Genomic DNA, 57,671 nt, shown 5'->3' on the forward strand with positions numbered 1-57,671 from the left:
GAATCATAAATGAATAAAAAAGCCGCTACGCTGAATTACACCTTAATAATAAATAAAAATCCCCTAAAACGGCCGTAAATGCTGGCATATCTAGACACTTTCCTTTACATTTGCATGACAATAATCACAGTTTTATGAGCGCATTTATGAATAACGAAACTCTTTCCCAACTCGAACAACTGATCGACAAATTAATCCTTCGCAACAGCGAACTTGAAAGTGAAGTTAAAAGCTTACAAGAACAAACCGCTAAGCTTTTAGATGAGAACGAAACTCTGCAACTAGAAGTACTCGAAAACGAAGAGAAACAAAAAGATACAAGCAGCACATTGACTGGCCTGCTTGAGAAATTACAAAGCGTTCAACAGGCTAGCTAATGAGCAGCCCACAAAGTCAGCGGGTCACCGTAGAGCTACTAGGTAAAGAACATGAGTTTTCTTGCCCTCCAGGGCAAGAGCATGCCCTAGTTGCTGCGGCACAAAATTTGAATGACTTAGTGGAGCAAATGAAACAACGCTCATCGGTTCGCAATGACCAAAAAGCGTTGCTGATGGCAGCATTACATCTAAGTCATGAATTGCTTGAAGTAAAATCGCTACAAGCTGAACAAGAGCAACAACATGACAGCTTAATAGATAAGCTCAGCCAACACCTTAGTATTTAGAAAAAAGCGCATCTGGCGCTTTTTTTGTTTACAATCAACAACACTGACACCTATTCGAGCGAAACACCATGCGATTTTGTGCTTTTTTAATCTGTCTTTTCGTAAGTTATAGCGCCAAAGCAAGCGTTAGCTGGCATAGCGTCACTCCCGAAATCCAATTTCTACAACAACAAAATAAGCTGCGTTTTTACGATTCGAATCAAGTGCTGATAGAGGGTAAAGAATGTGCCTTAATGTTTGATGCCAGTGGTAACTTTGCCGAAGTAGAAAAGCTCGCAGAACAGCTAAAAAAACGCTTAAAAACACCATTATGTTATTTGGTGGCGAGTCATTATCATGATGATCATCTACTAGGCTTGGCCGTTTTACAGGCTGAGTTCCCTGAAGCTAAGCTCATCGTACATCAGCAAGTAGCGACTGAGTTTGTTGCAATGCAGCAAGCATTGACTGATAAATTAGATGGTTATGAAAAAAGCATTGAACTGAGCTATCAACGCCTTGCCAATCAACCTAAAGATCAGCAAGCAGTTTGGCGCGACAAACTAGAACTTGCTAAAAAACGCTTATTTCGCTGGCGAGAGCTCACCCTGAACCCACCAGCTATTAACATTACTGAATCAACACAGCTAGACCTTGGTAACTACCCCATCGTTATTACACCCTACCAAGCGCATACTAAGGGTGATCTGACCCTTAGTGCCGATCAAGGTCGCGTGCTATTGGGTGGCGATATAGTCGACAGCTTACCCTACCCAGGACATGGCTCGTTTTCTAGCTGGATAAGTGCGCTGCAAGATATTCAAAAAAATACCACACTGACAACTATTTTACCGGGTCACGGTAAGCCACTGACACCTGCTGAACTTGCACTCCCTTTAAGGTTTTTAAAAACCATTCAAGAGATGACAAACTCCTCACCAGATAAGCCCGTTAGTGAATTAATTCCGCTTTTTCCTACTGAGATAAAACAGCAATACCAGCTAGATGAAGTGGGTGAAAGAGCGTTTTCTATGTTTTTAGAAGCTGGACTTAAACAGGGCAAGTTGTCAAAATAGGGCTAAAATAGTAAAAGGATTTTATTATATGGCTCAAGTAAGTTTGAAATATTTACTTTTGCTGAGCTTGTTTATTGGCTTACAAGGATGCCAAGTAACTCAGCAAGAAACAGAACAGCAACGGGCAAGGCCGGAGATTTTTAGCCATTACGAGCCCGATTTAACAACCCAACAAGCACCTAGTGAGTTTGTCGATTCAACAGCTGTTGAACCTCGCCCTATTGCTGCGCCCATAGCAGTCAATAATATTCCACTAGCAAAGCCTCGCGCGAAAGATCTATGGCAGCATATCGCCAACAATTTAACGCTGGTATTTCAAACCAATAAACATACATCTGCACGAGTAAAATGGTATTTAAAACAACCCAATTACCTAATTAAAGTGAATAAACGTGCTGCACCCTATTTGTACCATATCGTCACACGCATCGAACAACAAAAGCTACCGATGGAATTGGCCTTATTACCCTTTGTTGAAAGTGATTTTAGACCAACAATACGATCATCAGAGCAAGCGGTAGGTGTTTGGCAGCTAGTCGGCGCGACAGCTTATCATTTTGGTGTGCAAAGCGACCAATGGTATGACGGCCGCCAAGACATACTTGCTTCAACCGATGCCGCATTAGCTTATTTAAGTTACTTACATAAACGCTTTGATGGTGATTGGCTGCATGCCCTTGCCGCCTATAACAGTGGTGAAGGACGCGTTAAAAAAGCGATCGAAAAAAATAAAAAGCTTGGCAAGAAAACTGATTATTGGTCGTTATCGTTACCAAAAGAAACCGCTGAATATATTCCTAAACTTTTGGCGCTTAGCTATTTACTAAAGCACCCAGAAAAAGGTTTAAAACGCCCGAAATTAGCGAATAAAGCACTCACCACAGAGTTTGATGTAGGCCAACAATTTGATTTTTCAGTGATCGCTAATTTATCTGGCATCGGCCATAATCAGCTCCATAAATTAAATCCAGGGTATTTAAAAAACCAAAGTTCCCCGAATGGCCCACATACTTTACTTCTGCCAATAGAGCGCCGTACGCTGTTACAAAGCAAACTGTTTCGCAACAATTTTGCTGGAGAATACACAGTACAAAAAGACGATACCCTTTACAGAATTTCAAGGCGTTTTAAAATGTCTGTAAAAGATCTAAAAACTCTCAACGATAAAACAACAAATTTGATTAAGGTAGGTGAACAATTGCGCTTATCACAACCACAAACCATGCCGGAATCATTATTGGTTGATTACAATATCAGTCCCTACCTTGAGCAACATGAAGAAGTCATTTCTACAATCGCTATCGACTATCAGGTTAAACCTGGAGACTCAATTTGGAGTATTAGTCAACTTTATGATGTACCGCATAAAGATATTGCAACGTGGAATAAGCTCAGCGCTACCAGCATTTTAAAACCCGGTACTATTTTAACATTGCACTTACCTCAAGCTAAGCCAACTGAACCACAAGTGCCAGCAAGTGAAACCATGCTGTCAGGGATTGAAAGCTCATTGAAAAAGCCTTGATTGCTCAGCACTTGTGGTTAGCGTAAAATCAGCGCCTATATTTAAATTCTAAAGAGAAATAACATGCAGATCAGTAAAGACGCAGCAGTTGAGTTTCACTACACACTTAGTGAAGCAGGCGAGCAAATCGAATCAAGTAAAGATGGCGAGCCACTTTCATATATCCATGGTACTGAAGGCATGCTTCCTGGTCTTGAGAAAGCCCTTGAAGGTAAAGCGGCTGGCGATAATTTTAGCGTAACACTTGAGCCTAGCGAATCTTACGGCGAGCGCGTTGATAACCTAATTCAACGTATTCCACTTAAGCACTTACAAGGCAACACAAAAGTGTGGAAGCCAGGTATGACTGCTATCGTTCATTCAAATCAAGGTCGTCACCAAGTAACTATCGTTAAAGTAGGTCGTTTCAATGCAGATTGTGACTTAAACCATCCATTTGCAGGTAAAACGCTGACATTTGACGTTGAAGTAATTAATGTTCGCCAAGCGACAGCTGAAGAATTATCTCACGGCCACGTGCACGGTGAAGGCGGTTGTGGCCATAGCCACTAAGGGTAAATAATGACAAACGTTGCAATTGTCACCGGTGGCAGTAAAGGTATTGGCAAAGCGATAGTCGAGCGTTTAGAACGTGAAGCCTACACAGTTTATAACTTAGATATTACCCCATCAGAGGGCAATTATCGCCACTGTGATGTCAGTGATACTCAGCAAGTGAAGTCGGCTATCACCGATATTGTTGCAGAAGAGGGTCGTGTCGATGCTTTAATTTCTAATGCAGGTCGTCATTTAAGTGCCAACATTGAAAATACAGACGAAGCAACGTTTGATGCCCTATTTGCGCTCAATGTGAAAGGTGCCTATGCCGCAATTCAAGCTGTATTACCTAGCATGAAAAGTCAGCAAGGCGGCAGTATTGTAGTGGTTGCCTCTGATCAGGCAATTATCGGCAAACCAAACTCGTTTGCTTATAACCTGACCAAGCATGCACTGGCTTCAATGGCAAAAACGACAGCGCTGGATTATGCCGCGTTTAACATTCGTGCTAACGCTGTGTGCCCAGGTACAATAGAAACACCACTGTTTCATAATGCGATTGATGCCTACTGTCAGCGCAGTGGTGCAGATAAAGCAGAGATTGTTGCTGAAGAAGCCGCGCTGCAGCCGTTAGGCCGTTTAGGGCAACCCGAAGAAATTGCTGCTTTGGTTAATTTTTTAATAAGCCCAGAAGCGAGCTTTATTACTGGCAGCTTACAAAGTATTGATGGTGGATACACCACGCAATGAGCGACAAAATTATTGACCCTCATGTGCACTTTTTTAACCTCACTGAGGGTCAATACACTTGGCTACAAGGTAGTAATCCCCCCGCTTGGCCAAATCTAGATAAAATTAAAAAGCAAATTGTCGCTTCTGAACTTAAAGCTGCTTGTCCATTTCAACTAGAAGCCTTGGTGCATATTGAAGCTGGCTTTGATAATCAAGCACCAATTAATGAGCTCAATTGGCTTGCAACGCATTTAGACGACATTCCGTATCGCGCAATCAGCTACAGCCCGATTGACGCATCTCCCAAGCAATTTGAAGCGTCACTCAATAAGTTAGAACATCCATCTTTAGTTGGTATTCGCGATATAACAGAAGGTGATGAAGCTAGGCGCTTATTAACTCCCCACTGCCTAGATAATCTAGCTTTTATCGCAGCCGAAAACTTACACTTTGAAGCACAGTTTGAAATTGAAAACATACAGGTAACTGAGCAGCTTATTAAGTATTGCACAGCACTACCATCACTACGTGTGGTGATTAATCATTTAGGCTTTATTAGTGATGAGCAAAGATGGCTTGAAGCAATCATTAAACTCAGCCGCTGCGATAATATCGCGATAAAGTTCTCAGGGTTGGAGTTCACACAAATTGCCACAAACAAACACCTATGGCTGGTTAATAATTTAGTTAAGTACTTTGGTGAGCATCGCGTTATGTTTGCCAGTAACTTTCCTGTATGCCAAATAAATACCAGTTACGAAAACTGCTGGCAACACTATCACTCACTGTGCTCGCTGCCGAGTTTATGGCATCAACTTAGCTATAAAAACGCCTACGAAATCTATCTAATTGCTTAAAAACTAGCTATATTCAAATAAGTTAATTTATCTGGAACTCTGTTTTATGTTTAATGCTTTAAAAAAACCTATGGCAAGTAGTGCCTTTATTTGCTCACTGATTTTAGTTGGTTGCGGTGGTTCCGGCAGTTCAGATTCAGACGTAATTGCTAGTGAAGACATCACTTGGACTCAAGGTGTATTTGAGCCATCAAGCAAATTTGATCAACAATGCCAAGCACTCAATGAGAAGCATTGGTTACGAGCTTGGAGTCATGAAACTTATCTGTGGTATGACGAAATAGTTGATCGAGACCCTGCGCTAACTGAAGGGGTATTAAATTATTTCGCTTTATTAAAAACTGAAAACACTACAGATTCAGGTGCTAAAAAAGATAATTTCCACAGTAGTTTACCCACAGCTGAATGGCAAGCTCAAAGCCAATCAGGGCAATCTTTTGGTTATGGTTTCAAACTTAGATTGATAAGTGCGGGCGCCCCCCGCCAAGGCATTATTTCCTATACTGAGCCAAACTCTCCTGCATCAAACTTGAATCTTGGCCGAGGATTAGAAGTAATCGAAGTGGATGGTGTCGACTTTGTAAATGCAACGACCCAAGCAGAGGTTGATATATTGAATGCAGGCCTATTTCCATCTGAGTCCGGCAAAGTTACTTCATTTGTATTTCGAGATATAAATACCAGTGAAATTCGTGAAGTGAGCATGACTGCACAAACTATTACTGGCCAAGCAGTTAGTAACGTTAAAACATTTGCGGATGGTGAAGTGGGTTATTTCCAGTTTAATCGCCATAATGCAGTTGCAGAAAAACCTCTGTACGACGCATTTAACAGCTTAGCAGCAAGTAATGTTAAAGATTTAATTATTGATATGCGTTACAACCCAGGCGGATTCCTTCAAATGGCAAGTCAGGTTGCTTATATGGTGGCAGGCGAGAGTAATACCAGTGGCAAAATTTTTGAACAGACTATTTTTAATGATCAACACCCAACTTTTAACCCTATTACTGGGGAGCGCTTAGAGCCTGTTCAGTTTACTAATGAGTTTTTAGGTTTTGCAGACAATCCTGCGATTTCGCCTGGTACTTCGTTACCTTCTCTAAATTTAGAGCGAGTCTTCGTGCTTACAACAGACAGCACCTGCTCAGCAAGTGAAGCTGTGATCAATGGCCTTAGGGGCGCTAATATAGAAGTAATTCAAATAGGCGAAACAACTTGCGGTAAACCCTATGGTTTTTATCCAACTGATAATTGCGATACCACATACTTCAGTATTCAATTTACTGGCGTCAATAATAAAGGGTTTGGTGAGTATGCTGATGGTTTCTCACCACAAAACAGCAACGATAGTGAATTTCAACCTGTAAAAATCCCAGGCTGTGCAATTGCTGATGATTTCACTCACCAACTAGGCGATGAAAATGAAGCAATGCTCAGTGCAGCACTTAGCTATCGAGATAATGGACGCTGTCCAGTAGCTACTTCAACAGTCAGTGAGCAAGGCTTTGCACCTGCTACTTATAACGATACGCCGCAAGTACGTGATATACGAACTTCAACCTTGCTTCAACAAAGTAAAATATTGAAGCAATAGGAGCGAATCATGAGAGTTCAATTAGCTAGCTTATTAATGCTTTTGACCTTACTAGGCTGTAGTGCTCAAAGCCAAGAGCCTACACCTAAATTGCAACATGCACGGCTTACTGAGCCGCAAAGTGAACTAATAGCGCAAGGCATCGCAAGGTTGATGCACAGCAAGCCAATTGCTGTTGCTGATGATGCTTTTATGAATACCAGTGTGCTTGTCACTGACAGTATGAATGTAATGGATGGGCAAGGTAACCTTATAATGGGCAAGCAACTGTCAATGCCAGAGCGCTTTGAGCTACTTATTAAAAACCAAATATGCTTTGTGCGCCATTTAGATAGTAAAGCGACCGAGCCTCTTCCTTTGGTAAAATGCAAACCAGTTGATTAATTCAAAGCTAAAAAGTAGATATAAAAAAAGCCCTTGCGGGCTTTTTTAGTCGGGGGACAATCAAATTGATTGTTTTATGCTTAGAAGCGAGCTTCAAATCCTAAGCGTACATAGCGTGGTGCTTGCCATGTATACGCAGATCCATAATAAGAGTTAACTTCACCCTCATTTTGCTCATAATGCTCATTTGCAGATGTGATTTCTTGGCTATTAAGTACGTTGAATACGTTAATAGTCGCACGCATATCAATATCAGATACTGTGAAGTCATATGCAGCTGATAAATCTAAGTTAAATGTCCAAGGAGTACGACCTGCTGTACCACGAGTGTGCTGCTCATAGATTTTTTCGTCTTGTTGACATTCGCCATCACCATTCGTGTCTGGACACTCATTGGTATAGATGTAGAAAGTATCACCCCAGCCGCCATTTAGGTTTGGATCTTTTGATGGGTAACCTTGACCAAATAAGCTTTGTGGACGACCACTTTGAAGTGTTGCATTCCAACCAACTGTTAGGTTTTCAACTGGTTCCCAGCTACCAAAGAACTTGAACGTATGACGGCGATCGTTAGGCTGATAACCTTGTGAACCATCCATTACTGCAGGGAAATCGAAGTCTTGCGTAATACCCGCATCAGCTTGGCCAATGTCAGACTTAACAGCACCTTCGAAGTTACCAACACTACGCGCCCATGTATAGCCGAATTGGTAGCGGATAGTTTCTGCGCGGTAATCCAAACTAAATTCAACTGACGTATACTCATTGTTTGCTTTCGGTAAGCCGATTGTTTCAGCTGAGTAAGTTGTTAGTGAGCCAGCATCTGGAACACCGTCATTATCAAAGCTTGAGTCACCCCAATCAGAACCATTCCAGTAGTAACCATCGCTATACCAGCTTGATGTAGAACCTGGGTTGATCATGACGCAGTATGGGTATGCATAACGGCCACAGTAATCATCAAGTGCGGTTGCAACTTCACGATATGTACCTTTTACACCTACAGTGTATTCATCATTAAGCGCTTGTTGTACACCGATGATGTACTCATCTTTAGAGAACGGATCCGCTTCTTGAGCTTGGAAGATATCTTTTTCAGGAATAACTGGTACACCACTCACTTGTTGTGAGTTTGCTAAACCACCACTACCGATAGAATCAGCTAAAGGAGCAAGGCCTGTTGGTGCGCCAGTTGTTGGATCAACACCCGTATACGTGTAAGCGGTCGTGATATCACTTACACCCGATGCAGCACGGAAAATCGTATTATTTGCAACTGGTAAGTAGTAACGGCCGTAAGTACCATAAACTTTCGTATCACCCGTGCCTGTTGGATCCCATGTAAAACCTAAGCGCGGAGCAATGTCTGTTTTAAAGCTTGTTAACAACTTGCCTGTTGTACCCCAGCTATCGAACTCATCGATACGTAAGCCAACATTCACTGCAAAGTCATCAGTTACTTGCCAGTGATCTTCAAGATAGTAAGCAGTTAACTCTGATTCAAAGCTACCACCACCATCAAAGATACGATCTTCAACATAATCAAGGGCCGCACCGGTATTATTAGTTAATGCACCATTATCTGCTTGCCAACTACCATTATCTGCAAGTGTACGGTAATCATAGCTGTGGCCACCAATTGGTTGGCTGATTCGCTCTGATTTACGCTCTTGATAGTCGATACCAAAGCTAATTTCGTGTGCATCCCACACATACTCAACATCTAAGCGGTATTGAGTATTATCATCGTTATTGGCACCAAAGCTGCCACCAGCACCACACCCTGTGATAGGGTTTGAAGTACCACGTGAGTCAGTTACACTTGGACAAACTAGGTTTTCAGATTGAGTTTCATATTCAGTTTTGATATTACCAGCCATTGCAGTCACTACTAGGTCTTCTGTTAGAATACCTGTATAGCTTAGGCTTTGTGCTTTACCACCACGCTTTAGAAGTGCGCCATCGATACGATCACCAATCACACCATTATTATACTCATAAACAGAGCGCTCGATATCACGACGGTTGGAGTAAGCGAAATAGCTTAAACGATGGTTGTCTGTAATATCCCAATCAAGCTTACCACCCCAGAAAAGGTTATCACCGCCTGACGCTGATTCTTTACGATATTGATCGTTTGGTGAGAACTCGTCACCACCCCAAGTGTACGTAGACTCTGTATCACGAGGATTCACTAAGCCATAGAAGAATAAAGTATCTTCAATTAACGGACCACCCACTGCCAAAGTGATATCCGCGCTACTATCAGAAGCTACACTTTCGTCTCGGAAAATTTGTCCCGCACCTTGGTTGCCACGTGAAATCGAACCATCATCTTGTAGTGAATCGGGAGCATATTGCACAACTGCAGAAAATTCCCACTCATTGGTACCACTTTTAGTTGTAGTGTTAATTGTACCACCCGTCGCTCGACCGAACTTAGCTGAGTAACCACCTGTTTTTACTTGGAATTGGTCGTAAAATTCAAATGGAACTTCACCACAGCCTAAACCTTGACGTGTATTCGTTACTTCAAGACCATTGATATAACAAGCATTTTCTGCAACAGATGAACCACCAAATGACGCAGTGTTACCAAATGCACTATCACCTTTAACTGCACCAGGCGCTAATAATGCAACCGAAGTAAGATCACGGCTGATAGGCATGCGATCGATTTCAGCATCGGTAATAACTAAGCCTGAGTCAGCTGTAGATAAATCGATAGATGAAATACGTGCACCAACAACTTGAATAACCTCTGGACCTGAGTTTGCAACGCTTGCTAAATCAAAGTTTGCCTTTGAATTAGCACCTAAAGAAACACGCACCTTGTCTTCAGCAACAACATTACCGTCTTTTAGAATCTGAATGTCATAGTTACCAGAAGGTAGTGATGCAAAGCGGAACGTTCCATTTTCTGAAATATTTAAAGTACGTTCTAAACCTGTTGCTGGGTTTTTAACTTTTACCGTGTATGAAGAGGTATTTGTTACATTCTGAACAGAACCAATAACGTCTGATGCTGATGCTGGAAGGGCTAAACCTAGTGATGCAGTTACTGCAATCGCTGTAATGCTTTTCCGAAACATTGATTTCATTTTTGTATCCCTGTTTAAATTATAATTATTCATGCCTTTAAAAAGGCACAATTACATTATTAAAGTGAAACAAGAATGTAAATTAAAAAACATAAATATATTACAAAAAAGCCATATTCATTAGATAAAACGGCAATATGTAATTTAATGTAACCAAATAAATTCAAATATATAATTTAAAAAACATAAACAATAAAAGCGTAATTTATATTTAAAAAACAAAATTTTTAACATATACCCCAATAAAACTTAAACTCAGTACACCTATTATTTAATAAAAAAGCCCAATAAAAAAATATTAACAATTACATATTTTCACAAAAAAAGCCCTTCAGGGCTTTTAAATTCTTAAATACTAAATTTTAAGTTTATTATTGTGTATTAATGTCACTTAATCTCAACACGTTGAGATCGCATAACTACTTCATCATTTAATTCAATACCTATACCTGGCTCTTCTGATACTTGGAAGAAACCATTTTTAGGTTGTGGATCTTGTATACACAATTCACGGTTCCATTTCTTAATCGCGTAGGTGTGATGTTCGTGAATTAAGAAGTTAGGAATCGCAGTTTCTAAGTGTAACGAAGCTGCAGTTGCTACTGGGCCGCCACACACGTGAGCTTGAATACGCACATCAAAGATATCAGCATAATCACACACTTTCTTAGTTTCAGTGAAACCACCACACAAGCCTAAGTCTGGCTGTAGCACATCAATACTTTGATCTTCTAAGTATGGACGCACTCCCCAGCGGTTATACAAACGTTCACCACCTGCAATTGGCACCGCTACTTTGTCAGCAACTTTTGCGTGTAATGAATGATTTAAGTAATTCACAGGCTCTTCGTAATACATACAATCAAACTCTTCAGCAATTTCACCAATCTGAATTGCTGATGTTGCGCCTGGTAAACTGTGACACTCAAAAATAATGTCAACTTCGTCACCGACTGCTTCACGAATAGCCTGCATACGCGCACGATATAATTTCATTTCTGCACGAGAAATAATGTTAGTGCGATCGTAATAAGTATTGCCGTTTTTATCGTACTGGATTGGGTCAACTTTTACCGCGTCATACCCTTCAGCCATCGCCTTAAGCGCTGCTTCTGCGTATTCCTCTGGGTGAACAAGCGCTTTAAATTCGCTGTCCCAGTCAAACTGTAATTGTGATGCATAAGTACGTAGCTTATCGTTAACTTTACCACCTAATAGTTGGTAAACAGGCAAGCCTAATGCTTTACCTTTAATATCCCAAAGTGCAGTATCAATGGCGCTCATTGCTGCATACACAACAGGACCACCACCTAAACCCCAAAAGCTTTCGCGTAGCATTCGTGACCACAGTTTTTCTGTTTGAAATGGGTCATGACCAATTAAAAAGGCATCAGCCATTTCTTTGATCATTGCCGCAGCTGCACTATGACCTAAATCATAAGCCAGACCCGCTTCACCCACACCGCTAATACCTTCATCGGTGTGAATACGCACAAAAACAGGTGTCCAAGCAGGTCTGTCTGGACAATGAATATCGAACACTTCGACGCGATTAACTTTCATGGTTACTCCTTACTGAGCAAAACTAGGATCAAGACGATAAGCTTTACGCAACATTGCCGGCCAAGCCAACTGGCCACCGGTGCTGCCGCTATGCACGACATTCGCTTGATTATAAATATTATCGATAATAGGTTGTGGTACCGGGATTGCCGTTTGACCACTGGCTTGAATAGCCAATTGAATTTCACAGGCGCGCTGCAAATCATAAAAGCGCATAAAGGCATCCCCCACCGTTGGGCCAACAGTTAAGCCACCGTGATTAACCAATAACATGTGATTAGTGGTGCCTAAATCATCTTGTAGACGCTTTTTCTCATCACTGTTTACCGCTAACCCTTCGTAGCCATGATAAGACAATGATGGCAATGAGAACATTGAGTATTGGCTAAGTGGCAATAGGCCTTTTTCTTGCGTTGCAACGGCAATGGTTTCTTTTGTGTGTAAATGAATAACACAGTGAGCGTCATCACGAACTTCATGAATAGCGCTATGAATAGTGAAACCAGCCGGATTAATTTTAAATGGCGTGTCATCAATAATATTGCCAGCTAAATCCACCTTCACAAGGTTTGATGCCGTCACTTCATCAAAACTAAGACCAAATGCATTAACTAAATAGTGATCTGTGCCCGGTAAACGTGCCGATAGGTGGGTATAAATTAAATCCCCCCATCTAAAGTGCTCAACTAAACGGTAACATGCTGCTAAATCAACACGAAGCTGCCATTCTTGTTCAGATACTTTATTTTTTAAGTCGAGTTTTGGTAAGTCAAACATGGAAAACCTTGTATATGTGACACTGCACAAATAGATGTATAGAAGTCTAAATTACTATTAATAGATGATCAATAGGTGATACAAAAAGGCCACATCAATTGATGTGGCCTTTTCACGCTAAAATGGTGTTTATTTTACTTGTGATAAGTAATCAGCAATTGCAGCCATTTCTTCTTCAGATACGTTTGCAACCATTGCTTTCATCGCAGCAGCCATACCGTTGCTACGCGCACCTGACTTAATGTCTTTCATTTGTGCTAGTAAGTACTCTTTATTTTGACCATTTAATTTAGGGTACTGAGGCATGATAGGCGCTTTACCTTCTGCACCGTGGCAAGTTTGGCAAAGCTTAGCTGTGTATAGTGTTGCACCATCCGCAGCCATAGTGTTGAAAGATAGGCTTGCAGCCATTGCAATGCCAGCCCCACATAAAATTTTCGTGATCTTGCTCATATCTATTTTCTCTTTTTTGACGGGTTATTAAACATTTTCTTTAGTGTAGACCATGATTTAACAATATTGCACCCGAAAATTGTAACGGCAATAGAAACAGTCACTACCAAATTAAATCATCAGGTACTTCAAAATCAGCATACGGATCATCTTCATCCTTTTGCTTATCTTCAGGCTCAACATGGAACACTATGTAGTCTTCGCTGACTTCAGCGATTTTTCGTGCTGGTTCGTCTTCCAGTACAAAAAATTGGCCTTCTAAAACACAAATAGCTAAGCGGCCACCAGCTAGGGCCTTTTGTGTTTTTTCGTTTACTTCGAGCTCTTTCACTTTATTTTGATAAGTGAAGTTAAACGTACGATCACCACGGATCTCATCTTGGTTGTGATGCTCTAAAATCTGTTTAACGCGCGCTACTTGCTCACGTTGTTTTTGCTCTTCTAAACGCGCTTTATTAAGCTCGTCGGCTTTTTTCTGCTGCTCAAGCTTAGTTTGTTCAATATGTTTTTGCAGATCGCTAGGATTACTCGTGGCGCCTTTCTTTTTCTTCTTTTGCTGTTTGCGCTTTTCTGTTTTGGCTACTTTAGCTTTATGTGCCGTAGTAAGACCAGCCTTAAGTAATTGATCTTGTAATGAACCCATGACGAAATTCCAATTTATTAATGCGTATTAGGGTTATTTTAATCAGCTCTGCCAACAAATAACAGTACTGAGCCCACTTGATTCACAGCAATCGAGTATATTGATGTGAGATTAACACGCGATGAAATCATGACATATTGATTTAACGCAAGATTTATCATTTTAGTCGCCTTTGAACTTGTAAAAAAACCTGTACCCGATAAGCTAGGGCTTTTCCTCTTGGGAGCTAAAAATGCAGCTGCGACATTTGTTACTTTGCTCTGTGTTTATTTTCTTTGTTTTATACGCCCCACAACCCTTACTTGGATTATTTGCCAGTCATTTTTCTGTATCGCCAGCCACTGCTGGTAGCTTAATGACCGCAACTATGTTGCCACTAGCCATTGCTCCTTTAGTGTATGGCTTGTTTTTAGCTAAGCGAAACCCACTCACAATTTTAAAGATTGCCATGTTTGTGTTAGCAATCAGCTGTATCGCTTTTACTTTAGCACCAAGCTTTGAGCTGCTATTGCTGGTTCGTTTTATACAAGGGATCACTCTCCCTGCGGCGCTCACCGCTATGACCAGTTATATTGGTGTGACTTTTCAGGCCGACCAATTACAACGTAACATGACGCTTTACATTGGCAGTACCATTGTAGGTGGCTACTTCGGACGTATGCTCGCCGCCTTGTTTACTGACTTTTTAAGCTGGCAAAGTTTTTATTATGTGATTGCGCTTGGGTTAGTACTATTTGCACTCGCCATTCCTAAATCAGGTAAAGGCGCGAGTATTCATGCTGCAAAGTCGCCGCTGTTGTATCTAAAGCAATTAAAAGATCCGTTGGTATTAAAGCTCTACGGAGCGGTGTTTTGTATGTTCTTTTGTTTTGCGGCACTGTTAAATTATTTACCTTTCATTCTGCAAGACAGTTTTGCTATCACTAACACCCGAGACATCGGACTGGTTTACAGCGGCTACTTGTTAGGCGCGCTGGCTTCCATAGCCACACCTTGGCTGTTACGAAAGTCATCAACACCTTGGCGTTTATTAACCTGGGTTTTTGTATTCTATAGCATGACGATGGTACTATTGATGAGCCAACAGTTATTACTTTTTGTTATTGCTTTTACTGGCTTTTGCGGTGCAATGTTTGTTATCCACTCAAGTGCCGCTCCACTGGTAAATAAAATCAGCAGCGCACCTGCAAGTGTCACCAATGGCGGTTATGTCTCGTTTTATTATAGCGGTGGCGCATTAGGTTCATTATTGCCAGGGCTGGTATATCAGCAACACGGCCAAGTTGCCTTTATGACCGTGCTACTTTTAGTCTGCTTAGTGGGTTTAAGCTTAGTTTATTTGGCTGGTAGAAATACGATACGTGGTTGATGCCCGGTACTTTCAAAAAATAGCTCTAAGTCATCTTTTTTCATCAGCCAAGTGGCAGTATTTTCAAAAGGGTGACAATGAAAAAGCTCGTTAAACCAAATTTCTTGGTCTAGCCAAAGAGTGACATTATTTTGCTTATCGTTTAACAGTGCCAACATAGAAACACAGCCCGGTGGCACTTTAAGATATCGCGCTAATCGCTCATCAGATGCAAACCCTAAACGCGATAACCCCTGCTGCTGAGCAATGGCTTTTAAGTCGAGTTGTTTGTCGTGAGCGGTGATCACTAAAAAGTGGCGCTTACCTTCGTTATCTCGTAAAAACAGGTTTTTTAAACGTGTGCCCGGTCTATCGAGCATAAACTTATCGGCATCTAAGCTGCCGTGTAATGGTGGATGCTCAATCACATCATAATTAATATCTAATTGAGCTAGCGTAGCAGCTAACTTGCTTTTATCTGCATACATTTACAAACAACGTCCTCGTAATTGCACACTTAAATCACGCCATAATACTTCGTCAATAACGTGTCTATCGTCGCAGTATTGTCGTTCTTTAAGCTCTTCATTTAATAATTCAACCGCTTGGTCTTCGAGCATAAGTTTTAAGTTGCTCGACTCTTCAAATACTTCTTGCTCGGCAAAATCTTTAAACTGCCTGCGTGTCATTGGCTTATCAAGATTAATCGGGCGTCTGCCCTGTGCTTTAACTGACACCACATAGGCAAAGATTTTATTGCCTTGCTCATCATTTTTTTCGTAAAACTGCTTATTATTGATTTCAAAAGGAGGCGCTTCTTGTTGGCTTGCGCAACCGGCAAGTAAAACAACCAAAAGCCATGCTATTTTTTTCATTATTGGATAAGCCTTGAACAGTGAATGCGCTTTAGTCTACCAAAAATAAAACAACAGAGTAAAAAATCGAACATTTTAAAAAAAATACTTGACCACAAATGCAAAAATATTTAAAGTTCACCCCGCTTGAGACGCAAGACTTAAGCATCCTGTATTTAGGAATGTGGGGCTATAGCTCAGCTGGGAGAGCGCCTGCCTTGCACGCAGGAGGTCAGCAGTTCGATCCTGCTTAGCTCCACCACTTTCCTACCTCTCTTTAGGCAATCTGCCAAATACTTAATAAAAACCAATAAATTCTAAATTAAAGCGACTTTATTAGTCTTTCTGCCGTCTTCGTTTTATTTTAAACACAAAAAAACCGAGCAAAGCCCGGCTTTTTAAGCAATTACTTTTTAGTGATTATTCACGAATCTGGCCTTCGCCATTAACTAAGTATTTTTCAGTTGTAAGTGACTCTAGACCCATTGGGCCATAAGCATGTAGCTTAGTTGTCGCAATACCAATCTCAGCACCTAAACCTAACTGTGAACCATCAGAAAAACGCGATGACGCATTAACCATTACCACAGATGCATCCACACTGCGTTGGAATAACTCAGCTGCAGCTTGGTCTTTAGTACAAATCACTTCAGTGTGGTTTGAACCAAATTTAGCAATATGATCAATGGCACCAGCAAAGTCAGGTACAACCTTGATTGCGATTTCTAAATCTAAGTACTCTTCACCAAACTCGTCGTCAGCAAGTACTGTTGCATTATCAAAGTACTCGGCAGCTTTCGCATCTGCATTTACTTTTACGCCTTCTTGACGAAGAACAACTGCACACAGGTTTAAAAACTCATCAGCAATATCTTGGTGAACCACTAAGCCTTCTAGAGCATTACACACACCAGTACGTTGAGTTTTACCATTTAATAGTAAGTTGATTGCTACATTCAAATCAGCGTCTTTATCAACATAAAGGTGACATACACCTTTAAAATGCTGAATCACTGGAATGGTACTGTTTTCTGTTACAAAATTAATTAAACCTTCACCACCACGCGGAATGATTAAATCAATTGTGTCACGCTGTTGCATCAGCTCCATGAGTAGACCACGGTCTGGATCTGGGATCACTGAAATCAACGCAGCAGGTAAACCATGCTTTTCAAGTACTTTGTGCATTACACTTGCGATTGCTTGCGAACTACGAAGTGCTTCTTTACCACCACGTAAAATAACACCATTACCCGATTTAAAGCATAACGCACCGGCATCAGCCGTCACATTTGGACGTGCTTCATAAATCATACACACAACACCAAGTGGTACGCGCATCTTGCTGATCTTAATACCGTTTGGACGCTCTGAAATTTCACGTAATTGGCCTACAGGATCATCAAGGCTAACAATTACTTCAATGCCTTCAGCCATTGCTTCAATACGCTCATCGTTTAGCGTTAAACGGTCAATCATAGACGCAGCAAGGTTATTATCACGTGCTGCCGCTAAATCGCTTTCGTTCTCTTTGATGATAAACGCTTTGCTTTCGCGTAACGCCTCTGCCATCTCAGTTAACACTTGATTCTTAGTAGCAGTATCAAGTAAAGCTAACTGGGTTGCAGCTTTTGCAGCTTGACTCGAAATATCCGTAATTAAACTCATGACTTCTCCAATAATGCGATATCTTTCTCTGAAACAACTGGGCCGATTGAATCTTGCATTTTTTCGCTAAATTCACTTTGCTCGTTGTCAGCAATAAAATTCAATAAACAGCTACTGTAGTTCGCTGTTGCTTTTGCTAGACGCGTACCATCATCACTACGAACTAAAATGGTATCGCCTACGCCAAATTCTCCGTGTACTGCAACGATTTCATCGCTACGAATACAACCGTCTTCATCTTTTAATGATTCATCGAATGAACCTTCAACGACAACCTCACCCTGCTCGTTAGCTGTGTGAGTCATCCAATGCACTGCTTCTTGCATCGGTTTCTCATATGGTTTGAAGATAGTACCTGGGTTGTCACCCGCAAGCAGTCGGTTAAATGTCTCTTCTTTAAAACCATTTAAAATAAAGGTTGTAATACCATGTGAAGTGGCTTTTTCAGCCGCTTCGATTTTCGTTTTCATACCACCTGTACCAACGGCACTGGTTGCACAACCGGCCATGGCGTAAATCGATTCATCGATGCTATCAATTTCTGGTAATAGCACTGCATCTTCATGTAAATTCGGATTTTTGTCATAAAGACCATCAACATCCGAAAAAATCATCAATGCATCTGCGTCCGCCGCTGCGGCTACCATTGCCGACAAGTTATCATTGTCGCCAACTTTTAAATCATCAGTTGTTACCGTGTCATTCTCATTAATGATAGGTAATACACCATGCTCCAGTAAGGTGAAAACTGTTTCACGAATACTGGTATAACGCTCACGGTCACGTAAGTCACCATGAGTTAATAAAATCTGTGCCGATGGGAAATCAAAGAAACGATCCCACATCGCCATCATTTCTGTCTGACCGGCAGCAGCCATTGCTTTTTTCATCGTCACTGAACGCTTTTCTTGTTCAGGGAATAAATGCGAACCAGCAGCTACCGAACCCGATGATACTAAAATAACTTCGATACCTTGCGCTCGACAGCGAACGATGAACTGTGCAATGGTCAGTAAATAACGTGAGCGACACCCGTCTTGTTCGGGTGCGATTAATGCGCTACCTACTTTTAGTACTATACGTCGCCAATTTAACTTTTGCATAACTGTTCAACTTTCCATTTTACTATCTGTTCAGTGCCAATTTGCCACTGATTAAAAGACTCGCGTTTAGCTTTACTAAACGCACTGACTATTACCACTTTGCCAAACAACTTATCTATGCACACGACTACGCCACGCAAGTACTGCGATTAGATATAGCACAACTTTTATTCAGTCAGTAGACCAAACGGTTATAAACCATAAGTTGATAAAAAGAGATAAGTGTTGTTTATGTATCGCTGTAAAAAGCTGTGTGAGGCTTTTATTAATAACAACATACATAGAGCCTATACAATCTGGTACACCAACAGATAGGGTGTAGATTGTATGACCGAGATTTAGCTGCCACGATGGGAACTAAACATTGACCAGATAATGAACTTATATTCTATTCAACACGTAATAAATACACACTGAACACGGGAAAGCTCATTTCTATTTAATTAGAAAACAAAGTGAATAAAACACTAAAATTGTTACAAGCAATTGATTATTTAGAGGTAAAGCTCTAGAAAACTGTAGCAACACCGATAAACATTTAGATATCAAATTGTTTGAACACGAAATATAATACGGGAAATCAGGGGTAAAGATCAAGGGCGAAAAGTAATCACAGCTTTTATACTTGCCATAAATAGGAAAAATAAATACTTTTTAACAATAAGTTAGATCACCATATGTTAGCCCTAATGATTTTTTCTCTGCAAACCTGACTTTTGTTTTAGATATAACCCCAAAAAGTAGTAATAACGACTAAAATCGTATTTGAAGCATCAAGTTTGCTTGTGTCTATAGTGATGAGTAAGCTTTAATAAGCAGGCAATTTTATTTCAAAGGTCTAATTGAGGATTGCATTACATCATAAATAATGTGATTCGACCTTTTTTGAACAGTAGTAACAAAAGGATAATTTATTCTATGTCAGCAATTTATATAGCAGGGATCGCATTGTGCTCAGTATTAGCACAGTGGGTCGCATGGGCGTTTCGCGTACCCGCTATTTTATTTTTACTACTAACAGGTTTAGTTTTAGGGCCATTTAGTGGCGTACTAGAACCTGACGCTCTACTGGGTGATTTACTCTTCCCTGTAGTTTCTTTAAGTGTGGCGGTGATCTTATTTGAGGGTTCACTAACCTTACACTTCAGAGAGTTAAAAGGGATTGGTAAGGTAGTTCGTAACCTCTGCTCTATTGGAATGCTCACGACTTGCTTAGTAATCAGCTTCAGCGCTTATTGGATTTTAGAGCTGAACTGGCGAGTTGCTGCAGTACTTGGGGCGGTGCTTGTTGTAACTGGACCTACAGTTATTGCGCCGCTGTTAAACTCTATGAGACCTACTCAAGATATTGACCGCATCTTGCGTTGGGAAGGTATTGTTATAGACCCTATAGGTGCATTATTCGCAGTACTAGTATTTGAAGCTGTCATGCTTGTAGGTCAAGGCGAAGTACTGAGTCATACCATTATCGCGCTCTTTAAAACCCTGGGAGTTGGTTTAACCATTGGTGTCGTTGCCGGTTGGCTTACCACATTGCTGATACGCCGAGAATGGCTACCATTTGAGTTACACAAGTTTGGCATTTTAGCCTTAGTACTGATTAGCTTTACGGTTTCGAACCACCTAAGCCATGAATCTGGCCTCCTCGCTGTTACCGTGTTTGGTATTTGGCTTGCTAACCAAGATGATCTCGAAATTGACTCTGTGCTTGAATTTAAAGAAGACCTTTCGATGATCTTAATTTCATCACTGTTCATCTTACTTGCAGCCCGACTACAGCTATCAGATTTAATGATGTTACATAGCGATGTGTTTATTTTCTTAGCCATCGTGCTTTTTGTGGCTCGCCCAGCCTGTATTGCAATATCGACCTTTAAAACTGATTTACCACTTAAGTCTCGTTTAGTTCTGTCGTGGATTGCACCACGGGGTATCGTTGCCGCTGCGGTGGGCTCTGTATTTGCTCTAAGTATGGTCGAAGCTGGCATTGCCGATGCTGAAAAAATAGTGCCACTTATATTTACTGTAATTATTATTACTGTAGTACTGCAAAGCCTTACAGCAACACCGTTGGCAAAGTTATTAAAAGTACGCCAGCCTGCGCCAAATACTATTTTAATTATTGGCGCAAACCATGTAGCCCGTGCTATTGCTTGCGGCTTAAAAGATCAAAATATTCCGGTGCACTTATCTGATCCTGCATGGGAAAACTGTAAAATGGCACGCATGGATGGCTTACCTTGTTACTATGGTAATCCGCAGTCAGAGCATGCGGAGCGTTATTTACCATTAACAACAATTCGTAGCGTACTCGCGCTTTCACCTAACCGCCATCACAATGCATTAGGCGTACAATACTTCTCGCATTTGTTCGACGAAAAGAATGTATTTTCTCTGCGCTCTTCGACTAACCATGCAAAAGCGAATAAAGACAGTGCGACCTTCTTGTCACGACAAATTCTGTTTGGCGACAATGGCGCTTATGCCCGTTTAAGCAGCTTAATTGCCAAAGGCGGCAAAGTTAGTGCGACGCGTATTTCTGAAGAGTTTAGTTGGGATCAATATAAAGAAGTTAATAGCGAAGCAATCCCATTATTTATTTTAAATGGTGAAAAAAGCGATGATGACGATACGCCTATTAAAATTCGCCCGTTCACTACAAATATGGAAAAACCTCCACAAGTAGGTGAACGTATTGTGGCACTTCAACCGCCTAAACTATCGGTGCTAAAAGACCCGAACAACGGCAAACCGAAAGAAAATAAAGAAGAGAAATAACAGTAAGGCCAGCATTAGCTGGCCTTTTTATTTGCATGTATTTTTATTTGCCTACATAGGTAAACGGGCGCGTGCAACGACGCTGTCTGGCATTTTTTCGGCAAGCTTAGCGAGTAAATTTTCGACTTTCTTGTGAGTTGCTTTATCGGCAACCATTGAATGAAATAACCAACGGTAGGCGTCTTCATAATCTCGTGGGCTGCCATAACCTTGATTAAATAGATTAACCAAACGCATTTGTGCCTTTAGGTTACCTTGAGCTGATGCTTCTCGTAAATAGGTCACCGCCATTGCTTTATCTTGCTGCACTAACTGACCTACATCATAGTAGCGACCTAGTTGCTCTAATGCCGCACCAAGCCCTTGCTGGGCAGCTTGACGCATATAATAAACCCCTAACTCTACATTACGGTCTACACACACTGCATAAGCTAGCATATCGCCATACAGGAACTGATATGATGGCAGTGCCATTTTATTGGCTCGCGCTTCGATATCTTGCACTAACTGGCAATCATCTGCCTTTACGCGTGCTAGGTGTGTATTTTTATTGATCAAGCCTATTAACTCGCTCTCTGTGTAAAGAGGCACAGCTGTGATAGGCTCTTCAGCCATACTCAGGCTTGAGAAGAGTAATGTTAAAGGCAAAAAAACACGCATCAAAATCACTTAAATAAAGTCAGTCTTAGCAAATAATATACAAATATTATACCAAGTGAATTTTAGGCACAAAAAAAGCTGCCGAAGCAGCTTTTTCAGTCACTATGACGATTATGCAAATGGGCTGCGTAATACCATAGTTTCTACACGGTCTGGGCCAGTAGAGATGATATCAACTGGAACACCAGTGATTTCTTCAATACGTTTGATGTAATCAAGTGCCGCTTGCGGTAATTGATCAACTGACGTAGCACCTACTGTGTTTTCTGACCAGCCTGGCATCTCTTCGTATACTGGTGTTACTTTCTCGTAACCTTCAGCTGCTAATGGTGTAACGTTCGTTACTGTGCCATCTTCTAACTGGTAACCAGTACAGATTTTTAATGTTTCTAAACCGTCTAAAACGTCTAGTTTAGTTAAACAGAAACCTGAGATGCTGTTGATTTGCACTGCACGGCGCATTGCCACTGCGTCTAACCAACCTGTACGGCGTAAACGACCTGTCGTCGCACCGAACTCATGACCTTTATCACCTAAGTGCTTACCAACTGGATCTTGCTTATCAAGACCGTCGTAAAGCTCTGTAGGGAATGGACCAGAACCTACACGTGTAGTGTAAGCTTTGATAATACCTAACACGTAATCAAGGTGTAATGGACCAAAACCAGCACCAGTCGCTACACCACCAGCTGTTGTGTTTGATGATGTTACGTACGGGTAAGTACCGTGGTCGATATCAAGTAATGTACCTTGCGCACCTTCAAATAAGATGTTGTCGCCAGCTAAACGCGTTTGGTCAAGAAGCTCAGTAACATCAACAACCATTGCTTTTAAGATATCTGCGATAGCCATTGCATCGTCAAATGTCTTTTGGAAGTCAACTGGTTCAGCTTTGTAGTAATGCTCTAAAGTGAAGTTATGGTATTCCAATACTTCTTTAAGCTTGCTAGCAAACTGTTCAGGATTGAATAAGTCACCTACACGTAAACCACGACGTGCTACTTTATCTTCATAAGCTGGACCGATACCACGACCTGTAGTGCCAATTGGCTTATCGCCACGTGCTTTTTCACGGGCTAAATCTAATGCAATGTGGAAAGGTAAAATTAATGGACATGCTTCGCTGATTAATAAGCGCTCACGTACTGGTACGCCACGCTCTTCTAGCATGCCAATTTCTTTCATTAATGCTTCTGGTGATAAAACAACACCATTACCGATCACACACTTAACATTGTCACGTAATACACCCGATGGAATAAGGTGTAAAACCGTCTTTTCACCGTTGATTACCAGAGTATGGCCTGCGTTATGACCACCTTGATAACGAACTACTAAAGATGCTTTGTCTGTAAGGAGGTCAACTACCTTACCCTTACCTTCGTCACCCCATTGGGTGCCTAGTACAACAACGTTTTTACCCATTGCAAATTCACTTAGAAAAAATTAGGACGAGATTTTATCAGAAAACGAGGTGAAAGATCACCCCGTTTAGCTTATTTTTTCTGCGCCTGAATTTTTATCTTCTCAATTACTTAAACAACTACATGCAGAACAGAGGTTTATAAAATTGTTAAGAATAAAAATTAATCACTTACAGAGACAAAAAAGCCCCACAAATTGCGGGGCTTTTGATCATACGAGTATTACTTACTGTACTTTTGTACCTTTCATATAATTAAAGAAGTCGCTATCAGGTGAAATTACCATCACGTCTTGTTTATCTTTAAAGGTATTTTTGTATGCTTCTAGGCTGCGCATAAAACCAAAGAATTCAGCGTCTTTGTTATATGCATTAGCATAGATAGCAGCAGCATCAGCATCACCTTGACCACGTACTGTACGAGCATTACGTTCAGCATCTGCAAGCATTACGGTTACACGGCGGTCTACTTCTGCGCGAATTGTCTCAGCTTTTTCTTGACCTTCTGAACGGTGCTCTTTAGCTACTGCAGTACGCTCAGCACGCATACGCTGGAAGATTGAGCTACTCACTTCTTGTGGTAAGTTAATTTGCTTAACACGTACGTCAAGTACTTCAATACCTAGCTCTTGCGCACTTTCAGACGCTTGAACTAACGCTTCTTCCATCAATTCACTACGCTCGCCAGAGACAATCTCTTTGATTGTACGAGAACCGAAATTAGTACGAAGTCCATTGTTCACCTTTTGCTTAAGCAGTGTTTCAGCATATTGCTTATCACCACGGGCACGTAGGTAAAATGCACTAAAGTCATTAATGCGCCACTTCACATAAGAATCAACGATTAAGTCTTTTTTCTCACTAGTAACAAAGCGGTCAGCTTCACCATCTAGCGTTTGAATTCGTGCATCTAAGCGACGTACTTGGCTAAAGAAAGGTACTTTTAAGTGTAAACCTGGGCCATATACTACAGCGTTATCGTCACTGTCTTTTTCAACTTTGCTGAATAATAAGACAATTGCTTTTTCGCCTTCTTGTACAACAAAAATCGCAGAAAAAGACAGCACAACTGCAAGGGCAAGTATTACTAAACTAAAATTTTTCATCTTACTTATCTCCCCTCATTAAAACGGTCAGTTGCGAAACGATCATTACTTGAATTAACCGTGCTGTTACGTGATGGATTTAACTTATTGCGAAGATCTTGAATATCACTTGAGCTTGGTAGCGCAACACGCGTTGCTGTACCTTGCTTTTCCATGATTTTATCAAGCGGTAGATACATCATATTATTACCGCCCTCTACATCAACTAACACTTTAGAGCTGTTACCTAGCACTTCTTCCATCGCATCGATATATAAGCGCTTACGGGTTACTTCTTTCGCAGCTTGGTACTCAGGTAACAGTTTTTCAAAACGTGCTACTTCACCTTGCGCTTCTAAAGTAATACGCTCACGGTACGCTTCTGCTTCTTGTGTCATACGCGTAACTTGACCACGGGCACGAGGCTCAATTTCACGAGCGTAAGCTTCAGCTTCACGGATAAAGCGTTCTTCATCTTCTTGTGCAGCAATAGCATCATCAAACGCGTCTTTTACTTCACCCGGCGGACGTGAATCTTTAAAGTTCACATCGCTTACGATAATACCCAAGTTGTAAGGCTCAATGATTTTGTTTAGTTCATCCCACGTTTGTTGGCGCACTAACTCACGACCAGTTGTTAGCACTTGGTCCATTTTTACATGACCAATCACATAACGAAGAGCACTATCAAGCGCTTGTTTCAAGCTGCCATCTGCGTCGGTTACGCTAAACTTGTATAGGTGTGGATCGATAACACGGTATTGTACTTCAAACTCTACATTTACCACGTTCTCGTCTTCTGTCAGCATGAAACCTTTTGCAGATAACGAGCGAACCGCTTCAATATCTACAGGGATCACGCGTTCAATGAAGGTCATTTTCCAACGTAAGCCAGGTTCTGCAATGCGATTGTATTGTCCAAATTGTAAAACAATACCGCGCTCGGCTTCTTTTACCGTGTAAATACCACTTAATGCCCATACAATGACGGCAATAATAAGGATGAAAGAAATGCCTGCGCCACCAAGTCCGCCGCCGTTTTTACCTGGCTTATTACCACCAAATAAACCGCCAAACTTGTTGCCGAATTTACGCATTACCTCGTCTAAATCAGGTGGGCCTTGATCTTTTCCGCCTTTATTATTCCACGGATCTTTATCATTGCCATTATTACCCGGTTCATTCCAGGCCATAGCTATACTCCATTGTTATCTAAATGAATTAGGTTAAATCTATCAAATCTACAGCATTTCTCATACTAAAAAAGACAAATGCTGGCGATTTTTAATCAGTCACTACAAAAGAGTCGAGGTCTTGTCCCATCTCTTTTTTCAAGCGATTCCATTCTGCCATTGGCAAGCGTACCGATAACAACCAGTTTCCTTGCTCATCAAAACGTTCTTGATGAACTGCGTTTAAGTTGAATAATGCTGCACGAATACGACCATGTTGTGGTGGTAATTTTAGCTCATCAGCAAACATCTTCTTGGCAAGTAACTCATTAATTGCCTCACTTAGCAGTTCACAGCCAACGCCAGTGCGCGCCGACAACCAGACTCGTACCGGTTGACCTTCGTCGTTTCTATCTATACGTGGCGCAACGTCATCTAGCGCATCAATTTTGTTATAAACCAATAATTGCGGCACTTCATCTGCTTCGATTTCTTTTAAAACAGACTGTACTTGCTCAATATTTTCTTTTCGACGAGGGTCTGCCACATCGATAACATGCAACTGTAAATCAGCTTCACGGGTTTCTGTTAAGGTCGCTTTAAATGCTGCAACAAGGTCATGAGGTAAGTGACGAATGAAACCTACCGTATCCGCTAAAATAATTGGACCTATATCGCCGATATCTAACTTACGTAAGGTTGGATCTAGGGTTGCGAATAGCTGATCAGCAGCATACACATCTGAGTCAGTAATACGGTTAAATAACGTTGATTTACCCGCATTGGTATAACCTACTAGTGACACAGTTGGAATTTCATTTCGCGTACGCGCACGTCGCCCCTGCTCACGTTGAACAGCAACTTTATCTAAACGGGCACGAATATTTTTAATTCTTGCGCGCAGTAATCGTCTATCGGTTTCGAGCTGGGTTTCACCCGGACCACGTAACCCTATCCCGCCTTTTTGTCTTTCAAGGTGGGTCCAACCACGGATCAAGCGAGTAGAAATATGGCGTAACTGAGCTAACTCAACCTGAAGTTTACCTTCGTGAGTTCGCGCTCGCTGCGCAAAAATATCTAAGATCAAACTCGTACGATCAAGAACGCGGCACTGGCAAACGCGCTCTAAATTGCGTTCCTGTGACGGGCTAAGTTGATGGTTGAAAATAATGACATCTGCATTGTGGATTTTGACAGTTTCAGCGATTTCTTCTGCTTTTCCGGTCCCGACGAAAAGTTTCGGATGCGGTGCTTGACGACTGCCTTGCACAATCGCCAAACTACTAACACCAGCAGAAGATACCAACAACTCTAATTCATGAAGATCTTCGCGATCTCCCTCTTTAGGTAAGTCGATATGAACTAAAACTGCCTGTTCGCCGGCTTCATAACGGTCAAACAAGCATTACGCTCCTAAGTTTAAAAATTTCCAGATTCTTGCTCTTCTGAATCATCACTTCCTTGAACGCCTTGGAAGTTAACAGAACGCGCTGGAACAACAGTTGAAATAGCGTGTTTATACACCATTTGATTTACGGTGTTTTCAAGTAAAATAACAAATTGGTCAAATGACTGGATTTTACCCTGCAATTTAATGCCATTAACCAAAAAGATTGATACTGGAATGCGCTCACGACGTAACGCATTTAAAAATGGGTCTTGTAACGACTGGCCTTTTGCCATGTTATTTTCCTTCGTTCTAGGTGTTATTATAATTAAGTAGCTGAACTAATTTAACAAAGCTAAAAAACTTTCAGCTACTACTAGCTTAGCGAACTTACTACACGTTGCAAGTTTTCTTCATCACCCGTAGTCAACCAAATTACTTCAGGCCAACCTCTTAACCAAGTCAGTTGTCGCTTGGCTAACTGCCGTGTGGCTGCAATACCACGAAAGACCATTTCATCATAGTCAATTTCGCCAGCAATGTAATCCCACATTTGTCTATAACCCACACAACGAATCGAAGGTAGGTCTGGGTGTAAATCCTTACGTTTATATAGGGATGAAACTTCATTTTCAAACCCCTGATCGAGCATTATTTTAAACCTTTTCTCAATTCGCTGATGTAATTCACTGCGATCATCAGGTGCAATGGCAAATTGATAGAAAGTATAAGGAAGCTCAGGCTGCTTTTGTTTTTGCAGCTCAGTCATTGTTTTACCTGTTATACGATACACTTCTAATGCACGATTAATTCTTTGCGAATCATTTTCGCTCATTTTTTTCGCTGCATCAGGATCGATTTTCACAAGTTCTTTATGCAAATGTGGCCAACCAAACTGTGCTGCTTCTTTTTCGAGTTCAGCACGTACTTCAGGTGATGCCTCTGGTAGCGGTGATAAGCCATCAATAAGCGACTTAAAATACATCATTGTACCGCCAACCAATACAGGTACTTTACCTTGCTGATGAAATAGATCAATCTTTTCAATTGCATCACGGCGAAAATCTGCCACTGAATAACTTTCTGCTGGGTCGATAATATCAATTAAGTGATGCGGCGCACGAGCAAGCTCTTCGGCATTTGGCTTTGCCGTGCCGATGTCCATATCTTTATAGACTAATGCTGAATCAACACTGATTATTTCTGTGTTTAAATGCTCACACAGCGAAATTGCTAAATCTGTTTTCCCTGCAGCGGTTGGTCCCATTAAAAAAATGACGGGTAAGTTATTCAAGCCTAAATACCTTGCTTAGTTTAAAAACTGAGATAGTTCTATTTTAACTGCTTTTTGACGTAAACGTTGCATAGTTTGTGGATTATTTTCTAACCGAGCTACTTGCTCCATAAAGGCTTGGCTTGCGTAATAACGTGTTGGTATTTGTTGAGCTAACCAAGCTAACCATTCATCGAGTGAACTTGGTGAGGCTTTACAGCCAGCAATAAGCCGCTCAATAGCATCACTTACATCAAGTAAATACACACAAGGCGGAAGCTTTTTAACCATCACAAACTGCTTTTCTATTACTAAATCAAAACCAAGTAAGGTAAACCACGACTGCTGAGCATTTAACGCACTAATATCATCAGCACTTGCATTTACTCGCACAGGTAACAATAAGGCTTTGCCGTCAAGGCTACCTGCTTGCTCTACGTGCGCTTGCCAGTCGAGTGCTAAAGCATGCTTAAAGTGCGCAGCAAAGAGTTGGTTGTCTTCACTAAATACGCATTCGCCCTCGCGTACGTGGATGAATTTGGCAAGCTTAGCTTGCTCAACAACCGGTACTGTAACGCTTGGCTCTGGGCGTACTTGGTCAAAATGCGCAGCATGTTGCTCACTGATCCCTTGATAAAAGGCATTGACATCTTGATGCGATGTTTTACTGCGGCCTTGGCTGTCGCTACTAAAGCCACCACCAGAGCGCCCTGTTCCTGTTGTCCCAGAGTAACTACCTGAACGAGTTGGCTGCAATTCAGATTTAGGGTAATCATATTGCTCTGTTGGCGCTGATTGAGTAAAACTTGGCTGCATGCTGCTTGAGTGCGCCTCATCAAACGAAGCATGCTGAAAAGCAGTGTCATTATACTCTGTAAAACCAGCTTCATGCTGAAGCGGTACCACCACTTGTTTTATTGCCTGTAGAATAAAGTCATGCACTAAACGGCCTTGATGAAAACGCACTTCATGTTTCGCTGGGTGCACATTTACATCGACCTGACGTGGGTCAATATCAATATAAATGACAAAACCTGGCAGCTCTTCAGAGCCAGCGACTTCTTCAAAGGCTTGGCGGATTGCATGCAAAATGAGTTTATCGCGCATCATGCGATTATTCACATAGGTATATTGCGTGCTATTCGTTGAGCCCACGGGCAATACCCAACCTCGCAACATCAAACCTGCTTCACCTGACTGAATATGCAGCCCCTGTTCACTAAATGCTTTACCCGCCACTTGTGCAACACGGCTTATCGCTTGCTCAGGGTTTGGTTTAGCACGGTATTGACGCACGACCTTGCCATTATGAGTCAGGGTGATAGAGACATCAAAACGACTCAGCGCAATACGCTTTATGAGCTCATCAATATGTGAAAACTCGGTTTTCTCGGTGCGAAGAAATTTACGGCGCGCAGGGGTATTAAAGAATAAGTCTTTCACCTCAATGGTGGTACCATCAGGGTGTGCTGTTGGCTTAATCTGCACCGCCATATCGCGACCTTCAGCAAACGCTTGCCATGCCGCTTCTTGCTGCTTTGGCTTTGAGCTTAAGGTTAAGCGAGAAACAGAACTAATTGATGCTAACGCTTCACCACGAAAACCCAGTGAGCAAATGTTCTCAAGATCATCGAGTGACTTAAGCTTACTCGTAGCATGGCGCGACAAGGCTAATGTTAGCTCATCTTTATTAATGCCAGAGCCATTATCGCGGATACGAATTAGCTTATGCCCACCACGCTCAATATCTATTTGAATGCGCGTTGCGCCAGCATCTAAACTGTTTTCTACCAGCTCTTTAACAACGGATGCGGGGCGTTCAACCACTTCACCCGCTGCAATTTGGTTAGCCAATCGCGCGGGTAGTATTTCTATACTCATAGTGTTCCTAACACGAAAATTGACTAGCTTTGAGGAATATCAAGCTCTTGACCAATAAATAAGGTATTCGATTTTAAGTTGTTGGCCGTTTTTAGCTTACTCACCGAGGTGTTGTATCTGCTTGCTAAAATACTTAACGATTCACCAGGGCGAACTTTGTGTTTAGTCGGAAACTGCGACTTTAACTTAGCAAATAGTGAATCATCTGGTGGATTCTTCATGTAGTAATTTTTAATCGAGGTGAAAATTGCTTTAGCTAAGCGCTCCTGATGCTGCGCCGTTTTTAGCATTCGCTCTTCACGCGGATTCGAAATAAACCCTGTTTCGACCAAAATAGACGGAATATCGGGTGATTTCAATACCGCAAGGCTCGCCGCTTGCGGGCGTTTTTTATGCATTTTAGCCACTTTTCGTAATTCGCTAACCACTTCTTCTGCGACACTAAAACCTGTTTTCATCGAGTGATCCATCGACATATCTAGCAGTGCTTGTGCTAAATATTTTTCGCTTGCAGTATCTTTTAATACCCCAGCTGCTCCACCTAAAAGCTCTGAGTGTTTTTCTTTATCCTCAATCCATTTACCAATTTCTGAATTTGCACGGCGCAGTGATAGCACCCACACTGAGGCACCGTTTGGCTGCGGGCTAGTAAAGGCATCCGCATGAATCGACACAAAGAAATCAGCTTTTTTCTTACGAGCTATGCTGGTACGGGTGTTTAGATTTACAAAGTAATCACTGCGGCGCACCATACGCGAAATCATGCCTTTTTCAGCATCTATCATTCGCTCTAAGCGCTTCGCTATTTGTAGCGTAATATCTTTTTCATAAGTGCCTGATGGACCAATTGAACCGGGGTCTTCACCACCATGACCTGCATCAATGGCAATAACAATATCGCGCTCTTGATTAAGTTCGCGTTTTTTCACACTGGTATTGGTCGAAACAACGGGCTCAGCCTTCGGTGTTTTATCAACAAGGTCAACCACTAAACGATGCTTGTAGGGATCGGTTGGTAGTAAAGCAAATACAACAGGTTTACTGGCACGGGCTAGCTCAAAGACAAAACGTACACTTTTGCTGTCTTTTGGTTTTGAGTAACGCAGTTTGGAAACAATCTGATGCTTTTTAGGAATAGCAGGCAAGCTATCTAGTTTGTCGGTATTTTTTAAGTCAATGACTAAACGAGCTGGATTTTTCAGCATGAAATAGCTGAAATCAGGTTTATCGTTTAAATCAAAGACCACACGAGTGCTGTCAGGTGAGGGCCACACTCGTACGCTATTAATGGTATTTTGTGCAAGCGCAATCTGGCTAACAACCAATAACATCAAAGTAGTTAATAGTTTAAACGTACAACGACCCATTTTTACTAATACACCTTTATTTTTATATGTTTATTCTTGCGCGCTCGTAAGTTGCTGAACAATAGCCTTACCACGCTCGGTTAAGCTATTAATTGTAATAGCACGCGCCTCGCCTTCATAGCGTAGGGTGATATCAAGATCTGGTGTTGGAATAAATTCGCCGCCTTTTTCAGGCCATTCCACAACACAAATGGCCTGTGGTGAAAAATAGTCACGAATTCCCATATATTCAAGTTCTTCAGGATCACCTAAGCGATATAAATCAAAGTGATAGACATCAGCTTTGGCTAATTGGTAAGGCTCAACCAGTGTATAAGTTGGACTCTTAACCTTACCTTGATGACCGAAACCTTGCACGATACCACGGGTTAATGTCGTTTTACCGGCACCTAAATCACCATGTAAGTAGATGACTGCTCCTTGCTCCATTAAGGTTGCAAGTTGCTTACCCATATTAACCGTTGCTGCTTCATCAGCGAGTGGAAAACCAACACTGTCGGTCATTATTACCTCATGAAAAACTAAAAACACATTACTTTGTTAATCATACCAGAATAATTTTGTAAGGCGAGAATCACTCTTATGACTAATTTGACAAAAAAAAGCCGGCAAAGTTGCCGGCTTTTTAGCTTAAACAGAATTTTGTTTACAGACCTAGTTTCTTCTCAAGGTAGTGGATGTTTGTACCACCGTTTTGGAAGTTCTCATCTGCCAAGATTTTCTTGTGCAGTGGTGTGTTGGTCTTGATGCCATCAATCACTAATTCGTTTAACGCATTGCGTGAACGAGCAATGGCTACATCACGGTTTTCACCGTAACAGATCAGCTTACCAATCATTGAATCGTAATGAGGTGGTACTGTGTAATCTGCGTAGATGTGGCTGTCCCAACGAATACCTAATCCGCCTGCAGGGTGGAATCGCGTGATTTTACCTGGTGATGGAATAAAAGTGTCTGGGTCTTCCGCATTAATACGGCACTCAATTGCATGACCACGAATAACCACATCTTCTTGTGTGAATGATAGTGGCTGACCAGCTGCAATTTTTAGCTGCTCTTTGATTAAGTCAACGCCAGTGACCATTTCTGTTACTGGGTGCTCAACCTGAATACGGGTATTCATTTCGATGAAATAGAACTCGCCGTTCTCGTATAAGAATTCGAACGTACCTGCACCGCGATAACCGATTTCGATACATGCACGAGTACAACGGTCACCGATAAACTTACGCATTTCAGCTGTGATACCTGGCGCTGGCGCTTCTTCAACAACTTTTTGGTGACGACGTTGCATTGAACAATCACGCTCACCTAAGTGAACGGCATTGCCTTGACCGTCTGCCAGTACTTGAACTTCGATGTGACGTGGGTTTTCAAGGAATTTTTCCATGTAAACCATGCCATTACCGAAGAACTGCTTAGCTTCTTGCTGAGTAAGAGCGATTGAATCAATCAGTTCTTTTTCGCTGCGAACAACACGCATACCACGACCACCGCCGCCGCCTGCTGCTTTAATGATTACAGGGTAACCAATGCGCTTAGCGATTTGAATGTTGCGCTCACTGTCTGCCGTTAATGGGCCATCAGAACCTGGTACACAAGGTACACCGGCTTTACGCATCGCTTCGATTGCAGAAACTTTGTCACCCATTAAACGAATTGTGTCGCCTTTTGGACCGATAAATACAAAGCCGCTTTGCTCAACTTGATCAGCAAAGTCTGCATTTTCAGAAAGGAAACCATAACCTGGGTGGATAGCAACTGCGTCTGTTACTTCTGCCGCTGCAATAATGCGCGGAATATCTAAGTAACTTTCAGTGGCTGCTGGTTTACCAATACAAATTGTTTCGTCTGCCAGTAACACGTGCTTAAGATCACGGTCTGCCGTTGAATGCACAGCAACAGTTTTGATCCCAAGCTCTTTGCAGGCGCGCAGTACGCGAAGTGCAATTTCACCTCGGTTTGCAATGACTACTTTATCTAACATAGAGTTGGCCTTTTGTTGCGCTATTATTCAATGATGAATAAAGGTTGATCGAATTCTACTGGCTCGCCATTTTCAACTAAGATAGCTTTTACTGTGCCTGCTTTATCAGATTCGATTTGGTTCATCATCTTCATTGCTTCAACGATACATAACGTATCGCCAACATTTACTTTAGAACCTACTTCTACGTATGGTGCTGCTTCTGGAGAAGCCGCTGAGTAGAATGAACCAACCATAGGAGATTTAACTTGATGGCCAGTCGGTGCAGCTGGAGCAGCCGCTTCTGCTGCTGGTGCCTCTGCTACTGGAGCTGGAGCCGCTGCTGGTGCAGGTGCTGCAAACTGCTGTGGTGCATACTGCATTGCAGGTGCTGCAGACATGTTGTTACGATTGATGCGTACTGACTCTTCACCTTCAGTGATTTCTAATTCAGCAATACCAGATTCTTCTACTAGTTCGATAAGTTTTTTGATCTTGCGAATATCCATTGAACGACCCGCCTGTTAGTTATTTAAAAAATTAATGTGTGTTTTGCAACCGGCTAACAGCAGCTTCAAGTGCCACCTTATAACCCATTGCTCCTAATCCAATAATGACGCCTTGTGCCACATCCGAAAAATACGAATGATGACGGAATGCTTCTCGAGCATGCACATTACTTAAATGCACCTCGTAAAAGGGAATGTTTACACTGAGTAATGCATCCCGTAAGGCTACGCTTGTATGCGTAAATGCAGCAGGATTGATAATTATTGCATCAACCATTTGCCATGCATCGTGAATGCGTTCTATTAATGCAGCTTCACTGTTACTTTGGAAATGCGTTAAATCAACATTGAGACCGGCAGCAACCAAGCTAAGTTCAGCTATAATCTCATCAAGAGATTGAGTACCGTACTTTTCTGGTTCACGCTTGCCAAGCATGTTTAAATTTGGCCCATTTAGAACTAAAAGTTTGAATTTTGCAGCCATAATACGCGATATATCCTATAAGTAAGCAGTTTAACCATATTCATCATAAACCCACGCTTAACCTAAGCGTGCTGATGTAAAATAGCAACTATTTCTCACGTTAACCACCTATTATAGATATTTCGACGTAAATAGCAGCAAAATACTGGTCTAATCACTCCCCATTCGTGGTAAAGTCAAGCATAGCAAGGCACACAACAGTGTCATTCCAGCTGTTTTCCTGTTGATAAATTGAGCTTCAATCAGTAAATTTGCTATTTTTCACTTAAAATAAGTATTTTTTACGATGCAGATACAAAAACGCCACTCAGATGAGTGGCGTTTTGCTATTTTCTTGCACGTTTGCGTTTATTTAGCGGTATTTCGAACTTTTGCTAAATGTTCTGCAAAGTCTTTGGCATTTAAAAAGCCTGTTACACGTTGCTCTAAAAGCTCATTACCTTGGCTATCAAAGAACAAAATGCTCGGCAACCCAAATACCGTGTATTCTTCCATTAGCTCTATGGTCTTTGCATCGCTTTCAGTTAAATCGATTTGAATTAATTCAAAGTGAGCAAATTGCTCTTGCACTTTAGCATCAGGAAACGTGTAGTGCTCAAACTCTTTACAGGCAACACACCAGTCGGCATATAAGTCGACCATCACTAAGCGCCCCTCGCTACTTGCCTGTGCAATTTCTTCTTTTAATTCACTTAGATTAGCAACTTGTCTAAAACCATGTGTTTGTACAGCAGCTTCAGCAACTACCGCTTTACTAGGCCAAAAATAATTTTTCGTTAAACTTGCCCCAGTTACAACCAATAAGGTTGCTGCAAACCACAATGTTGTTTTTAGCTTGCCTTGTGATTGGCCACTTTGCCAATGGTGTAAATAAAGCGCTGTAGCAAGTGCTAATAAACCCGCCATTAACCAAATGATTTCAATATCAACAATACGCTCAAGCAGAATAAGCGGCACAACCAGCATAATGAAACCAAATAGGGTTTTCACTTGCTCCATCCAACCACCGGCTTTTGGTAGTAATTTACCACCAGAAGTCCCCAGTAATAATAATGGTAAGCCCATGCCTAAACTGAGCACATAAAGTGTTAAACCACCAACTAGATAGTCACCACTTTGCGCCACATAAAGTAAAGCAGCAGATAAAGGTGCTGTTGTACATGGTGAAGCAATCAAACCAGACAGTACACCCATCATAAATACGCCAACATAGTTGCCGCCTTTTTGCTGGTTACTAACCTGAGTGAGTTTATTCATCATGCCGCTAGGTAACTTGATTTCGTACCAGCCAAACATCGACATTGCCAGCAATACAAATAAGATACTAAAGCTAATTAGTACAGTAGGATGCTGTAAATACCCTTGTACTTGCCCACCTAATGATGCAACCACTAAGCCCAGTGCTGCGTAAGTAACGGCCATACCTTGTACATACACAAAAGACAGCGAGAACGCTTTTTTAGTCGACAAATTCTGCTGACCCGCAATAAGGCTCGACAAAATCGGAAACATTGGGAATACGCATGGTGTAAAGGCAAGACCAACACCCACTAAAAAGAAGATTACTAGGTTCGTTAGTAAACCTTGCGATGCCAGCTTATCGGTATATGACTGCTCACCAGCTGGTTTTGAAACTTCTTGAGAAGGGGCTGATGACGCTTCATTAGTATCGGCTGCTTGTGTTAATGCCGCTAATGCGTTCCCCGCATCTGCAGCCTGTGATACTTGCTCACCTGCAATCACAGATAAAGGAATGGTTCTAACTTCTGGCGGATAACATAACCCCGCCTCGGCACAGCCTTGAAAACGCACTTTAACAACCGCATCTTCTGTGACGTTACTGAGCTTAGAAACCACACTTAACGAATCAAAGAATACCTCAGTCTTACCAAAAAACTCATCTTCAATAATCACGCCCTTGCCAAGATCAGGAACTTCAATATCAGCGCCTTTGGCAATAATTTCGACTTTCTTTTTGTAAAGGTAATAATCAGGCGCAATATCCCAGCCAATAAATAAGGTTTTGCCTTGCTGGTCAAAATCGAAAACAAACGCCTGATCAACCGGGAGAAATGTTTGCTCCGCAGGTTGTAGTAGATTTCCAAGTAAATTGTTATTACTTGCACTTGCTGGCATAAGCCACAATGCACAAAGTAATAAAAGGAACGATCGCATTAATTAAGTACCTCATCCATCCAATTAAAATAGGCTAAATTGCCCGTAGCCACATCAACGACCTGAATTTCAGGCACCTCATAACTATGCAATTTCTTGATAGTTTGGATCACCTCATTCATTTTTTCTGACTTAGTTTTGATCAGTAACTTACTCTCAATAGCTTGAGTTACCTCGCCTTCCCACATGTAAATAGATTCAATAGTAGGCAAAATGTTCACACAAGCAGCCAGCTTTTCTTTAACTAGATGTTGTGCCAACTGACGGGCTTCAGCCTCATTTGCACAAGTCGTAAAAATAAGTCGAAAATGCGTAGTCATAAGGAACCTTTATTTGATTACGTGAGTCGCACCATAGTAGCCGATAGTAACTATAATGTGTAGCGAGCAAGGTGATCCTAGGTTCCGTCTTGAAAAATGACCTGCTCACCCCAATTTATATTTCACTGACTCGAAAGAGAATGACATTTTTTAGAGAGCGTTATGTTTAGATTTTTGTTTTTGTTATTTATTTTAGTGCCGATTGTGGAGATCGCGTTACTCATCCAAGTGAGTGAAGTGATCGGCGGCTTTGCCACCATAGCGCTTGTAATTGTGACCGCGATTGTCGGTGCGAAATTAGTGAAGCAGCAAGGTATGGGCGCGATTCAAAACGTGCAATTACAAATGGCACAAGGGCAAATGCCTGCAAAAGAATTATTTACTGGATTATGTGTGATTATCGCCGGTGTTTTATTAATGACACCAGGCATCATGACTGACTTTTTTGGCTTTTTACTACTTACGCCAGCAATCCGCAACAAACTGGCTGCAGGCCTTGCTAGTCAAGCGACCGTGCGCATGAGTTCGCAGGCAAATCAAGGCTCTGCACACTTCCAATATCATAGTAAAACAACCACTCATGAAGAACCAAACCATCAACCTACAACTATTGATGGTGAATTTGAGCGAAAAGATTAAAATTTTTTAATTTTTTTACTTGGATTTTTTTAAGCCACCCCCATTAATGAATGCAATGAAACGCAACGGGTGGCTTAGCACTCCCCTGCAATAACACAAGATTTTTTCTGTACTGTTCAGAAACTGTTAGGAGAACTAAATAAATGAACATTCGTCCTTTACATGATCGCGTCATCGTTAAGCGTCTAGAAGAAGAAACTAAGTCTGCTGGCGGTATTGTATTAACTGGCTCTGCAGCTGAAAAATCAACTCGCGGAGAAGTTATCGCTGTTGGTAATGGCCGTGTTTTAGACAACGGTGAAGTAAGAGCATTAGAAGTTAAAGCCGGTGACACTGTGCTGTTCGGCTCTTATGTTGAAAAAGCTGAAAAGATCGAAGGTCAAGAGTACCTGATCATGCGTGAAGATAACATTCTAGGCATTGTAGGCTAATCCTACTTTTCGTTTAGCAACCCGTTTACAGAATTTAAGAGGAATTTAATCATGGCAGCAAAAGAAGTACTTTTTGCAGGTGACGCACGTGGCAAAATGCTAACTGGCGTAAACATTTTAGCAAACGCAGTAAAAGTAACTTTAGGTCCTAAAGGCCGTAACGTTGTATTAGACAAATCATTCGGCGCTCCAGTGATCACTAAAGATGGTGTATCTGTTGCAAAAGAAATCGAGCTTGAAGACAAGTTCGAAAACATGGGCGCTCAAATGGTTAAAGAAGTAGCGTCTAAAGCGAATGACGCTGCAGGTGACGGTACAACAACTGCAACAGTATTAGCGCAAGCTATCGTAAACGAAGGCTTAAAAGCAGTTGCAGCGGGTATGAACCCAATGGACCTTAAGCGTGGTATCGACAAAGCAGTTACTGCAGCAGTTGAAGAGCTTAAAGCACTGTCTGTTCCATGTGCAGACACTAAAGCAATTGCACAAGTAGGTACTATTTCTGCTAACTCTGATAAAGAAATCGGTGACATTATTGCAGAAGCAATGGAAAAAGTAGGCCGTGATTCAGGCGTTATCACTGTTGAAGAAGGTCAGTCGTTAGAAAACGAACTAGACGTAGTTGAAGGTATGCAGTTTGACCGCGGTTACCTTTCTCCATATTTCATCAACAACGCTGAAAAAGGCGCTGTAGAGCTAGACAACCCATTCATTCTACTTGTAGACAAAAAAGTATCTAACATCCGTGAGCTACTACCTACATTAGAAGCTGTTGCTAAAGCTAGCAAGCCACTACTTATCATTGCTGAAGACCTTGAAGGTGAAGCACTTGCAACACTTGTTGTAAACAACATGCGCGGTATCGTTAAAGTATCTGCTGTTAAAGCACCTGGTTTTGGCGACCGTCGTAAAGCAATGCTACAAGACATCGCAGTATTAACAGGTGGTACTGTTATTTCTGAAGAAATCGGTTTAGAGCTAGAGAAAGCGACAATCGAAGACCTAGGTACAGCGAAGCGCGTTGTGATCACTAAAGATGATACAACAATCATCGACGGTGCAGGCGAAGAAGACGGCATCAATGGTCGTGTTGCACAAATCAAAGCACAAATCGAAGAAGCGACGTCTGACTACGATAAAGAGAAACTACAAGAGCGTATGGCTAAACTAGCTGGCGGTGTTGCAGTAATCAAAGTTGGCGCAGCAACTGAAATCGAAATGAAAGAGAAAAAAGACCGCGTTGAAGATGCTCTACACGCAACTCGCGCAGCGGTTGAAGAAGGTGTTGTACCAGGTGGTGGTGTTGCACTAGTTCGCGTAGCAAGCAAACTTGTTGAACTTGCTGGCGACAACGAAGACCAAAGCCACGGTATCAAAGTTGCACTACGTGCGATGGAAGCACCACTTCGTCAAATCGTAACTAACGCAGGTGACGAAGCATCTGTTGTTGTTAACTCAGTAAAAGGCGGTGAAGGTAACTACGGTTACAACGCAGCATCAGGCGAGTACAACGACATGATCGAAATGGGTATCTTAGACCCAACTAAAGTAACGCGTTCTGCACTACAGTACGCAGCTTCAATCGCGGGTCTTATGATCACAACTGAAGCAATGGTTGCTGAAATCCCGAAAGATGAGCCAGCTGCTCCAGATATGGGCGGCATGGGCGGCATGGGTGGTATGGGCGGCATGATGTGATAAACATCACCTCCTAAGCACCTCGCTTTAAAAACCCAGCCCCGGCTGGGTTTTCTTTTAGCTATCAGTTTTAAGCTGTCAGCTATCAGAAACTGACGGCTGACGGCTGACGGCTGACGGCTGACGGCTGACGGCTCAGTTAACCAACTCCCTCACTATCACAAACAAATCACTCGCTAACATGCCTCTTTCGCCTTCACGTTCTGCGGCAATGTCACCGGCTTTTGCATGTAAGGTTACGCCTAAGCAAGCTGCTTGCTGAGGAGTAAGCCCCTGTGCGATTAGTGCCGCTATGATACCTGTTAATACATCGCCACTGCCACCAACTGCAAGTGCAGGGTTACCGTCGGTACACACCCATGTTTGGTTATTATCAGCAATTAAACTGCCAGCACCTTTGAGTACACAAGTAGTGGTATAGCTACGTGCGAGCTGCTTTACCGCATGAAAGCGATTTTCTTCAATATCGCGAGCGCGACAATTAAGTAACCTTGCAGCCTCACCGGGGTGTGGTGTGATTACGGTATTAGCCAATGGAAATGACGAAGCATGCTGAGCCATTAAATTAAGTGCATCTGCATCAATAACCAGAGGCTTGTTATTAGTAAAGCAATACTGCATGACGGTTTCAAAGGTTGTTTCCGACCAAGTGTCTTGACCAAGTCCAGGGCCAATAGCCACACAGGTTGCCCACTCTAGGGCGCTAATCAGGTTTGTATCTGTCACCATTAGTTCTGGCCGGCCAATACTCACTGGTAGAATAGAGCTACTATGGGTATACACTTTGACCATACCCGCACCGGTGCGAAGCGCTGCCTCTGCAGTTAAACGAATAGCGCCTGCAGTGCCTGAATTACCACCAATACACAGCAATTTACCATGGCTGGTTTTATGGCTGTTGTTATCGCGATCAGAAAGCCTCGGCTGTGTCTGATAATTGATAAGCTCTGCCGTGGGTGATGTCAGTTTTAAAAAGGCATCTTCAATACCTAAATCATTAAACTCTAATGTCCCTGTATGCTCTCGCCCTTGCCCTGTCACTAAACCTTGTTTAATACCTACAAAAGTCACAGTGAGCGCGGCTTTTATTGCCACTCCTTGTACGACACCTGTGTCGGCATGTATGCCTGAAGGTAGATCAATAGCAACTATCGGCACTTGGCTTTCGTTGGCAGCTTTAATCAGCTGTGAAAAAGGCTCGCGCACCGCGCTTTGAATTCCCGTGCCAAGCAGGCCATCAATAATGATATCTGCTTGCTCAATAGCACTGGCATCAGCGGTAATTGTCCCTCCTGCGTTGAGCCAAGCTTGCTGAGCACTGAGCGCATCACCTTTGAGCGGTTTATCAGGTATTGCTGCAATAACCGTAACCTGTTTGCCCGCTTGTTTAGCTAAACGAGCAACAACATAACCATCGCCGGCATTATTACCAACGCCCGCTAACACAACGAATGTACTTGCTTTAGGAAAATAGCTGATAGCTTGCTGATAAGTCGCCAGCCCTGCTCGCTCCATAAGCTCATACAAGGTGATACCAGAACGCTTAGCTGCGGGTCCTTCATGGTCACGCACTTGCTCTGCTAAAAATACTGACTGCGAGAGAACAACTGACATATCTATCCTTAAATTGGCCTTTTAATCAGCATATAAGCACAGGTAAGTGCAGTCAATGAGGCATAAAAAAACGGCGCGTAACTTACATTACGCGCCGTTTCTTTAAAGCTTTAGTGACTTACTCAGTGTCTGGTAAGTTGCGACCGTAGAAGATTTCTTGCATCTCGCGGGTCAGCTTAGAGTAGATAACTTCTTCTTCTTCTTCAGAAAGATCTGCTGTAGAAACACCGAATAGGTAAGTATTCAAGTCAGTTTCTTTTAACATCATCTTCGTGTGGAACAAGTTCTCTTGATACACGTTCACGTCCATCATTTGGTACGCTTCTTTGGTATCTTCAGTCATGTAGTTCTGAATTGAGTTAATTGCGTGATCGATATAGTGTTTAACACCATCTACGTCACGAGTAAAACCACGTACGCGGTAGTCAATTGTTACAACATCAGACTCAAGGCTGTGAATTAAGAAGTTTAACGCTTTTAATGGCGAAATAATGCCACACGTTGATACTTCGATATCAGCACGGAACGTACAAATACCATCATCAGGGTGTGCTTCTGGGTATGTGTGAACACAGATGTGGCTCTTGTCTAAGTGCGCTACTACTGTTTCAGGAAGAGGGCCCGGCGCCTCATCAACGTCATACGTTGTTTGTTGCTCAATTGGCTCTTCAGAGATCAAGATTGTCACGCTGGCACCTTGCGGATCATAATCTTGGCGAGAAACATTTAGAATGTTTGCGCCAATAATATCCACAACTTCACCTAAAATATCGGTAAGGCGATCAGCACTGTACTGTTCGTCGATATATTCAATATATTCTTTACGCTGTTGTTCCGTCTTTGCGTAACAAATATCGTAAATACTAAAGCTTAAGCTCTTAGTTAAGTTATTAAAGCCATGAAGCTTAATTTTATCGAAGGGTTTATTCATGCTAAACCAACCTTAAAACGAGTGAAACCTGCACCAGCAGAAATAAAAGTTCGCGGATTTTATACGAATTTTCTGCTCGGAAAAAGCGTTATTTTACCTGTTCTTGCACAACTTCATGACTATGCGTAATTTCTACTGTTTTATCAAGCATTAAGGCTACAGAACAATACTTTTCAGCAGACAGTTGTACCGCTCTTGCAAGGTGCTTTTCAGAGACATTATCACCGGTAACCACAAAGTGTAGGTTAATCTTAGTAAACACGCGAGGCGCTGATTCAGCACGCTCAGCTGTTAGCTTAACTTGCACATCAGAAAATGACTGCTTGGCTTTTTTTAAAATACTAACAACATCAACAGATGAACAACAACCTGCTGACATTAAAACCATTTCCATTGGGCTTGGCGCAGCACTATCGCTACCTGCATCAAAAACTACATTATGGCCTGAATTTGAAAGGCCAATAAACGTATCGCCTTCTACCCATTTTACATTCGCTTGCATGTGCTTTATCTCTTAAAGTTATTTTGCTTGATTGTAAGCAAGTCACACACAGATGCAAGGGATAAGAGGTGAGCTTTAAAGGAAAGCGAGTTGCCTAACGTTGAGCTGCTCGCTTAAAGACTAGAAATTGTGTTGTGCTTTATACATTAGGCACTTTCTACAACAGCACTATCAAATAAGTTTTTCACTAATCCAGCAAACTCATCTATAAACGCGTGCTGTTCAACGGTTACTGTATGATTGGTGACGCTGCTTAGCACTTCTTGTAAGTCATATACGATACCGTCGACTTCGCGAACAATTTGGCTGCGTTGTTCAGTACTAAGCTCAGTGTGTTGCTCGCAAAGTAACATGACATTTTCTGCTATCACATCTTCAATCAGCTCTAACACTGTTGGAGCTCCTGGTTTAATTTGACCCGGCTTCTCAAAAAGCGCTAAATTTTGAGTGAGATACATGACAAGATCATCGTACCCTTGCCTATCTAAAACCATACGACTACACACCTAATAAAAAACTATCTCTTTAGATTTAAGCAGAAAGCGCTTTTAATTGCTACCTTTGCCAAGCATCTCATACAAAAAAAGCAGCCAAAGCTGCTTTTTGTAATGATTTACGATTATTAATCAATTTTTAAGCCTGGGCTTAATGTCGCTGGCATTGCTACTTTTTCAAGTTCTACCGAAGCAACCGGATATGCACAATAGTCAGCAGCATAATATGCGCTTGCTCTGTGGTTACCTGATGCACCAATACCACCAAATGGTGCAGCACTTGATGCACCCGTGATAGGACGGTTCCAGTTTACGATACCCGCACGAATACGACGTAGGAAATGGTCGTAATCTGCTGCACTGTCGCTTAATAAGCCTGCTGATAAACCAAAGCTTGTGTCATTCGCTTTATCAATAGCAGCATCAAAATCAGTGAAACGGAATACTTTAAGCAGTGGTCCAAAGTGCTCTTCGTCTGGGAAGTTAGCTACATTTGTACACTCTAAAATACCCGGAGTTACGAAACCGGTATTTTCTTTATGTGTAAGCTCAACAAGCACTTCTGCGCCAAGCTCAACAAGCTGCTGTTGCGCTTTGACCATACCAGCTGCTGCCGCTGAAGAAATCATTGACCCGATGAAAGGTTGATCTTCTGCGTCGTAGTCACCGACTTTAATTGCTTTCGTTGCTTTAATAAGACCCGCTAGGATGGCGTCACCCTGCTCGCCTGCTGGTAAAAATAACTTACGCGCACATGTACAACGCTGACCTGTAGAGATAAACGCAGATTGAATAATATCGTGGATAGCCGCTTTAGTATCAGCAACATCAGTAACGATAAGCGGGTTATTACCACCCATTTCTAAGGCTAAGATTTTACCCGGTTGACCAGCAAACTGTTCATGTAAAATATGACCAGTGCGCGAAGAGCCCGTAAAGAATAAACCGTCAATCCCTTTATGAGATGCCAGCGCTTTACCCGTTTCTACTTCACCTTGCACAAGGTTGATAACACCTGCAGGCAGGCCAGCCTTTTGCCATAACTTTAACGTTAACTCAGCAACTGCTGGCGTTAGCTCAGACGGCTTAAATACCACGGTATTACCAGCTAGAAGTGCAGGCACAATGTGACCATTTGGTAAGTGACCAGGGAAATTATAAGGACCAAACACAGCTACTACACCATGAGGCTTGTGGCGGATCATCGCACGCCCTTGTGGCATTGGGTTTTCAACATCACCTGTGCGCTCTAAAAATGCTTTTTCAGAGATAGCAATTTTACCCACCATCGCACCTGCTTCAGTGCGTGTTTCCCAAAGTGGTTTACCTGTTTCTTGTGCGATAGAAATCGCTAATTCTTCGCTGTGCTCTTTAAGCGTTTCTGCGAATGTTTTTACAATCGCTAAACGCTCTGCAAATGTTTTATCAGCCCAGCTGTAAAATGCTTCACGTGCAGCAGCGACTGCGCCGTCTACTTGTTCAGCAGTGGCAGTGTTTGCTTGCCAAATTACATCATTATTTGCTGGGTTTACAGATTGAAAAGTATGACCAAGGCCTGCTTGCCATTGACCATTAATAAATTGCGCTGCATGAGTCATTAATATGTCTCCTGAATTCTATAGTTTTGCAAGTGATACTGAATCACCCGCTTCTAAGTGAAGTGCTTTTGCTAATTCACTTGAGATTGTAATGCTATCGGCATCACATGATAGGCTAACTTGAGTCACGGTTGCTCTAAAATCAGCAATTTTATCATTTGCTAACAATACCGTAGTGTCGCCTTGGCTTTCACCAATTTCTACTTTAACCGTTTGGGCATTTCTCACTGTAGCAATGTTATCAACTTTTGCTTCAACAGTTGGGCCTGCATCAAAAATGTCTACATAACCATTGAAGGTAAAACCTTCGCTCTTTAAAAGTTCAATCGCAGGGCGTGTATTATCATGCACTTGACCAATCACAGCTTGCGCATCTTTGCTCAGTAAGTTGACGTAAATAGGATATTTAGGCATTAACTCGGCAATAAATACTTTTTGGCCAATACCCGTTAAGTAATCTGCCGTTGGAAAGTCCATCGAGAAAAAGTGCTCTTCTAGCCATTGCCAGAATGGGCTTTCGCCATTGTCATCAGAAACACCACGCATCTCAGCAATTACGGTGTCAGCAAAACGCTCTTTATGTTGATTAATAAACATAAAACGCGCTTTTGAAAGCAATTTACCGTTATTATTTTTACGGTAGCCATCTTTTAAGAATAATGTGCACAGCTCAGTTGCGCCGGTGTAATCGTTACACAGGGTTAATATATCAACGGCTTTATACACGTCTAACGTACGAGAAGAATGAATCACTTTGCTTAGATGATAATGATAAAAAGCATCATCTAAACCAACTGCAGCTTCAATCCCCGAAGTCCCTACAACTTCACCCGTTTCGCTATCTTCAAGAACAAACAAGTAACCTTCATCACCTGGCTGTTGCGTAGCTTTTGCAAATGAGCTGACAGAATGATCAATTTTCTTTTGTAATAACTCTTCATTATTAGGCAAAGACGTAAAGCCATGGCCTGACTCATCAGCAATCTTTACTAACGCTTGGTAATCGCTTTGCTGGATTGGGCGAAGGATCATCATAAGTCCGCTTGCTCCCTTATAAATAACGGTAAATTAAGAAATGTGGGCAAGCTTAACTTGCCCTGAAATGACAGTTTCGTTTAGCCGTTAACGACTTTTGCAACTGCTTTTTCGAAACGAGCCATACCTTCGCGGATATCAGCTTCTGGAATTACAAGTGACGGAGTGAAACGAACAACATCAGCGCCAGCTACTAAAGACATAACACCTTCTGCAGTACCAGCCACTAAAAACTCTTTTGCACGACCTTTGAATTGCTCTGTTACTACAGCACCAATTAATAGACCTTCGCCACGGATTTCAGTGAATACATTGTACTTTTCGTTAATCGCAGTTAGTAACTCACGGAATAACGCTGACTTTTCTTTAACGCCGTTAAGTACTTCTGGTGTATTTACTGTGTCGAATGCAGCTTCAGCTACTGCACACGCAAGTGGGTTACCACCGTAAGTAGAACCATGAGTACCCACTTTTAAGTGCTTAGCAATATCAGTTGTGGTGATCATCGCACCGATAGGGAAACCACCACCTAACGCTTTTGCAGTCGTTAAGATATCTGGAGTTACATTTAGACCTTGATAAGCATAAAGCTCACCCGTTCGACCAACACCGGTTTGTACTTCATCAAAAATTAGTAGTGCATTGTGTTTAGTACACAGTTCACGAACACCCTCAACAAACTCAGCAGTTGGCGAAATAATGCCACCTTCACCTTGTAGAGGTTCCATCATTACCGCACAAGTATTGTCTGAGATAAGCGCTTCAAATGCCGCTAAATCGTTGTAGTCACAGTGAACGATATCACCAGGTTTTGGACCAAAACCATCAGAGTATGCAGCTTGACCACCTACTGTTACAGTAAAGAATGTACGGCCGTGGAAACCTTTGTTGAATGAGATAATTTGTGACTTTTGCTCACCAAAGTTATCAAGTGCAAAACGGCGTGCAAGTTTAAGTGCCGCTTCATTTGCCTCTGCACCTGAGTTAGCAAAATATACTTTTTCAGCGAACGTTGCGTCAGTTAGCTTTTTAGCTAAGCGAAGCGCTGGCTCATTAGTCATTACATTTGATAAGTGCCAAATCTTTTCGCCTTGCTCTTTTAATGCACTTACAAGAGCTGGGTGACAATGGCCAAGACAGTTAACAGCAATACCACCCGCAAAATCGATAAATTCACGACCTTCTTGGTCCCATACGCGAGAACCTTCGCCTCGAACTGGAATAACACTTGATGGTGCATAGTTTGGAACCATTACTTGATCAAATAATTCGCGATTGACTGTCATTTTATATCCTCATAATTGTAAGCACACACAGAGTTTGGTGGCGCTTTAAAGCAAAACTAAGCCATTTTACTTAGCCGATTGAGCTTAGCGCAAAATCACCAAAATTACTCTTTGGTTCAATTTTCATTCATCCATTATTTCAGAAAATTTTCGTTATGTCTCTTAGAAAACTTTCATGCAGGCCTTGAAAACAAAGGGCTTGAGATATTTTTTCATGGATAGTGAATAACTATTTGAAGGCCTTTTTTTGCTCGAAATACTACAAAAAGGCGTAAGGCTAGTGAGCCAAGCACTGGCTAATGACAAAAACTTTGTCGCTGTGGATTGATAAACAATGAATGAATAGTCGCAAAAAAATTAACAATTTTTTTAATTAATTTGGATATGAAAGTGATCAAAATTGCATTTAGCTAACTGTTCAAGCTCTTCCTTAGTGAAATCGAAGTGTGCAAACCAACGCTCAGTTTCGTCACTTTCGACCAATTGATGCTCATTTAAACTTAAAAACTGAGCGTAACAACGTGCTTTTAAAATCACCTTGGTAAGCGGCAAATATTCATCGTTTTTAGCTAATGGAGTCGTTAACTGCTGCATCACCGCATTAAATGGTAAATACCTAAAGGCCATTTGTTCAATTACTGTTGCGGTTACTTTTAATGACAACTTGCTAAGCAAACTACTTAAAAACAAAGGATCAGGCTTGAGCTCTAATAATGCGGTATGTAAGTCTTTCTTTTGTTCATCACGCGCCATAGTTACTTTACGCTGCCAAACTCGCTCAAAAGTGCGTAAATACAAACGTACTAAGGCAATCTTCCCAACATCAAGCAGCATTCCAAGCGTAAATGCATGTTCTTCATTTACGCCATTTAGCTTTGCTATTTCTTGCGCTGCAATGGCACACGCCATTGAATTATCTCTTAGTCGACGCTTTAAAAGCGGGAATGGCTCAGTACTATGAGGCATCCAGTGGCGTACAGCAAATGTCGGCACAACAAACTTCAAGTTATCTAAACCAATGTAACGAAGTGCTAAAAGCGGGTTATCAACTTTAACGGAAGTATGCTTATTACGTTGTTGACGGTAAAAAGGCAAGTTCACAAACGCGACTAGCTCGCGCCCCAGCCAGCTTAAATCTTTAACCAAAGGCTCAAGTCGACCCACTGAAGCTGAACGTACAGCTAAAATATCTAAAATAGCAGGTACACTGTCTTGAATCCCAATCGTTTCGTGAATTACAGTATCAATATCTTCAAGCTGCTTATTCATCGCTGTTTCAATAACTTGATGTAACTGCTTACTCGCTTGAGCACGATATTTATGATGCGCCGTGCTTACCTTCTGACGTTTTTTTTCAGCAGCAACTTCTACTTCTAATAAAGTACGTTGCTCCATTGACTCGCCATAATCGATTTCTAAGGTATGAATAAAGCCAATTTGGCGCTGCGCAAAACTATGACCAAGCAAAAGATCGTGCGCGCGCTCATTAAGCACCATCGCAGTCCTTTGTTGTCGGGTTTCTTCAGTCATTTGCACAGGCGTATTGTCGGTCATATTTGTTAATTCACTAGCCTAAGATTAGAAGCGAGTTAAAAAGTTAGCAAGTAATTCAAGCCCTTGTTGGGTCAAAATTGCTTCGGGGTGAAATTGCACGCCTTCAAGTGCTAAATCATTATGCATGATCCCCATAATTTCATCAAAATCAGAATTTTGTTCTGTCCATGCAGTAATAGTGAAGTCACTAGGTAAGCTTTGTTTATCAACCACAAGTGAGTGATAACGACACACCGTCAGCGGGTTAGCTAAACCATTAAACACACCTTGATTGGTATGTTTAACTAATGATGTTTTGCCATGCATCACTTGCTTAGCGCGAATAACATCAGCACCCAGAGCCTGAGCAATGGTTTGGTGCCCTAAGCAAATACCGAGAATTGGCAACTGCCCTTTTAGTTGTTCCACCACTTGTAAAGAAATACCCGCTTCGTTTGGCGAACAGGGCCCAGGTGAAAGTACGATGTGCTCTGGGTTAAGTTGTTTAATCTCAGCGATACTGATCTCATCGTTTCGTTTAACTAATACATCTTGATCCAAGCGCTGAAAATATTGCACTAGGTTGTATGTAAACGAATCATAATTGTCGATCATTAACAGCATTGCGTGTAACCCAAAATTACTCAGTCAAAATAATGAAGGCGCATTTTACCCCAAGCACACATAAATGTCGGCAAAAAATGGCTTATTCATCAGCGATTAGATGCGTTGTGAGGTCAGCCCTTTCTTGCTCATTAAGTTTTTGCGAGCATTTATTTGCAAAGTCGTAACGTACTAGTACAGTTTTACCAACGGCACAGCAGTTATCCTGCTGCCAAGCCTCTTGGCGCAGTACGAATGAACTAGAGCCGACATGCTCAACACTAGTTTTCACTGTGACATCGTGACCATAAAACAACTCACCCACAAAGCTTACTTCAACCTTAGCAATGATCAGTTTCCACTCATAAGGGTTTAAATCGGGCGTAAAAAACCTGAAAATAGGCGCTCGGGCGGCTTCAAACCATACAGGGAGTACGGTATTGTTGATGTGCCCTAGCACATCTGTTTCGCTAAAGCGTGGTGTGATAGTTTCAGTAAACATAGTAACCCTATAAAAAATATAAACTAAAGGTAGCTCATGACGGACTTTATTCGCGTATACGAAAACGCCCTCAGCAAAGAATTTTGCGACAACTTTATCACGGTATTTGAACAAAGCCCGCATTTAAAACAAGGCATTACCTCAGGCGGAGTAGATTTAGCGAAAAAAGACAGCCGCGATTTATACCTTAATAACCACCCTGAATACGCTGAGCAACTAAAGCATATTCAACAAACGACTGCGGGTTACGTCTTCAAATACCTTGAAGAGCATATTTTTATGATGATTGGTGCCTTTGGTTTAAAGGTTTACCATCCGCAAACAGGCAAACCTGTTGACCTAACACAAGATAACTTTGAAGAAGTCGGCAAACCACAATTGCCATTACTCGTGCAGCAGATTTTTCGTATGGGCCCTATTCAAGCACAAAAATACGATATTAATAAAGGTGGCTATCCTTATTGGCATAGCGAGGTATACCCACAAGCTGGCCATAACGAAGCTCTGCATCGTGTACTGCTATTTATGTTTTATCTAAATGATGTAGAAGAAGGTGGTGAAACTGAGTTTTACTATCAACAACGAAAAATATCGCCTAAACAGGGTTCTATGGTCGTAGCACCGGGCTATTTTACCCACACGCACCGTGGTAATAAGCCAATTTCAAATGATAAGTATATTTTAACCTCGTGGGTCTTATTCAACCGCGCGGAACAAATTTATGGACAACCACAATCTTAGCGGCAAGCTGTTAGTAGAAAGAATGCAACGTTTGATATCACGCTTTCTTATGCTAACAAAAAGCAGCCCACTCGGGCTGCTTAAAACTAATAGCTTAAAACCAACAACTCAGCTTTAATCTGCCAGTAATTGATCAAATAAATCGAAAACCTTATCAAGCTCATCAATAGTGTTGTAATGCATACAACCAATGCGTACTACACCGCCGGTTTCTAATACACCTAGCTGCTTACATAGACCTTGTGCATAAAAGTTACCGTCCCACACGCAAATATGTTGCTTACCTAAAAATTCAGACACAACGCGTGGTTCGATGCCTTCAAACGTTAAAGCAAAAGTCGGTGTGCGTGAAGCTACGCGCTCTAGATCATCAATACCGAACAACTTGATGCGCGGGTAATCTGCTAAACGCGTTAAGAAATGCTTACTTAATGCCATTTCATGCTGTTTAGTCATAGCAAATGCAGCAGCTAATTTATCTCGGCGTGAATGACTATCATCAAGTTCACTAATTGCAGCAATGTAATCAACAGCAGCAATTAAGCCAGCTAGCGCTTCAAAGCTTTGTGTACCCGTTTCCCAGCGACCTGGCGCAACATCTTTTGCAGGTTCAACTTTATACGGTGTGAAACCTTCAAGGTGCTCTCGTTTGCCATAGACAATACCAAGGTGAGGACCAAAGAACTTATATGCAGAGCAGGCTAAGAAGTCACAATCAAGTGCTTGTACGTCTACTAGCTCATGAGGTGCATAATGTACGGCATCAACATAAACTAGCGCACCAACAGCATGTGCAAGCTCAACGATGCGTTTAATGTCATTAATTGAACCAGTGGTGTTTGATGCATATGTCACAGCAACAAGCTTTGTTTTGCTAGATAAAAGGCTTTCAAAATGTGCCATATCTAGGCTGCAATCAGCTTCGTTGATAAGGGTAGTTTTTACTGTCGCGCCTTTATCTTCAGCAGCTTGCTGCCAAGATGATACGTTTGAGAAGTGATCAGCATTGGTGACAATAATTTCATCATCAGCAGTCCAATCACGTGAGATGGCACGACTAAAGCTAAACGTTAAGCTTGTCATGTTTGCACCAAACACGATTTGCTCTTTAGATGGCGCATTTAATAAATCGGCTGCAGCTTGGCGAGCATTTGCCATTAACTCTACCGTTTTATCACTTGAGAAAAATGCACCGCCTAAGTTTGAGTTGAAGTAACCCAAATATGCACTCATAGCGCTTAGAACTGACTGTGGTACTTGCGAGCCACCCGGACCATCAAGGAAAATCGGTGACTGACCTGCAACTTGTTGCATAAGTGCAGGGAACTGGCGACGTAATTGCGTTAAGTTCATGGTTTACCCTTACGCAGTTAGTACGAAGCAATCAAGGTAACCTTCTTTGCTTGCGTCTAATTTATTCATTGGTGTAGCGTTGTGCCATACTTCACGGTCATTAATCAGTGCGAACATGCCGTCTTTAATTTCCATTTTGAAACATGGTTCAGCTTGTTGGTGTTCATAAACAAGTAGCTCACCACCCTCTAGGTTTTCGTGTGATACACCACATACGCATACGTGATCAAAACCATCTTGGTGAACACCTTCAGGTGCAGCTGGAGTGTCGCTGTCGATCGCAAGCATTCTGAACTGATGAATTTCAATAACGCGATCATCACTGATACCCGTCATATCGCGAAATTGATTAACGATTTGCTTCATGCCATCAGTCGCTAATAAGCTATCTTCTAGATTTTCATAAGTACGCTCAACATTACCTTGGAAGGTATTGATTGAGTCATCTTGCACAAATGCTTTTGTTGGTTGTAGTTTTAATTCACCATCAACAACTTTGATTACTGAATAACGACGCTTACGAAATTCACCATCTGCGTATGGGTTTGCAGGTAGGTTAGCAAAAGAAGGCTTAACTGCGTCAATATGTGCTTGGCTTACAAAACGAAGTTGTAAAAGGTTCTGGTTGTTTAATGTAGTCATTTCGATCTCGCCTTAATACGTTGAGAATATTGGCGAGGATTTTAATGCAATTGGTAGGAAATTTTTGCGTTATTATGTAAACGCTGATGATGATTTATGTAGCTTTAAGATCGTATTTATAAATATTTTAGAAATTTTATCTAAAATAAAAAGCCCGCTAAAAGCGGGCTTAATTGTCATTTAATTTAGCTAAAATTAAACAGCTTGCTGAACGATTACTTTGTCTGCCTTTTTAGTGTATTGAGGCATACGGTGGAAGTTCAGGTAACGATAAGTATCAGCTGCAGTTGCATTGATCTTATCTGCATACTCTTGGTACTCAGCAGGTGTAGGTAGTTTACCTAAGATTGCCGCTACTGCTGCAAGCTCAGCTGATGCTAAGAATACGTTAGCGCCAGTACCAAGACGGTTAGGGAAGTTACGCGTAGAGGTAGAAACAACTGTTGCTTTATCAGCAACACGTGCTTGGTTACCCATACATAGTGAACACCCTGGCGTTTCGATACGTGCACCTACGCGACCAAAGATACCGTAGTAACCTTCGTCAGTAAGCTGGTCTTTGTCCATCTTCGTTGGTGGTGCAACCCAAAGTTGAGTTGGGATACGGCCACTGAAACCATCTAGTAGTTTACCTGCAGCACGGAAGTGACCGATGTTAGTCATACAAGAACCGATGAATACTTCGTCGATTTTCTCGCCTGTTACGTCTGAAAGAAGACGCGCATCATCTGGGTCATTTGGAGCACAAAGGATTGGCTCTTTGATGTCTGCAAGATCGATTTCAAGTACGTGCTTGTACTCTGCATCTGCATCAGCTTCCATAAGTTCTGGGTTAGCTAACCACTCTTGCATTGCCGTGATACGACGCTCAATAGTACGAACATCGCCGTAACCTTCAGAGATCATCCACTTAAGCATTACGATGTTTGACTCAAGGTATTCAGCGATAGACTCTTTAGAAAGTTTAACAGTACAACCTGCCGCTGAACGCTCAGCTGATGCATCAGAAAGTTCGAAAGCTTGCTCAACCGTTAGGTGCTCAACACCTTCGATTTCTAGTACGCGACCAGAGAATTCGTTGATCTTACCTTTCTTCTCAACTGTAAGAAGACCTTCTTTGATACCGTAGTAAGGGATAGCATGAACTAGGTCACGTAGTGTGATACCTGGCTGCATTTCACCTTTGAAACGTACTAAGATTGACTCAGGCATATCAAGAGGCATTACACCTGTTGCTGCTGCGAATGCTACCGCACCTGAACCCGCTGGGAATGAAATACCTAGAGGGAAACGAGTATGTGAGTCACCACCAGTACCTACTGTATCTGGTAATAACATACGGTTTAACCATGAGTGGATTACACCGTCACCAGGACGTAGTGATACACCGCCACGGTTCATGATGAAATCAGGAAGTGTGTGGTGAGTGTTTACGTCGATTGGCTTAGGATAAGCTGATGTATGACAGAAAGACTGCATTGTTAAGTCTGCAGAGAAACCTAAACACGCAAGGTCTTTAAGTTCGTCACGTGTCATAGGACCTGTTGTATCTTGCGAACCAACAGTTGTCATTTTCGGCTCACAGTATTGACCAGGACGTACGCCAGGCATGTTACATGCTTTACCAACCATCTTCTGAGCTAATGTGAAGCCTTTACCAGAGTCAGTTACAAGCGCAGGCTTACGGAAGATATCTTCTGCTTCCATACCTAGTGATGCACGTGCTTTATCAGTTAAACCACGACCAATGATCAGTGGAATACGACCACCAGCACGCACTTCATCAAGGATTACGTCTGATTTAAGAGAGAAAGTCGAGATTACTTCATCAGTACCGTGACGCTTAACAACACCTTCGTATGGGAAGATATCGATTTGGTCACCCATGTTTAGCTCATCAACAGGTAGTTCGATTGGTAATGCACCAGAGTCTTCCATTGTGTTGAAGAAGATAGGAGCGATTTTACCGCCTAAACATACACCACCAACGCGTTTGTTCGGTACGTGAGGAATATCATCACCCATGAACCAAAGTACAGAGTTAGTTGCAGATTTACGAGACGAACCCGTACCAACTACATCACCAACGTATGCAAGAGGTAAACCTTTCGTTTTAAGCTCTTCTAGTTGTGAGATTGGACCAACTTCACCTGGCTTTTCAGGATTGATACCATCACGTTCGTTCTTCAGCATTGCTAAAGCGTGTAGTGGAATATCAGGGCGAGACCATGCATCTGGAGCAGGTGAAAGATCATCAGTATTTGTTTCGCCAGTTACTTTGAATACGGTAACTGAGATTTTTTCAGCAACTGCGGGCTTGTTCACAAACCACTCAGCATTTGCCCAAGATTCGATTACTTGCTTAGCAAATTCGTTACCCGCTTTCGCTTTTTCTTCTACATCATAAAAAGCATCAAACATTAATAATGTGTTTGATAAACCTTTAACAACGATTGGCGCTAACGCTTCGTCATCTAAAAGGTCAATCATAGGCGCGATGTTGTAACCACCTAGCATAGTACCAAGTAGCTCAGCTGCTTTTTCTTTTGATACAAGTGGAGAGCTCGCTTCACCTTTTGCAACTGCAGCCAAGAAACCTGCTTTGATGTAAGCAGCATCATCAACACCTGGTGGTACACGGTTAACTAGAAGATCAACGATAAACTCTTCTTCACCTGCCGGTGGATTTTTGATTAATTCAATAAGATCAGCCGTTTGCTGAGCATCTAATGGCGCTGGTACGATACCTAACGCGGCACGTTCTTCTACGTGTTTACGATATTCTTGTAGCACAATATTGCCCTCTTGGTGACGTGAAAGTACTCGGTAGTATTAAGCTAAATACCAATTAAGACCCAGTACTTATAGTATTCTGACAGTTAATTATAAAGCTTTTAAGTATAGATGAAAATCCATGCGGTAAGTAAGGAGTTTAATAGTCACTATAAATATCATGAATAGTACTAGAAAAAAACGCTATTCAAATGAATATTTATTAAGAATCATTCCTATCTAATACCAATCCGCAATAATACTTAATCATTTTGAGGGATTAAACCTGTCACTAACGGCGTTAAAAATTTCTGATTTAGAACAACTAAATAACGAAATTTTTGCCTTGTTATCAACGAGGTTTTATTGCCTCAAAATAGATCACTTAATTCGTAAAGAGTTAGATTAACGCTCTACTTTAACACGTTCAATGACAGTTACTTTCGCTTCAACACGACGGTTTTCGGCGTGAGCTTCTGGTGTGTTTGCTGGGTTTTTAAGACGCTCTTCACCCATACCAACAGTAGTTAGACGCATTGGATCAATGCCATCTTCGATTAGTTTCTTAGCAACCGCATCAGCACGTTTCTTAGATAACCACTTATTGTAGTCAGCTTTACCTACTGATGAAGAATGACCTTCAAGCACTACGTCAGTACCTGGGTGCTCTTTTAAGAATGCTGCTGCAGCATCAATATCATCTAGGTATTGTTGAGATACTTTAGATGTGTTGTTAGGGAACGTGATTAGTAAGCTCTTAGTTACTTCACGATCTTCATATAGCGTACAACCAGTGCCATCAACAGCGTCAGTCATTGGTGTATTTGCACATTGATCGTCTGCATCAGGGATATTATCGCCATCGCTATCTACTGGTTCTACAGCAACAGGAACAACCGTAGGAGCAGGCTCTACAGGCTCAGCTGGCGCGCTTTGAGCACCGAAGATGTAGCTAAGACCTAATTTAGCACCCACATCTGTATAACCACGGTCTAGACCTTGGTATAAAGACGTTTCTGCATTAAATGCGAAATGCTCTGTAAAGTAGTGTTGATAACCTGCACCCACATTAGCAAACATTAAATCTTCATCAACCGCATCAAGATTTTTTAAACCAAAAATACCGTAGAAAGGACCACCACCAAAGTGGTAAAGACCATCAATACCGTAACGCTTACCACTTTCTGAACCACTCATCGACGTACCGTCGTTTAATTCAGCTTTCCAGTCAAAATCCATATCAGCGTATTCTAGACGCGCACTCCAGTAATCACTGAAGCGGTAACCTAACTCTAGACCCCAGCCTGTTGAATCATCAACATCAAGACCGCCTGGTGCGTAGTCACGAACATTTTCCCATGAATTATCATAGTAATCGCCAAACGCACCAATATAAAAACCTTGCTTTTCAGCAGCGAAGCTAGAAGCACTTGTTGCAGCAAGAGCTAAAGCTATAGTTAGTGATTTTAGTTTCATGTTTCCTTCCCTTCCATTTAAGTAACTAAAGGCTGTGTAGCCTAAACTCTGTCAAGATAGATGATGAGTAATTAATCCAAACTTAATAAACTAAAACTACAATAAATTTGTTAATTTCAAAACACCACCTAAAAAAGTGACGTTTAGCACCGTCGAAATGCCATAGAATGGCATACCAAATTAACAGTGCTCAAAAAAACTCTAATTTACCTAGTGATAATTACACGAGATAACAATAAGAACATAGTACAATAATCACCCATTTGCTGCGATGATTCAAATCAATATAAGTGTACCTTATTTTTATACCATGCCGTATACCTTTAAGAGTATCGCGTTTATTAAAAAAGTAAATGCGTTTTTAAGGTATAAAAAAGCTGAACCATAAAAATAGTTCAGCTTTAATCTCAAGATTATTAATAAATTACAATAAGCTAATAGTAATCTATTACTTACGCATAACCTTTACACGTTCAACCGTAC

The 57,671-nt window shown here is 41.7% G+C and carries 55 protein-coding genes and 1 tRNA gene (1 of these 56 only partly in view); 16 read left to right on the top strand and 40 right to left on the bottom strand.

The genetic code is table 11. The annotated features are described in order from the left end of the window. Positions 1-146: 146 nt before the first annotated feature. The 9 genes from IRQ78_RS11095 to IRQ78_RS11135 all read left to right on the top strand — a co-directional run bounded on the left by IRQ78_RS11095 (position 147) and on the right by IRQ78_RS11135 (position 7,348). The gene (locus IRQ78_RS11095; RefSeq protein WP_054552458.1) at positions 147-377 is read left to right on the top strand and encodes a hypothetical protein; all 231 of its coding nucleotides are present in this window, start codon (positions 147-149) and stop codon (positions 375-377) included. Beyond that, positions 377-664: a cell division protein ZapA gene (locus tag IRQ78_RS11100; RefSeq protein ID WP_194442180.1), complete on the top strand. Its 288-nt coding sequence runs from the start codon at positions 377-379 to the stop codon at positions 662-664. The genes IRQ78_RS11095 and IRQ78_RS11100 overlap by 1 nt, the downstream gene beginning before the upstream one ends. Before the next feature lie 68 nt (positions 665-732). Further along, positions 733-1,719, top strand: a complete 987-nt coding sequence (locus tag IRQ78_RS11105; RefSeq protein WP_194442182.1) for an MBL fold metallo-hydrolase — start codon at positions 733-735, stop codon at positions 1,717-1,719. Positions 1,720-1,747: 28 nt separating this feature from the next. After that, a complete protein-coding gene (locus IRQ78_RS11110) occupies positions 1,748-3,244 on the top strand; it encodes a LysM peptidoglycan-binding domain-containing protein (protein ID WP_194442184.1) in 1,497 nt (498 codons plus the stop codon). A 63-nt stretch (positions 3,245-3,307) separates the two neighbouring features. After that, a complete protein-coding gene (locus IRQ78_RS11115) occupies positions 3,308-3,796 on the top strand; it encodes an FKBP-type peptidyl-prolyl cis-trans isomerase (RefSeq protein ID WP_054552455.1) in 489 nt (162 codons plus the stop codon). 9 nt (positions 3,797-3,805) lie between these two features. Further along, positions 3,806-4,531, top strand: coding sequence for an SDR family NAD(P)-dependent oxidoreductase (locus IRQ78_RS11120; protein WP_194442187.1), 726 nt, complete (start codon positions 3,806-3,808; stop codon positions 4,529-4,531). After that, complete coding sequence (locus IRQ78_RS11125; RefSeq protein WP_194442188.1) at positions 4,528-5,370, top strand: amidohydrolase family protein; 843 nt, start codon at positions 4,528-4,530, stop codon at positions 5,368-5,370. Before IRQ78_RS11120 ends, IRQ78_RS11125 begins: the two co-directional genes overlap by 4 nt. A 46-nt stretch (positions 5,371-5,416) precedes the next feature. Continuing rightward, positions 5,417-6,964: a S41 family peptidase gene (locus IRQ78_RS11130; protein ID WP_194442189.1), complete on the top strand. Its 1,548-nt coding sequence runs from the start codon at positions 5,417-5,419 to the stop codon at positions 6,962-6,964. Positions 6,965-6,973: 9 nt separating this feature from the next. Then, on the top strand, positions 6,974-7,348 hold the full coding sequence (locus IRQ78_RS11135) for a hypothetical protein (RefSeq protein WP_054552451.1): 375 nt from the start codon (positions 6,974-6,976) through the stop codon (positions 7,346-7,348). A gap of 80 nt (positions 7,349-7,428) precedes the next feature. Here the strand turns inward: IRQ78_RS11135 and IRQ78_RS11140 are convergent, their stop codons facing one another. The 6 genes from IRQ78_RS11140 to IRQ78_RS20750 form a co-directional block, all read right to left on the bottom strand. Next, a complete protein-coding gene (locus tag IRQ78_RS11140) occupies positions 7,429-10,449 on the bottom strand; it encodes a TonB-dependent receptor (RefSeq protein WP_194442190.1) in 3,021 nt (1,006 codons plus the stop codon). A 387-nt stretch (positions 10,450-10,836) separates the two neighbouring features. Continuing rightward, a complete protein-coding gene (locus IRQ78_RS11145) occupies positions 10,837-12,012 on the bottom strand; it encodes a mandelate racemase/muconate lactonizing enzyme family protein (RefSeq protein WP_054552450.1) in 1,176 nt (391 codons plus the stop codon). 9 nt (positions 12,013-12,021) lie between these two features. Further along, positions 12,022-12,789: a class II aldolase/adducin family protein gene (locus IRQ78_RS11150; RefSeq protein ID WP_194442191.1), complete on the bottom strand. Its 768-nt coding sequence runs from the start codon at positions 12,787-12,789 to the stop codon at positions 12,022-12,024. Between the two features lie 129 nt (positions 12,790-12,918). Beyond that, on the bottom strand, positions 12,919-13,242 hold the full coding sequence (locus IRQ78_RS11155) for a c-type cytochrome (RefSeq protein WP_054552448.1): 324 nt from the start codon (positions 13,240-13,242) through the stop codon (positions 12,919-12,921). A gap of 103 nt (positions 13,243-13,345) precedes the next feature. After that, positions 13,346-13,885: a DUF2058 domain-containing protein gene (locus IRQ78_RS11160; RefSeq protein WP_194442192.1), complete on the bottom strand. Its 540-nt coding sequence runs from the start codon at positions 13,883-13,885 to the stop codon at positions 13,346-13,348. Between the two features lie 38 nt (positions 13,886-13,923). Next, positions 13,924-14,046 carry a hypothetical protein gene (locus IRQ78_RS20750; protein WP_267237900.1) on the bottom strand — a complete coding sequence of 41 codons (123 nt, stop codon included), beginning with the start codon at positions 14,044-14,046 and terminating at the stop codon, positions 13,924-13,926. Positions 14,047-14,117: 71 nt separating this feature from the next. Here IRQ78_RS20750 and IRQ78_RS11165 point away from each other — a divergent pair, with 71 nt between their 5' ends. Continuing rightward, complete coding sequence (locus tag IRQ78_RS11165) at positions 14,118-15,254, top strand: MFS transporter (protein ID WP_194442193.1); 1,137 nt, start codon at positions 14,118-14,120, stop codon at positions 15,252-15,254. Here the strand turns inward: IRQ78_RS11165 and IRQ78_RS11170 are convergent. Together IRQ78_RS11170 and IRQ78_RS11175 are read right to left on the bottom strand one after the other, a co-directional pair. Beyond that, the gene (locus tag IRQ78_RS11170; RefSeq protein ID WP_054563499.1) at positions 15,221-15,721 is read right to left on the bottom strand and encodes a prolyl-tRNA synthetase associated domain-containing protein; all 501 of its coding nucleotides are present in this window, start codon (positions 15,719-15,721) and stop codon (positions 15,221-15,223) included. The two genes, IRQ78_RS11165 and IRQ78_RS11170, sit on opposite strands and share 34 nt — an antisense overlap. Continuing rightward, positions 15,722-16,108, bottom strand: coding sequence for a putative periplasmic lipoprotein (locus tag IRQ78_RS11175; RefSeq protein ID WP_194442194.1), 387 nt, complete (start codon positions 16,106-16,108; stop codon positions 15,722-15,724). It lies immediately after the preceding gene. Between the two features lie 165 nt (positions 16,109-16,273). Here IRQ78_RS11175 and IRQ78_RS11180 point away from each other — a divergent pair. Continuing rightward, positions 16,274-16,349 (top strand) — tRNA-Ala (locus tag IRQ78_RS11180). 158 nt (positions 16,350-16,507) lie between these two features. Here the strand turns inward: IRQ78_RS11180 and IRQ78_RS11185 are convergent. Next, positions 16,508-17,755 (bottom strand): glutamate-5-semialdehyde dehydrogenase, encoded by a 1,248-nt coding sequence (locus IRQ78_RS11185; RefSeq protein WP_055198957.1) that lies wholly within the window; start codon positions 17,753-17,755, stop codon positions 16,508-16,510. Next, positions 17,752-18,858: a glutamate 5-kinase gene (gene proB, locus IRQ78_RS11190; protein ID WP_138600167.1), complete on the bottom strand. Its 1,107-nt coding sequence runs from the start codon at positions 18,856-18,858 to the stop codon at positions 17,752-17,754. Before proB ends, IRQ78_RS11185 begins: the two co-directional genes overlap by 4 nt. A gap of 918 nt (positions 18,859-19,776) precedes the next feature. On the opposite strand from proB, the gene IRQ78_RS11195 reads away from it, so the two are divergent. Then, the gene (locus IRQ78_RS11195; RefSeq protein WP_138600166.1) at positions 19,777-21,636 is read left to right on the top strand and encodes a cation:proton antiporter; all 1,860 of its coding nucleotides are present in this window, start codon (positions 19,777-19,779) and stop codon (positions 21,634-21,636) included. Between the two features lie 51 nt (positions 21,637-21,687). Here IRQ78_RS11195 and IRQ78_RS11200 read toward each other — a convergent pair whose 3' ends face one another. The 15 genes from IRQ78_RS11200 to cutA form a co-directional block, all read right to left on the bottom strand. Further along, on the bottom strand, positions 21,688-22,296 hold the full coding sequence (locus IRQ78_RS11200) for a tetratricopeptide repeat protein (RefSeq protein ID WP_054552440.1): 609 nt from the start codon (positions 22,294-22,296) through the stop codon (positions 21,688-21,690). A gap of 111 nt (positions 22,297-22,407) precedes the next feature. Further along, entirely contained in the window at positions 22,408-23,721 is a 1,314-nt protein-coding gene (locus IRQ78_RS11205; protein ID WP_054552439.1) for an adenylosuccinate synthase, read from the bottom strand. A 225-nt stretch (positions 23,722-23,946) separates the two neighbouring features. Beyond that, complete coding sequence (gene hflC, locus IRQ78_RS11210; protein WP_054552438.1) at positions 23,947-24,825, bottom strand: protease modulator HflC; 879 nt, start codon at positions 24,823-24,825, stop codon at positions 23,947-23,949. 5 nt (positions 24,826-24,830) lie between these two features. Beyond that, entirely contained in the window at positions 24,831-25,997 is a 1,167-nt protein-coding gene (gene hflK / locus IRQ78_RS11215) for an FtsH protease activity modulator HflK (protein WP_054552437.1), read from the bottom strand. Between the two features lie 91 nt (positions 25,998-26,088). Further along, complete coding sequence (gene hflX / locus IRQ78_RS11220) at positions 26,089-27,378, bottom strand: ribosome rescue GTPase HflX (protein WP_054552436.1); 1,290 nt, start codon at positions 27,376-27,378, stop codon at positions 26,089-26,091. Positions 27,379-27,395: 17 nt separating this feature from the next. Next, positions 27,396-27,659, bottom strand: a complete 264-nt coding sequence (gene hfq / locus IRQ78_RS11225; protein ID WP_054552435.1) for an RNA chaperone Hfq — start codon at positions 27,657-27,659, stop codon at positions 27,396-27,398. A gap of 80 nt (positions 27,660-27,739) precedes the next feature. After that, on the bottom strand, positions 27,740-28,657 hold the full coding sequence (gene miaA / locus IRQ78_RS11230; protein ID WP_187489504.1) for a tRNA (adenosine(37)-N6)-dimethylallyltransferase MiaA: 918 nt from the start codon (positions 28,655-28,657) through the stop codon (positions 27,740-27,742). Between the two features lie 15 nt (positions 28,658-28,672). Then, positions 28,673-30,517: a DNA mismatch repair endonuclease MutL gene (gene mutL, locus IRQ78_RS11235; protein WP_194442195.1), complete on the bottom strand. Its 1,845-nt coding sequence runs from the start codon at positions 30,515-30,517 to the stop codon at positions 28,673-28,675. Positions 30,518-30,540: 23 nt separating this feature from the next. After that, the gene (locus IRQ78_RS11240; protein WP_228482617.1) at positions 30,541-31,848 is read right to left on the bottom strand and encodes an N-acetylmuramoyl-L-alanine amidase; all 1,308 of its coding nucleotides are present in this window, start codon (positions 31,846-31,848) and stop codon (positions 30,541-30,543) included. A 66-nt stretch (positions 31,849-31,914) separates the two neighbouring features. After that, positions 31,915-32,388, bottom strand: a complete 474-nt coding sequence (gene tsaE / locus IRQ78_RS11245) for a tRNA (adenosine(37)-N6)-threonylcarbamoyltransferase complex ATPase subunit type 1 TsaE (RefSeq protein ID WP_054552431.1) — start codon at positions 32,386-32,388, stop codon at positions 31,915-31,917. Positions 32,389-32,530: 142 nt separating this feature from the next. Beyond that, positions 32,531-33,871, bottom strand: coding sequence for an acetyl-CoA carboxylase biotin carboxylase subunit (gene accC / locus IRQ78_RS11250; protein ID WP_054552430.1), 1,341 nt, complete (start codon positions 33,869-33,871; stop codon positions 32,531-32,533). A 23-nt stretch (positions 33,872-33,894) separates the two neighbouring features. Then, positions 33,895-34,359 (bottom strand): acetyl-CoA carboxylase biotin carboxyl carrier protein, encoded by a 465-nt coding sequence (gene accB, locus IRQ78_RS11255; protein ID WP_054552429.1) that lies wholly within the window; start codon positions 34,357-34,359, stop codon positions 33,895-33,897. Positions 34,360-34,390: 31 nt separating this feature from the next. After that, positions 34,391-34,843 (bottom strand): type II 3-dehydroquinate dehydratase, encoded by a 453-nt coding sequence (gene aroQ, locus IRQ78_RS11260; RefSeq protein ID WP_138600159.1) that lies wholly within the window; start codon positions 34,841-34,843, stop codon positions 34,391-34,393. Positions 34,844-35,191: 348 nt separating this feature from the next. Then, the gene (locus IRQ78_RS11265; RefSeq protein ID WP_194442199.1) at positions 35,192-37,018 is read right to left on the bottom strand and encodes a protein-disulfide reductase DsbD; all 1,827 of its coding nucleotides are present in this window, start codon (positions 37,016-37,018) and stop codon (positions 35,192-35,194) included. Beyond that, positions 37,018-37,338 (bottom strand): divalent-cation tolerance protein CutA, encoded by a 321-nt coding sequence (gene cutA, locus IRQ78_RS11270; protein WP_054552426.1) that lies wholly within the window; start codon positions 37,336-37,338, stop codon positions 37,018-37,020. The genes IRQ78_RS11265 and cutA overlap by 1 nt, the downstream gene beginning before the upstream one ends. A gap of 162 nt (positions 37,339-37,500) precedes the next feature. On the opposite strand from cutA, the gene IRQ78_RS11275 reads away from it, so the two are divergent. The 3 genes from IRQ78_RS11275 to groL all read left to right on the top strand — a co-directional run bounded on the left by IRQ78_RS11275 (position 37,501) and on the right by groL (position 40,106). Then, positions 37,501-37,977 (top strand): FxsA family protein, encoded by a 477-nt coding sequence (locus tag IRQ78_RS11275; protein WP_054552425.1) that lies wholly within the window; start codon positions 37,501-37,503, stop codon positions 37,975-37,977. A gap of 143 nt (positions 37,978-38,120) precedes the next feature. Beyond that, positions 38,121-38,408, top strand: a complete 288-nt coding sequence (locus tag IRQ78_RS11280; RefSeq protein WP_036973362.1) for a co-chaperone GroES — start codon at positions 38,121-38,123, stop codon at positions 38,406-38,408. 51 nt (positions 38,409-38,459) lie between these two features. Beyond that, complete coding sequence (gene groL, locus IRQ78_RS11285; RefSeq protein ID WP_054552424.1) at positions 38,460-40,106, top strand: chaperonin GroEL; 1,647 nt, start codon at positions 38,460-38,462, stop codon at positions 40,104-40,106. A 135-nt stretch (positions 40,107-40,241) separates the two neighbouring features. Here groL and IRQ78_RS11290 read toward each other — a convergent pair whose 3' ends face one another. The 10 genes from IRQ78_RS11290 to IRQ78_RS11335 form a co-directional block, all read right to left on the bottom strand. Then, on the bottom strand, positions 40,242-41,720 hold the full coding sequence (locus IRQ78_RS11290; RefSeq protein ID WP_194442201.1) for an NAD(P)H-hydrate dehydratase: 1,479 nt from the start codon (positions 41,718-41,720) through the stop codon (positions 40,242-40,244). A 118-nt stretch (positions 41,721-41,838) separates the two neighbouring features. Then, a complete protein-coding gene (gene speD, locus IRQ78_RS11295; RefSeq protein ID WP_054552422.1) occupies positions 41,839-42,651 on the bottom strand; it encodes an adenosylmethionine decarboxylase in 813 nt (270 codons plus the stop codon). A gap of 88 nt (positions 42,652-42,739) precedes the next feature. Beyond that, entirely contained in the window at positions 42,740-43,153 is a 414-nt protein-coding gene (locus IRQ78_RS11300) for an OsmC family protein (RefSeq protein ID WP_054552421.1), read from the bottom strand. Between the two features lie 146 nt (positions 43,154-43,299). Further along, positions 43,300-43,647: a DUF3802 family protein gene (locus IRQ78_RS11305; protein WP_054552420.1), complete on the bottom strand. Its 348-nt coding sequence runs from the start codon at positions 43,645-43,647 to the stop codon at positions 43,300-43,302. Positions 43,648-43,775: 128 nt separating this feature from the next. Continuing rightward, positions 43,776-45,245 (bottom strand): succinylglutamate-semialdehyde dehydrogenase, encoded by a 1,470-nt coding sequence (gene astD, locus IRQ78_RS11310; protein ID WP_194442202.1) that lies wholly within the window; start codon positions 45,243-45,245, stop codon positions 43,776-43,778. An 18-nt stretch (positions 45,246-45,263) separates the two neighbouring features. After that, entirely contained in the window at positions 45,264-46,280 is a 1,017-nt protein-coding gene (gene astA, locus IRQ78_RS11315; protein WP_194442204.1) for an arginine N-succinyltransferase, read from the bottom strand. Between the two features lie 80 nt (positions 46,281-46,360). Continuing rightward, positions 46,361-47,566 (bottom strand): aspartate aminotransferase family protein, encoded by a 1,206-nt coding sequence (locus tag IRQ78_RS11320; RefSeq protein WP_054552417.1) that lies wholly within the window; start codon positions 47,564-47,566, stop codon positions 46,361-46,363. Between the two features lie 369 nt (positions 47,567-47,935). Further along, a complete protein-coding gene (locus IRQ78_RS11325) occupies positions 47,936-49,096 on the bottom strand; it encodes an HDOD domain-containing protein (protein ID WP_138618066.1) in 1,161 nt (386 codons plus the stop codon). A gap of 48 nt (positions 49,097-49,144) precedes the next feature. Then, the gene (locus IRQ78_RS11330; RefSeq protein WP_054552416.1) at positions 49,145-49,723 is read right to left on the bottom strand and encodes an anthranilate synthase component II; all 579 of its coding nucleotides are present in this window, start codon (positions 49,721-49,723) and stop codon (positions 49,145-49,147) included. A gap of 82 nt (positions 49,724-49,805) precedes the next feature. After that, positions 49,806-50,204 (bottom strand): acyl-CoA thioesterase, encoded by a 399-nt coding sequence (locus IRQ78_RS11335; protein WP_194442206.1) that lies wholly within the window; start codon positions 50,202-50,204, stop codon positions 49,806-49,808. A gap of 36 nt (positions 50,205-50,240) precedes the next feature. On the opposite strand from IRQ78_RS11335, the gene IRQ78_RS11340 reads away from it, so the two are divergent. Continuing rightward, positions 50,241-50,945, top strand: a complete 705-nt coding sequence (locus tag IRQ78_RS11340) for a 2OG-Fe(II) oxygenase (protein WP_054563475.1) — start codon at positions 50,241-50,243, stop codon at positions 50,943-50,945. A gap of 114 nt (positions 50,946-51,059) precedes the next feature. Here IRQ78_RS11340 and IRQ78_RS11345 read toward each other — a convergent pair whose 3' ends face one another. From IRQ78_RS11345 to IRQ78_RS11365, 5 genes are all read right to left on the bottom strand, one after another. Beyond that, the gene (locus IRQ78_RS11345; protein WP_194442208.1) at positions 51,060-52,298 is read right to left on the bottom strand and encodes a cysteine desulfurase-like protein; all 1,239 of its coding nucleotides are present in this window, start codon (positions 52,296-52,298) and stop codon (positions 51,060-51,062) included. A 9-nt stretch (positions 52,299-52,307) separates the two neighbouring features. After that, positions 52,308-52,940, bottom strand: a complete 633-nt coding sequence (locus IRQ78_RS11350; protein ID WP_054552412.1) for a 2OG-Fe dioxygenase family protein — start codon at positions 52,938-52,940, stop codon at positions 52,308-52,310. A gap of 195 nt (positions 52,941-53,135) precedes the next feature. Continuing rightward, entirely contained in the window at positions 53,136-55,733 is a 2,598-nt protein-coding gene (acnB, locus tag IRQ78_RS11355) for a bifunctional aconitate hydratase 2/2-methylisocitrate dehydratase (RefSeq protein ID WP_054552411.1), read from the bottom strand. 384 nt (positions 55,734-56,117) lie between these two features. Continuing rightward, a complete protein-coding gene (locus IRQ78_RS11360; protein ID WP_054552410.1) occupies positions 56,118-57,188 on the bottom strand; it encodes an OmpA family protein in 1,071 nt (356 codons plus the stop codon). 448 nt (positions 57,189-57,636) lie between these two features. Continuing rightward, positions 57,637-57,671 carry the end of an OmpA family protein gene (locus tag IRQ78_RS11365; RefSeq protein ID WP_194442210.1) on the bottom strand. Its footprint extends 1,027 nt past the window's final position, so 35 of the gene's 1,062 nt are visible here — the last part of the coding sequence; its start codon lies beyond the right edge, outside the window — the gene reads right to left on this strand; its stop codon occupies positions 57,637-57,639.

It is taken from the genome of Pseudoalteromonas simplex (assembly GCF_015278155.1).
In the GTDB taxonomy this organism is placed as follows: Bacteria; Pseudomonadota; Gammaproteobacteria; order Enterobacterales; family Alteromonadaceae; genus Pseudoalteromonas; species Pseudoalteromonas simplex.

Bases quoted from the DNA above. Each gene is read 5' to 3' on its own strand.
- IRQ78_RS11165 (WP_194442193.1), top strand. From the start codon at position 14,118: ATGCAGCTGCGACATTTGTTACTTTGCTCTGTGTTTATTTTCTTTGTT.
- IRQ78_RS11205 (WP_054552439.1), bottom strand. From the start codon at position 23,721: ATGGGTAAAAACGTTGTTGTACTAGGCACCCAATGGGGTGACGAAGGT.
- hfq (WP_054552435.1), bottom strand. From the start codon at position 27,659: ATGGCAAAAGGCCAGTCGTTACAAGACCCATTTTTAAATGCGTTACGT.
- astD (WP_194442202.1), bottom strand. From the start codon at position 45,245: ATGACTCATGCAGCGCAATTTATTAATGGTCAATGGCAAGCAGGCCTT.
- IRQ78_RS11140 (WP_194442190.1), bottom strand. From the start codon at position 10,449: ATGAAATCAATGTTTCGGAAAAGCATTACAGCGATTGCAGTAACTGCA.
- IRQ78_RS11155 (WP_054552448.1), bottom strand. From the start codon at position 13,242: ATGAGCAAGATCACGAAAATTTTATGTGGGGCTGGCATTGCAATGGCT.
- IRQ78_RS11335 (WP_194442206.1), bottom strand. From the start codon at position 50,204: ATGTTTACTGAAACTATCACACCACGCTTTAGCGAAACAGATGTGCTA.
- IRQ78_RS11125 (WP_194442188.1), top strand. From the start codon at position 4,528: ATGAGCGACAAAATTATTGACCCTCATGTGCACTTTTTTAACCTCACT.
- IRQ78_RS11340 (WP_054563475.1), top strand. From the start codon at position 50,241: ATGACGGACTTTATTCGCGTATACGAAAACGCCCTCAGCAAAGAATTT.
- IRQ78_RS11280 (WP_036973362.1), top strand. From the start codon at position 38,121: ATGAACATTCGTCCTTTACATGATCGCGTCATCGTTAAGCGTCTAGAA.
- tsaE (WP_054552431.1), bottom strand. From the start codon at position 32,388: ATGACCGACAGTGTTGGTTTTCCACTCGCTGATGAAGCAGCAACGGTT.
- IRQ78_RS11275 (WP_054552425.1), top strand. From the start codon at position 37,501: ATGTTTAGATTTTTGTTTTTGTTATTTATTTTAGTGCCGATTGTGGAG.
- IRQ78_RS11120 (WP_194442187.1), top strand. From the start codon at position 3,806: ATGACAAACGTTGCAATTGTCACCGGTGGCAGTAAAGGTATTGGCAAA.
- mutL (WP_194442195.1), bottom strand. From the start codon at position 30,517: ATGAGTATAGAAATACTACCCGCGCGATTGGCTAACCAAATTGCAGCG.
- IRQ78_RS11320 (WP_054552417.1), bottom strand. From the start codon at position 47,566: ATGACAGTCAATCGCGAATTATTTGATCAAGTAATGGTTCCAAACTAT.
- hflK (WP_054552437.1), bottom strand. From the start codon at position 25,997: ATGGCCTGGAATGAACCGGGTAATAATGGCAATGATAAAGATCCGTGG.
- IRQ78_RS11200 (WP_054552440.1), bottom strand. From the start codon at position 22,296: ATGCGTGTTTTTTTGCCTTTAACATTACTCTTCTCAAGCCTGAGTATG.
- IRQ78_RS11170 (WP_054563499.1), bottom strand. From the start codon at position 15,721: ATGTATGCAGATAAAAGCAAGTTAGCTGCTACGCTAGCTCAATTAGAT.
- IRQ78_RS11175 (WP_194442194.1), bottom strand. From the start codon at position 16,108: ATGAAAAAAATAGCATGGCTTTTGGTTGTTTTACTTGCCGGTTGCGCA.
- IRQ78_RS11360 (WP_054552410.1), bottom strand. From the start codon at position 57,188: ATGAAACTAAAATCACTAACTATAGCTTTAGCTCTTGCTGCAACAAGT.
- accC (WP_054552430.1), bottom strand. From the start codon at position 33,871: ATGTTAGATAAAGTAGTCATTGCAAACCGAGGTGAAATTGCACTTCGC.
- proB (WP_138600167.1), bottom strand. From the start codon at position 18,858: ATGCAAAAGTTAAATTGGCGACGTATAGTACTAAAAGTAGGTAGCGCA.
- IRQ78_RS11345 (WP_194442208.1), bottom strand. From the start codon at position 52,298: ATGAACTTAACGCAATTACGTCGCCAGTTCCCTGCACTTATGCAACAA.
- IRQ78_RS11290 (WP_194442201.1), bottom strand. From the start codon at position 41,720: ATGTCAGTTGTTCTCTCGCAGTCAGTATTTTTAGCAGAGCAAGTGCGT.
- IRQ78_RS11300 (WP_054552421.1), bottom strand. From the start codon at position 43,153: ATGCAAGCGAATGTAAAATGGGTAGAAGGCGATACGTTTATTGGCCTT.
- IRQ78_RS11160 (WP_194442192.1), bottom strand. From the start codon at position 13,885: ATGGGTTCATTACAAGATCAATTACTTAAGGCTGGTCTTACTACGGCA.
- hflC (WP_054552438.1), bottom strand. From the start codon at position 24,825: ATGAAAAATTTTAGTTTAGTAATACTTGCCCTTGCAGTTGTGCTGTCT.
- aroQ (WP_138600159.1), bottom strand. From the start codon at position 34,843: ATGGCTGCAAAATTCAAACTTTTAGTTCTAAATGGGCCAAATTTAAAC.
- IRQ78_RS11185 (WP_055198957.1), bottom strand. From the start codon at position 17,755: ATGAGTTTAATTACGGATATTTCGAGTCAAGCTGCAAAAGCTGCAACC.
- IRQ78_RS11130 (WP_194442189.1), top strand. From the start codon at position 5,417: ATGTTTAATGCTTTAAAAAAACCTATGGCAAGTAGTGCCTTTATTTGC.
- IRQ78_RS11115 (WP_054552455.1), top strand. From the start codon at position 3,308: ATGCAGATCAGTAAAGACGCAGCAGTTGAGTTTCACTACACACTTAGT.
- IRQ78_RS11350 (WP_054552412.1), bottom strand. From the start codon at position 52,940: ATGACTACATTAAACAACCAGAACCTTTTACAACTTCGTTTTGTAAGC.
- speD (WP_054552422.1), bottom strand. From the start codon at position 42,651: ATGAATAAACCCTTCGATAAAATTAAGCTTCATGGCTTTAATAACTTA.
- IRQ78_RS11240 (WP_228482617.1), bottom strand. From the start codon at position 31,848: ATGTTATTGGTTGTTAGCCAGATTGCGCTTGCACAAAATACCATTAAT.
- IRQ78_RS11145 (WP_054552450.1), bottom strand. From the start codon at position 12,012: ATGAAAGTTAATCGCGTCGAAGTGTTCGATATTCATTGTCCAGACAGA.
- IRQ78_RS11150 (WP_194442191.1), bottom strand. From the start codon at position 12,789: ATGTTTGACTTACCAAAACTCGACTTAAAAAATAAAGTATCTGAACAA.
- IRQ78_RS11330 (WP_054552416.1), bottom strand. From the start codon at position 49,723: ATGCTGTTAATGATCGACAATTATGATTCGTTTACATACAACCTAGTG.
- groL (WP_054552424.1), top strand. From the start codon at position 38,460: ATGGCAGCAAAAGAAGTACTTTTTGCAGGTGACGCACGTGGCAAAATG.
- IRQ78_RS11135 (WP_054552451.1), top strand. From the start codon at position 6,974: ATGAGAGTTCAATTAGCTAGCTTATTAATGCTTTTGACCTTACTAGGC.
- cutA (WP_054552426.1), bottom strand. From the start codon at position 37,338: ATGACTACGCATTTTCGACTTATTTTTACGACTTGTGCAAATGAGGCT.
- IRQ78_RS11325 (WP_138618066.1), bottom strand. From the start codon at position 49,096: ATGACTGAAGAAACCCGACAACAAAGGACTGCGATGGTGCTTAATGAG.
- IRQ78_RS11100 (WP_194442180.1), top strand. From the start codon at position 377: ATGAGCAGCCCACAAAGTCAGCGGGTCACCGTAGAGCTACTAGGTAAA.
- IRQ78_RS11195 (WP_138600166.1), top strand. From the start codon at position 19,777: ATGTCAGCAATTTATATAGCAGGGATCGCATTGTGCTCAGTATTAGCA.
- IRQ78_RS11095 (WP_054552458.1), top strand. From the start codon at position 147: ATGAATAACGAAACTCTTTCCCAACTCGAACAACTGATCGACAAATTA.
- astA (WP_194442204.1), bottom strand. From the start codon at position 46,280: ATGATGATCCTTCGCCCAATCCAGCAAAGCGATTACCAAGCGTTAGTA.
- IRQ78_RS11105 (WP_194442182.1), top strand. From the start codon at position 733: ATGCGATTTTGTGCTTTTTTAATCTGTCTTTTCGTAAGTTATAGCGCC.
- IRQ78_RS20750 (WP_267237900.1), bottom strand. From the start codon at position 14,046: ATGATAAATCTTGCGTTAAATCAATATGTCATGATTTCATCGCGTGTT.
- IRQ78_RS11265 (WP_194442199.1), bottom strand. From the start codon at position 37,018: ATGCGATCGTTCCTTTTATTACTTTGTGCATTGTGGCTTATGCCAGCA.
- IRQ78_RS11305 (WP_054552420.1), bottom strand. From the start codon at position 43,647: ATGGTTTTAGATAGGCAAGGGTACGATGATCTTGTCATGTATCTCACT.
- accB (WP_054552429.1), bottom strand. From the start codon at position 34,359: ATGGATATTCGCAAGATCAAAAAACTTATCGAACTAGTAGAAGAATCT.
- IRQ78_RS11110 (WP_194442184.1), top strand. From the start codon at position 1,748: ATGGCTCAAGTAAGTTTGAAATATTTACTTTTGCTGAGCTTGTTTATT.